Annotated in this window: 49 protein-coding genes and 1 pseudogene (2 of these 50 only partly in view); 32 read left to right on the top strand and 18 right to left on the bottom strand. The window is 67.7% G+C overall.

The window, feature by feature from the left end; genetic code table 11:
* Positions 1–778, top strand: the 3' portion of a protein-coding gene (locus GO999_RS00445) for a 2-dehydropantoate 2-reductase (protein WP_016722715.1). 200 nt of this gene lie to the left of the window's left edge; the window shows 778 of its 978 coding nt (coding positions 201–978); the start codon falls outside the window, past its left edge; it ends in the stop codon at positions 776–778.
* Positions 779–814: 36 nt separating this feature from the next.
* On the opposite strand, the gene GO999_RS00440 is transcribed toward GO999_RS00445, so the two are convergent.
* Both GO999_RS00440 and GO999_RS00435 read right to left on the bottom strand, forming a co-directional pair.
* Entirely contained in the window at positions 815–1,645 is an 831-nt protein-coding gene (locus GO999_RS00440) for a tetratricopeptide repeat protein (RefSeq protein WP_211906458.1), read from the bottom strand.
* 14 nt (positions 1,646–1,659) lie between these two features.
* A complete protein-coding gene (locus GO999_RS00435) occupies positions 1,660–3,705 on the bottom strand; it encodes a bifunctional 2',3'-cyclic-nucleotide 2'-phosphodiesterase/3'-nucleotidase (RefSeq protein WP_020833123.1) in 2,046 nt (681 codons plus the stop codon).
* Between the two features lie 289 nt (positions 3,706–3,994).
* Here GO999_RS00435 and minC point away from each other — a divergent pair, with 289 nt between their 5' ends.
* The 7 genes from minC (at position 3,995) to GO999_RS00400 (ending at position 10,072) form a co-directional block, all read left to right on the top strand.
* Positions 3,995–4,762, top strand: coding sequence for a septum site-determining protein MinC (minC, locus tag GO999_RS00430; protein WP_211906457.1), 768 nt, complete (start codon positions 3,995–3,997; stop codon positions 4,760–4,762).
* Between the two features lie 46 nt (positions 4,763–4,808).
* Positions 4,809–5,624, top strand: coding sequence for a septum site-determining protein MinD (gene minD / locus GO999_RS00425; protein ID WP_011003247.1), 816 nt, complete (start codon positions 4,809–4,811; stop codon positions 5,622–5,624).
* Between the two features lie 9 nt (positions 5,625–5,633).
* A complete protein-coding gene (gene minE, locus GO999_RS00420) occupies positions 5,634–5,888 on the top strand; it encodes a cell division topological specificity factor MinE (RefSeq protein WP_016722710.1) in 255 nt (84 codons plus the stop codon).
* 383 nt (positions 5,889–6,271) lie between these two features.
* Entirely contained in the window at positions 6,272–7,051 is a 780-nt protein-coding gene (locus tag GO999_RS00415) for an RNase A-like domain-containing protein (RefSeq protein WP_211906750.1), read from the top strand.
* 138 nt (positions 7,052–7,189) lie between these two features.
* Positions 7,190–7,513: a hypothetical protein gene (locus GO999_RS00410; protein WP_019717257.1), complete on the top strand. Its 324-nt coding sequence runs from the start codon at positions 7,190–7,192 to the stop codon at positions 7,511–7,513.
* A 132-nt stretch (positions 7,514–7,645) separates the two neighbouring features.
* Entirely contained in the window at positions 7,646–9,094 is a 1,449-nt protein-coding gene (locus GO999_RS00405) for a CoA transferase (RefSeq protein ID WP_211906456.1), read from the top strand.
* Between the two features lie 120 nt (positions 9,095–9,214).
* Positions 9,215–10,072: a 23S rRNA (adenine(2030)-N(6))-methyltransferase RlmJ gene (locus GO999_RS00400; protein WP_011003249.1), complete on the top strand. Its 858-nt coding sequence runs from the start codon at positions 9,215–9,217 to the stop codon at positions 10,070–10,072.
* Between the two features lie 13 nt (positions 10,073–10,085).
* On the opposite strand, the gene GO999_RS00395 is transcribed toward GO999_RS00400, so the two are convergent.
* Together GO999_RS00395 and GO999_RS00390 are read right to left on the bottom strand one after the other, a co-directional pair.
* The gene (locus GO999_RS00395) at positions 10,086–11,363 is read right to left on the bottom strand and encodes an AVRPPHE avirulence protein (RefSeq protein WP_211906455.1); all 1,278 of its coding nucleotides are present in this window, start codon (positions 11,361–11,363) and stop codon (positions 10,086–10,088) included.
* Between the two features lie 207 nt (positions 11,364–11,570).
* Complete coding sequence (locus GO999_RS00390) at positions 11,571–11,858, bottom strand: acylphosphatase (protein WP_011003251.1); 288 nt, start codon at positions 11,856–11,858, stop codon at positions 11,571–11,573.
* 242 nt (positions 11,859–12,100) lie between these two features.
* On the opposite strand from GO999_RS00390, the gene GO999_RS00385 reads away from it, so the two are divergent.
* Both GO999_RS00385 and GO999_RS00380 read left to right on the top strand, forming a co-directional pair.
* Positions 12,101–13,861 carry an ABC transporter permease gene (locus tag GO999_RS00385; protein ID WP_011003252.1) on the top strand — a complete coding sequence of 587 codons (1,761 nt, stop codon included), beginning with the start codon at positions 12,101–12,103 and terminating at the stop codon, positions 13,859–13,861.
* 31 nt (positions 13,862–13,892) lie between these two features.
* Entirely contained in the window at positions 13,893–15,242 is a 1,350-nt protein-coding gene (locus GO999_RS00380) for an ABC transporter ATP-binding protein (protein ID WP_016722703.1), read from the top strand.
* 145 nt (positions 15,243–15,387) lie between these two features.
* On the opposite strand, the gene GO999_RS00375 is transcribed toward GO999_RS00380, so the two are convergent.
* Positions 15,388–16,398, bottom strand: a complete 1,011-nt coding sequence (locus GO999_RS00375; RefSeq protein WP_011003254.1) for a helix-turn-helix transcriptional regulator — start codon at positions 16,396–16,398, stop codon at positions 15,388–15,390.
* A gap of 282 nt (positions 16,399–16,680) precedes the next feature.
* Between GO999_RS00375 and GO999_RS00370 the strand changes: the two genes are divergently transcribed.
* Positions 16,681–17,466 carry a 5'-methylthioadenosine/adenosylhomocysteine nucleosidase gene (locus tag GO999_RS00370; RefSeq protein WP_011003255.1) on the top strand — a complete coding sequence of 262 codons (786 nt, stop codon included), beginning with the start codon at positions 16,681–16,683 and terminating at the stop codon, positions 17,464–17,466.
* 221 nt (positions 17,467–17,687) lie between these two features.
* Here the strand turns inward: GO999_RS00370 and GO999_RS00365 are convergent, their stop codons facing one another.
* On the bottom strand, positions 17,688–17,993 hold the full coding sequence (locus GO999_RS00365) for a hypothetical protein (RefSeq protein ID WP_011003256.1): 306 nt from the start codon (positions 17,991–17,993) through the stop codon (positions 17,688–17,690).
* 580 nt (positions 17,994–18,573) lie between these two features.
* Between GO999_RS00365 and GO999_RS00360 the strand changes: the two genes are divergently transcribed.
* The 14 genes from GO999_RS00360 to GO999_RS00305 all read left to right on the top strand — a co-directional run bounded on the left by GO999_RS00360 (position 18,574) and on the right by GO999_RS00305 (position 35,223).
* Positions 18,574–19,218, top strand: a complete 645-nt coding sequence (locus tag GO999_RS00360; RefSeq protein WP_223259672.1) for a hypothetical protein — start codon at positions 18,574–18,576, stop codon at positions 19,216–19,218.
* 56 nt (positions 19,219–19,274) lie between these two features.
* A complete protein-coding gene (locus GO999_RS00355) occupies positions 19,275–19,787 on the top strand; it encodes a histidine phosphatase family protein (protein WP_223259671.1) in 513 nt (170 codons plus the stop codon).
* A gap of 97 nt (positions 19,788–19,884) precedes the next feature.
* Positions 19,885–21,612, top strand: a complete 1,728-nt coding sequence (locus GO999_RS00350) for a phospholipase D-like domain-containing protein (protein ID WP_016722698.1) — start codon at positions 19,885–19,887, stop codon at positions 21,610–21,612.
* Between the two features lie 202 nt (positions 21,613–21,814).
* Entirely contained in the window at positions 21,815–22,201 is a 387-nt protein-coding gene (locus GO999_RS25075) for a transposase (protein ID WP_371319863.1), read from the top strand.
* On the top strand, positions 22,132–22,941 hold the full coding sequence (locus tag GO999_RS00345; protein ID WP_127592093.1) for a TorF family putative porin: 810 nt from the start codon (positions 22,132–22,134) through the stop codon (positions 22,939–22,941). The genes GO999_RS25075 and GO999_RS00345 overlap by 70 nt, the downstream gene beginning before the upstream one ends.
* A 28-nt stretch (positions 22,942–22,969) precedes the next feature.
* Positions 22,970–23,095, top strand: a complete 126-nt coding sequence (locus tag GO999_RS24925; RefSeq protein WP_011003261.1) for a hypothetical protein — start codon at positions 22,970–22,972, stop codon at positions 23,093–23,095.
* Positions 23,092–23,181, top strand: a complete 90-nt coding sequence (gene kdpF / locus GO999_RS00340) for a K(+)-transporting ATPase subunit F (protein ID WP_011003262.1) — start codon at positions 23,092–23,094, stop codon at positions 23,179–23,181. Before GO999_RS24925 ends, kdpF begins: the two co-directional genes overlap by 4 nt.
* Positions 23,182–23,200: 19 nt before the next feature.
* Positions 23,201–24,973, top strand: a complete 1,773-nt coding sequence (kdpA, locus tag GO999_RS00335; protein WP_211906454.1) for a potassium-transporting ATPase subunit KdpA — start codon at positions 23,201–23,203, stop codon at positions 24,971–24,973.
* Between the two features lie 69 nt (positions 24,974–25,042).
* Complete coding sequence (gene kdpB, locus GO999_RS00330) at positions 25,043–27,277, top strand: potassium-transporting ATPase subunit KdpB (protein WP_019717266.1); 2,235 nt, start codon at positions 25,043–25,045, stop codon at positions 27,275–27,277.
* 10 nt (positions 27,278–27,287) lie between these two features.
* Positions 27,288–27,902 (top strand): potassium-transporting ATPase subunit KdpC, encoded by a 615-nt coding sequence (gene kdpC, locus GO999_RS00325; RefSeq protein WP_016722694.1) that lies wholly within the window; start codon positions 27,288–27,290, stop codon positions 27,900–27,902.
* A gap of 578 nt (positions 27,903–28,480) precedes the next feature.
* A complete protein-coding gene (locus tag GO999_RS00320; protein ID WP_020833135.1) occupies positions 28,481–31,294 on the top strand; it encodes a DUF4118 domain-containing protein in 2,814 nt (937 codons plus the stop codon).
* A 179-nt stretch (positions 31,295–31,473) separates the two neighbouring features.
* A complete protein-coding gene (locus GO999_RS00315) occupies positions 31,474–32,280 on the top strand; it encodes a MetQ/NlpA family ABC transporter substrate-binding protein (RefSeq protein WP_211906453.1) in 807 nt (268 codons plus the stop codon).
* A gap of 912 nt (positions 32,281–33,192) precedes the next feature.
* The gene (locus GO999_RS00310) at positions 33,193–34,404 is read left to right on the top strand and encodes an EAL domain-containing response regulator (RefSeq protein WP_019717269.1); all 1,212 of its coding nucleotides are present in this window, start codon (positions 33,193–33,195) and stop codon (positions 34,402–34,404) included.
* A gap of 171 nt (positions 34,405–34,575) precedes the next feature.
* Positions 34,576–35,223, top strand: a complete 648-nt coding sequence (locus GO999_RS00305; protein WP_016722690.1) for a response regulator — start codon at positions 34,576–34,578, stop codon at positions 35,221–35,223.
* A gap of 118 nt (positions 35,224–35,341) precedes the next feature.
* Here GO999_RS00305 and GO999_RS00300 read toward each other — a convergent pair.
* Positions 35,342–35,710 (bottom strand): annotated as a pseudogene (locus GO999_RS00300) (PaaI family thioesterase); the annotation flags it as partial.
* Positions 35,711–35,961: 251 nt separating this feature from the next.
* On the opposite strand from GO999_RS00300, the gene GO999_RS00295 reads away from it, so the two are divergent.
* Positions 35,962–37,092, top strand: coding sequence for a porin (locus tag GO999_RS00295; RefSeq protein ID WP_011003271.1), 1,131 nt, complete (start codon positions 35,962–35,964; stop codon positions 37,090–37,092).
* On the opposite strand, the gene GO999_RS00290 is transcribed toward GO999_RS00295, so the two are convergent.
* Complete coding sequence (locus tag GO999_RS00290; RefSeq protein ID WP_016722689.1) at positions 37,093–38,139, bottom strand: ABC transporter substrate-binding protein; 1,047 nt, start codon at positions 38,137–38,139, stop codon at positions 37,093–37,095. It abuts the gene before it with no gap.
* A gap of 153 nt (positions 38,140–38,292) precedes the next feature.
* Here GO999_RS00290 and GO999_RS00285 point away from each other — a divergent pair, with 153 nt between their 5' ends.
* Together GO999_RS00285 and GO999_RS00280 are read left to right on the top strand one after the other, a co-directional pair.
* Positions 38,293–38,967 (top strand): response regulator, encoded by a 675-nt coding sequence (locus tag GO999_RS00285; RefSeq protein ID WP_011003273.1) that lies wholly within the window; start codon positions 38,293–38,295, stop codon positions 38,965–38,967.
* Positions 38,951–40,429 carry a sensor histidine kinase gene (locus GO999_RS00280; protein WP_016726701.1) on the top strand — a complete coding sequence of 493 codons (1,479 nt, stop codon included), beginning with the start codon at positions 38,951–38,953 and terminating at the stop codon, positions 40,427–40,429. The genes GO999_RS00285 and GO999_RS00280 overlap by 17 nt, the downstream gene beginning before the upstream one ends.
* Before the next feature lie 15 nt (positions 40,430–40,444).
* On the opposite strand, the gene GO999_RS00275 is transcribed toward GO999_RS00280, so the two are convergent.
* The 4 genes from GO999_RS00275 to GO999_RS00260 form a co-directional block, all read right to left on the bottom strand.
* Positions 40,445–43,309, bottom strand: a complete 2,865-nt coding sequence (locus GO999_RS00275; RefSeq protein ID WP_021155676.1) for a type I restriction endonuclease subunit R — start codon at positions 43,307–43,309, stop codon at positions 40,445–40,447.
* Between the two features lie 59 nt (positions 43,310–43,368).
* The gene (locus GO999_RS00270) at positions 43,369–44,223 is read right to left on the bottom strand and encodes a hypothetical protein (RefSeq protein WP_011003275.1); all 855 of its coding nucleotides are present in this window, start codon (positions 44,221–44,223) and stop codon (positions 43,369–43,371) included.
* Positions 44,199–45,644, bottom strand: coding sequence for a type I restriction-modification system subunit M (locus GO999_RS00265; RefSeq protein ID WP_211906452.1), 1,446 nt, complete (start codon positions 45,642–45,644; stop codon positions 44,199–44,201). The genes GO999_RS00270 and GO999_RS00265 overlap by 25 nt, the downstream gene beginning before the upstream one ends.
* 120 nt (positions 45,645–45,764) lie before the next feature.
* Positions 45,765–46,283: an RrF2 family transcriptional regulator gene (locus GO999_RS00260; RefSeq protein WP_211906451.1), complete on the bottom strand. Its 519-nt coding sequence runs from the start codon at positions 46,281–46,283 to the stop codon at positions 45,765–45,767.
* A 247-nt stretch (positions 46,284–46,530) separates the two neighbouring features.
* On the opposite strand from GO999_RS00260, the gene GO999_RS00255 reads away from it, so the two are divergent.
* The 3 genes from GO999_RS00255 (at position 46,531) to GO999_RS00245 (ending at position 49,609) form a co-directional block, all read left to right on the top strand.
* The gene (locus GO999_RS00255) at positions 46,531–47,736 is read left to right on the top strand and encodes a globin domain-containing protein (protein WP_043897874.1); all 1,206 of its coding nucleotides are present in this window, start codon (positions 46,531–46,533) and stop codon (positions 47,734–47,736) included.
* A 13-nt stretch (positions 47,737–47,749) separates the two neighbouring features.
* Positions 47,750–48,961, top strand: coding sequence for an NnrS family protein (locus tag GO999_RS00250; protein ID WP_071013334.1), 1,212 nt, complete (start codon positions 47,750–47,752; stop codon positions 48,959–48,961).
* Positions 48,962–49,183: 222 nt separating this feature from the next.
* Entirely contained in the window at positions 49,184–49,609 is a 426-nt protein-coding gene (locus GO999_RS00245) for a hypothetical protein (protein WP_020833143.1), read from the top strand.
* A gap of 208 nt (positions 49,610–49,817) precedes the next feature.
* Here GO999_RS00245 and GO999_RS00240 read toward each other — a convergent pair whose 3' ends face one another.
* The 5 genes from GO999_RS00240 to GO999_RS00220 form a co-directional block, all read right to left on the bottom strand.
* A complete protein-coding gene (locus GO999_RS00240; protein ID WP_020833145.1) occupies positions 49,818–51,083 on the bottom strand; it encodes an MFS transporter in 1,266 nt (421 codons plus the stop codon).
* 465 nt (positions 51,084–51,548) lie between these two features.
* Positions 51,549–52,373: a CPBP family intramembrane glutamic endopeptidase gene (locus GO999_RS00235; protein ID WP_211906450.1), complete on the bottom strand. Its 825-nt coding sequence runs from the start codon at positions 52,371–52,373 to the stop codon at positions 51,549–51,551.
* A gap of 99 nt (positions 52,374–52,472) precedes the next feature.
* Positions 52,473–53,813, bottom strand: coding sequence for an ATP-binding protein (locus GO999_RS00230; protein WP_211906449.1), 1,341 nt, complete (start codon positions 53,811–53,813; stop codon positions 52,473–52,475).
* Positions 53,789–54,454 (bottom strand): response regulator, encoded by a 666-nt coding sequence (locus tag GO999_RS00225; protein ID WP_011003284.1) that lies wholly within the window; start codon positions 54,452–54,454, stop codon positions 53,789–53,791. Before GO999_RS00225 ends, GO999_RS00230 begins: the two co-directional genes overlap by 25 nt.
* 36 nt (positions 54,455–54,490) lie before the next feature.
* Positions 54,491–55,276, bottom strand: coding sequence for a COG4705 family protein (locus GO999_RS00220; RefSeq protein ID WP_211906448.1), 786 nt, complete (start codon positions 55,274–55,276; stop codon positions 54,491–54,493).
* A 147-nt stretch (positions 55,277–55,423) separates the two neighbouring features.
* Between GO999_RS00220 and GO999_RS00215 the strand changes: the two genes are divergently transcribed.
* Positions 55,424–56,224 (top strand): alpha/beta fold hydrolase, encoded by an 801-nt coding sequence (locus tag GO999_RS00215; RefSeq protein WP_211906447.1) that lies wholly within the window; start codon positions 55,424–55,426, stop codon positions 56,222–56,224.
* A gap of 6 nt (positions 56,225–56,230) precedes the next feature.
* Here the strand turns inward: GO999_RS00215 and GO999_RS00210 are convergent, their stop codons facing one another.
* Positions 56,231–56,665, bottom strand: partial view of an NAD(P)/FAD-dependent oxidoreductase gene (locus tag GO999_RS00210; RefSeq protein ID WP_211906446.1) — the 3' end only. It continues 873 nt past the right edge of the window; the window shows 435 of its 1,308 coding nt (coding positions 874–1,308); the start codon falls outside the window, past its right edge; it ends in the stop codon at positions 56,231–56,233.

The raw sequence follows: 56,665 nt of genomic DNA, 5'->3' as shown, positions 1-56,665 counted from the left end.
CGCGCAGGACCTCGTGATCGTTGCGGTCAAGGCGCCGGCCCTGGAGAACGTGGCCGCCGGCATCGCGCCGCTGATCGGCCCCGACACCTGCGTGGTGGTGGCGATGAATGGAGTGCCGTGGTGGTTTTTCGAGCGCGCCGGTCCGCTGCAGGGCCTGCGCTTGCAGGCCGTCGACCCGCACGGCTGCATTGCGCGGGCGATCCCGACCCGGCACGTACTGGGCTGCGTGGTGCACCTGACGTGCTCCACCGCATCGCCCGGCCATGTCCGGCACGGTAACGGCCGGCGGCTGATTCTGGGGGAACCGGCCGGCGGCCCTTCGCCGCGCCTGGCGGCCGTTGCCGCACGGTTCGAGCGCGCGGGTCTCCAGGTCGAGTGCAGCGATGCGATCCAGCGCGACATCTGGTTCAAGCTGTGGGGCAACATGACCATGAACCCGGTCTCGGTGCTGACCGGTGCCACGTGCGACCGCATCCTCGACGACCCGCAGGTGTCGGCCTTCTGCCTGGCGGTGATGGACGAAGCCAAGGCGATCGGCGCGCGCATCGGCTGCCCGATCGCGCAGAGCGGCGAGGCGCGCTGCGCGGTGACCCGCCAGCTGGGCGTCTTCAAGACCTCGATGCTGCAGGATGCCGAAGCCGGGCGCGGCCCGCTGGAGATCGATGCGCTGGTGGCCTCGGTGCGCGAGATCGGCCAGCACGTGGGCGTGCCGACCCCGCGGATCGATGCGTTGCTGGGCCTGGTGCGCCTGCACGCCCAGACCCGCGGACTCTACTGATCCGATCGATCCCGATCGACTGCCGCGACGGCGTGCCTACGGCGCCAGCGCTGGGTGCTTCAGTGCGTGCGTGGTTTCGAGCCACTGCTTGCGGAAGGCGGCATCGTCGCGCGCGAGACCGAGCTCGCCGTTCTGGTAAGCCATCGCCAGCGCCTGCACGGCTTCCGGCAGTTCGTGCTCGGCGGCCTGCTCGTACAGCGCCAACGCGCGCGCTTCATCGCGCGGCACGCCATCGCCGTCGCGGTAAGCGTTGGCCAGCATGAACATCGCGGCCGGAATGCCGTGGCGCGCGGCACCGTCGAACCAGTGCGCGGCCAGCGCCGTGTTCGCCGCGGTGCCGTAGCCGCTGCGATACATCAGGCCGAGGTAGTACGCGGCCGCCGCATCGCCGCGGTCGGCGGCCTGGCGCAGCAGATGCAGCGCGCGTGGGTAATCGCGCGCCACGCCGCCGGTGCCGAGCAACAGCGCCTTGCCCAGCGCAAGCTGTGCCCGCGCGTCGCCCGGCGCGCCGTCGGCCGGCTGCGCGGCGGCTTCCAGCCAGCGCACGCCTTCATGGCGCAGCGATGCATCGCGGCTGTCCAGCAGCGCTTCGCCCAGCGCGGTCCGCGCCGGTGTCGAGCCGCCGCGCGCGAGCTGGCGCAACTGGCGCAGCGCCTGGGGCTCCATTGCCTGCGCGACCATGGCGCGCCAGCTCTCGATCTGCGTGGCATCGATGGCCGAGGCGTGGCGCGCGCCGGACAGCCAGCCGCCCACCGTCATTGCCACGGCCAGCGCGGCAGCGGCGCTCAGCAGCGGCACCGACTGGCCGGTGCGCGCCACCGCGATCCCGGCCGGCGCACCGGCCCATGCGGAACGAAACGAAGACATGCGGGGTGCTCTCCTTATTGCGTCAGGTCGATCTGGTATGTCGCCAGGCCCTTGCCGCTGCCGTCATCCGCCGCGACTTGCGTGATGCCGGCCAGGCCCGCGGCCGTAGCGTCGGCCAGGCGGTTGGGCGCGGAGGCGAACTGCACCTGGGCCACCGAACTCGCCAGCCTGGTGAAGCGCCAGCTGCGCTGCGAGCCGTTGGCCGCGCGCGTGACGGTGCCGAGCTTCTTGATGTAGCGGATCAGCACGTCGCGGTTGGCGTCCGGCGAGGCATAGACGGTCTTGCTGCCGTCGAGGCCCGGGAAGTTGCCGCCGCCGCTGGCGCGGTAGTTGTTGGTGGCGACGATGAACTGGCCGGCCGGGTCGATGGCCGCGCCCTTGTACTGCAGGTTCTTGATGCGGCTGCCCACCGCCTGCGTCACGTCGATCTCGTAGGTGAGATCGGCCGTGGTGAACATGTCGAAGTTGTAGCCGGGGAAGGTGCCGACGAGCTTCTGCACCGTCGCGCTGGTCGGGTCGATGGTGTTGAAGCGCTTGGCTGCCGTCTCCAGCCAGTTCTTGATGTCGGTGCCGCTGACCAGGACCGCGTAGATCGTGTTCGGATACAGGTACAGGTCCGCCGCGTTGTTGATGGCCAGCGAGCCGGCCGCGACGTCGGTGTAGTCGGTGCCGCCGCCGAAGCCGCTCTTGAACGGCGCGCTGACCGACAGCACCGGCAGCGATGCGTATTGCGGCAGGTTGGCCTGGATGTAGGCCGACACAGAGTCCGCCTGCGCCTGGTTGACGATCTCGATCGCGCCCGGGTCGCCCACATCGGCGAAGAACGTGCTCATGTGGAAGTCGGTGCTGCCGATCGGCGTCTTCACGTAGTCGATGGTCGCCTGGTGCTCGGCGGCGATTGCGGCGGACACGGCCGGGTCGGCGGCAACGTAGGTCTTGTCGGCGTTCTGGATCGGGCGCGCTTCCACGGTGGTCTGGGTCTTGTCGACCGACCAGTGCGTGCCGTCGTACACCAGCCCGAGCTGGATCACGCCCAGGTGCTTGCCCCAGTAGTTGGCCATCACCGTCGGCACGCCGTTGACCGTGCCATTGACCTTGTCGACCCCCGGCAGGTTGAACTGGCCGACCGTGCTCTTGGCGTCCGGGAACAGCTGGTGCGAGTGGCCGATCAGCATGGCGTCGATGCCCGGCACGGTGGAGAGCCACCAGCTGCCGTTCTCCATCGTCGGCGAGTACGTCGAGTTGTCCAGCCCGCCGTGCGAGATGGCGACCACCACGTCGGCGCCCTGCGCGCGCATCTGCGGGACGTACTGCTGCGCGGCCTCCTTGATGCCGACGGTGTAGACCTTGCCGTCGAGCCAGCGCTTGTCCCAGCTGGTGATGGCCGGCGGCGTGAAGCCGATGATGCCGACCTTGAGCGGCGCGCTGACGGTGCTGCCGTCCGGCGCGGTCGCCGTCACGGTCTTGGTCAGGAGGGTGTAGGGCTGGAACAGCGGCGCGCTGGTCTTGGCGCTCATCACGTTGGCCAGCACCTGCGGAAAGCTCGGCCCCGCGCACCGGGTCTGCTGCGCAGGATCGGCCATGCCGGCCACGTTGAAGGTGTTGCCGGTGACCTGCGACAGGTACGGCAGGCCGTAGTTGAACTCGTGATTGCCGATGCCGCCGCCGTCATACCCGGCTGCGTTCATCACCTTGTAGATGGCCAGGGTCTGGCCGCAGGCGATGGGGTTCACCAGGGCCTGGTAGTCGGACAGCGCGGTGCCCTGGATGGTGTCGCCGTTGTCGAGCAGCAGCGTGTTGGGAAACTGCGCGCGCGCCTGCGCGATCAGCGTCGACACGCGCTCGAAGCCGAGCGAGCTGTCGGCGGCCAGCTTGAAGTAGTCGTACGACAGCACGTTGGTGTGCAGGTCGGTGGTCTCCAGCACGGCGAGCGTTGCCTTGGTGCCGCTGGGCGCGGCGGAGGCGGCGCTCGGATCGTCGCTGCCGCCGCAGGCGGTCAGCGACAGCGACAACCAGGCGGCCAGCGGCAATGCCGCCGACGACAGCGGTCGGACTTGCATGGACTTCTCCCTGAATGTTTTTTTGTGTGTGCGGATGGCAAGGCACGCGGGCACGATCGTCTGCGCAACGCGAGAGAACGGCGGACTGGGCCGGGGCTCAGCGCCAACGAGTATCGGAAGGCGGCGTGACGCGCCCGTGACCATGTCGTGACAGTGACACGGCAGGGTTCGCCCCCAAGATGCGCGCCCGGCGCGGGTCTCCCCCGAATGGGGGGCGCGCGTGGCCAAAAAATCCGGTAAGGCCCCTCAACAACGTTAGAATGGGCCACTTTTTCCGCGTAGCCGTTCTATGTCCCAGAAGAAAGCGCCGCTGTTCGAGATCCGCAGTGGCACCGTCGATGCCCTGCTGTTGTCGCCGCGCACTGCCGACATAGACGCCCTGGCCGCCGAGCTCACGCGGCGCTTTGCCGACACGCCGGAGTTTTTCTCCAACGACGTGATCGCCATCGACGTGCGCCGCCTGGCCGCCGATGAACGCCTGCCCATCGACCGCCTGGTGGAGACCCTGACCGGACTGCGCGCCCGCGCCATCGGCGTGGTGGCGAGCCCCGAGCAGGCCGAATGGGCCCAGGCCTGCGGCCTGCCGCTGCTGGACAGCCACGGCCGCCGCCCGCGCGGCGAGCGCAGCGAGGAGGCCGCCGAGGCGGTGCCCGCTGCCGCCGAGCCCGTTCCGGCACCCGCGGCATCGCCCGCCCCGCCGGTCGAAGCCGTGGCCATGCAGCCCGGCACGATGCTCATCGAGAAGCCCCTGCGCTCCGGCCAGCGCGTCTATGCGCGCGGCGACCTGGTCGTGCTCGACCTGGTGAGCGACGGCGCCGAGGTGATCGCCGAGGGCAACATCTACGTGTATGCCTCGCTGCGCGGCCGCGCGCTGGCGGGGGTGAAGGGCAATCTGGACGCGCGCATCTTCTGCACGTGCCTGGAGCCCCAGCTGATTTCCATCGCCGGCATCTACCGCACCGGCGAAACCCCGTGGCCGGAAGCGTTCGCGAGCAAGCCCGCGCAGATCCGGCTGTCGGAGAACACGCTGGTTCTCGAACCGTTGCGGATGAAATGACGCGCCCCGTGCGTGCCGAGCGACTTAACTTTCAGATAGACGAACCATGACCAAGATCATCGTAGTCACCTCCGGCAAGGGCGGTGTCGGCAAGACGACCACCAGCGCGGCCTTCTCCGCCGGCCTCGCGCTGCGCGGCCACAAGACCGCCGTGATCGACTTCGACGTCGGCCTGCGCAACCTCGACCTCATCATGGGCTGCGAGCGTCGCGTGGTGTACGACCTGATCAACGTGATTCACGGCGAGGCCAACCTGAACCAGGCGCTGATCAAGGACAAGAAGTGCGAGAACCTGTTCATCCTGCCGGCCTCGCAGACGCGCGACAAGGATGCGCTCACGCGTGAAGGCGTCGAGAAGGTCATCAGCGGCCTGACCGACATGGGCTTCGAATACATCGTCTGCGACTCGCCGGCCGGCATCGAATCCGGTGCGCTGATGGCGATGTATTTCGCCGATGAGGCCATCGTCGTGACCAACCCGGAAGTCTCGTCGGTGCGCGACTCCGACCGCATCCTGGGCATCCTGTCGTCCAAGTCGCGCCGCGCCATCGAGGGCAAGGAGCCGATCCAGGAGCATCTGCTGCTCACGCGCTACAACCCCAAGCGCGTGTCCGAGGGCGAGATGCTGTCGCTGACCGACGTGCAGGAGATCCTGCGCATCAAGCTGATCGGCGTGATTCCGGAATCGGAAGCCGTGCTGCAGGCGTCCAACCAGGGCATCCCGGCCATCCACCTGGACGGCACCGACGTGGCCGCCGCCTATGCCGACGTGATCGACCGCTTCCTGGGCAAGGAAAAGCCGCTGCGCTACGTTGAGTACAGCAAGCCGGGCTTCCTGCAGCGCCTGTTCGGCGGCAAATAAGGAGACGCCATGTCGATCCTGTCTTTCCTGCTGGGCGAGAAGAAGAAGACCGCGAGCGTCGCCAAGGAACGCCTGCAGATCATCCTCGCCCACGAGCGGTCTTCGCACAGCGCGCCGGCCGACTACCTGCCCGCGCTGCAGCGCGAGCTGGTGGCGGTCATCTCCAAGTACGTGAAGATCGGCAACGACGACATCAAGGTCAACCTCGAGCGCCAGGACAATCTGGAGGTGCTGGAGGTCAAGATCGAGATTCCGCAGGGGTAGATCGTCTCCGAGCCGCCGGACTCGATTCGGTGACATGGATTGTTCGCGTATTAGCGTGGATGATCCATTGCCCAGCGATCATTGGGGCGCTCAACAGGGCGCCCTTTTTCACAATCACAATTGAGCCAAGCCAGGTCATCTTGACGTCTGGCTTGCTTGTCCACGCGCTTTCGCAGCTGTTTACACAAGACCCTCTTGTGATATTCGGATGCGGTACGGGTCAGGCAAAACGGTATTGGTTTGATTTTAATAATATTTAAATAATAATTGTCTCTATCGAGGATTTTTCACGAATAAAATGCGGTCTCCTCTTATAACGGGAGCTGTTGCAAATGCCGCAAGTAGATCAAGATGGCGTTCGCATTGTGCTGTCTCCAGTGCAAATGGCGGCCGTGCTGACCGGTGAGTCTCTGAGCCAGGAAGCCGCGTTGTCCAATCGGCTATGGGGTGGACTAACCGTGGTGGGCGGCGTGCTGGAAATGCTCGGTGCCAGTGCGCTTTGCGTGATGCCCGAACCGACCATGGCGAGCAAGGTTGGCTGTGTCGTGTTCGGCGTACACGGCTCGGACACGGCGGCGGCAGGCGTCAAGCAAGTCTGGACGGGACAGGATACGGCCAGTCTGCTTCAGCAAGGTACTGCCAAGCTGGCACGGACGCTGAATGTTGACGCCAACATGGCGAACAACATTGGTCTATCGCTTGATATCGCCGTACCGTTTGGCCTATCTGGGATGGTAGGGGCTGTGCGCGCGTCTAGCATTCGGATGGGGCGGATCAATCTGATGCAACACGAGGCGAGAGTCCTAAAGGGGCCTGGCGGCCACACGATACTGAAGCACGTTGGCAAAACCGAAGCTGAACTGCGGGCACGGCTTGCAGCGGAACCTAACAGAATGATCGTGTCCTCATTCCATAGTCTTCAGGATGCGGAGTGGGCTATTTCCAAAGCAATGCGTGCGAACGTTGTAAGCATTAAAGCATGGGCTCAATCGGCCAGTCGCGGGAGCAGACTGGCGCTGACCGATCAGGTAGGCAGAACCATAGGTCACGGTGTTGATCGCAATAGCGGGAAGCTGGTAAACCTCAGCAAGGTGAAGATCGTTTTGAAATATGAAACATATAACGGGATGCCATACTACGTTATTACTGCTTATTTGATTTGATGGCCGATAGATTTCAAGCGGATTTTTGGATGGGGTGACGGGTTTATGGTCGATATGAATGCCATTCTTGTGGCCCGACGCGTTGGGGAGATCAGACTGTCTCTTGTAAGGGAATGTTCTGGTGACATCTCGAGGGCTATGTCGAAGTTTGGGCTAACACCGGATGCCTCTCTTCTTGTCGAGCAAGATCGAGAGCAGGCGATTGAGATCCTGGCGGCCTTGCTATGGAAAGACCAGGCTTACGGGCACGAATGCATGCCGGAGGCTGCTGCCCGTTCTCTTGCTGTGCAAATCATCTCCGCATATGGGGATGCGAGTAGCCGCTACTTTTCGAATCGTGACGCCTCGACAACGACTGCACAGAGTTGGAGTGCCATGACAGAGTCCACGTTTGACTCGGGCATCGTCGTAGCCTCTGAAGGCGGGAAATACTTTTGTGTTTGGTTCGAGGACGAGGACTAAAAAACTAACACATTGCTTTATTTGTATTTGTGGAAATCCTCCGAGTGAGGTCGATCAATTTAGTTAGGCGATGTTGACGCGATCGCCGGCACGGGACTGTAATGCAGGCACGCCGTTTCGCCGGAGCCTGCCATGTCCTCCCCGCCGCTTGCCGATCGCGTCGGCCATCCCACCGCTGTGACGACCCCGGCGCAGGCCCTGGCCCGCCTCTGGCGCATGCTGGGGCAGCCGGACGAGGCGCTGTCGCGCGTGGCGCTGACGGGCATGGAGCCGGCGCTGCCCTCCTCGTTCGCCGTCGGCACGCTGGCGCAAAGCGCGATCGCGGCGGCGGCGCTGGGGGCGGCCCATATCGATACGCTGCGCACCGGCCGGCGCCAGTCAGTCTCGGTGGACATGCATCACGCCGCGCTCGAATTCCGCTCGGAGCGCTATTTCCGCGTGGGCGGCCAGCTGCCGCCCGACCCCTGGGACAAGATCGCCGGCCTCTACCGCTGCGGCGATGGCTGCTGGGTGCGCCTGCACACCAACTTCCCGCATCACCGTGACGGTGTGCTGCGCCTGCTGGGCTGCGCGCACGATCGCGAGGCCGTGGCGCGCGCGCTGGCCGGCTGGCAGGCCCTGGCCTTCGAGGATGCCGCCGCCGAGGCCGGGCTGGTGGTGAGCGCCGCGCGCACCTTCGACGAATGGGACCGGCACCCGCAGGGCATGGCCCTGGCCGGCCTGCCGCCGATCATCCTCGAGCGCATCGGCGACGCTCCGCCCGAGCCGCTGCCGTCGCATGGCGAAGGGCGTCCGCTGTCGGGCGTGCGCGTGCTGGACCTGACGCGGGTGATCGCCGGCCCGGTCTGCGGCCGCACGCTGGCCGCGCACGGCGCCGAGGTGCTGCTTGTCACCGCGCCGCATCTGCCGTCGATTCCGCCGCTGGTGATCGACACCGGGCGCGGCAAGCGCTCGGCCCGGCTCGACCTGCGCGATCCCGCCGACGCCGATCGCCTGCGCGCCCTGCTGCGCGACGCCGACCTCTTCATCCAGGGCTATCGGCCGGGCGGCCTGGCGGCGTTGCAGTTCGGGCCGCGGCAGGCGGCGGCGCTGCGGCCGGGCATCGTCTATGTGAGCCTGTCGGCGTATGGGCATGCCGGCCCGTGGGCCGATCGGCGCGGCTTCGACTCGCTGGTGCAGACCGCCAGCGGCTTCAACCGGGCCGAAGCCGAGGCCGCCGGCGAGGCCCGGCCGCGTCCGCTGCCCGCGCAGGCGCTCGACCACGCCGCCGGCTACCTGATGGCCGCCGGCGCGATGGCGGCACTGGCCCGCCGCCTCACCGAAGGCGGCAGCTGGCATGTGCGCGTGTCGCTGGCACAGACGGCGCACTGGCTGCGCGGCCTGGGCCGGCTCGACCATGGCCTGGGCGCGGCGGACCCGCGCTATGAGGACATCGGCCCGTGGCTGGAGACCGCAGCCTCCGGCTTCGGGCCGCTGACCGCGCTGCGCCATGCGGGGCAGCTCTCCGATACGCCGCCGCGCTGGATGCTTCCCGCCGTGCCCCTGGGGACGCATGCCGCGGCCTGGCCGTCGCCACGCTGAACCGAGGGCGCCCCATCGCCGAGGGGAACCGCCGCCGCGTCCGCGCTGCCGAATGGTAGGATCGCGCCCTTCCCCATTCGCTTGTGTGCCGGGCGCCCGTCCGTGCATATGAGGCCTGCCATGCTCAGCTACCGACACGCCTTCCACGCCGGCAACCACGCCGACGTCCTCAAGCACGCCATCGTGGTGCAGTTGCTCGATCACCTGACGCAGAAGGACAAGGCGTTCTGGTACATCGACACGCATGCCGGGGCCGGGCTCTACGCGCTCGATCACGCCTGGGCAAAGAAGAAGGCCGAGTTCGAGACCGGCATCGACCGTCTGTGGCATGCCGTGGCCGCCGGCCAGACGCTGCCGCCGCTGCTCGACGCCTACCTGGACCAGGTGCGCTCGCTGAACCCCGACGGACGGCTCAAGCACTACCCCGGCTCACCATGGCTGGCATGGCAGATGGTGCGCGACCATGACCGCCTGCGCCTGTTCGAGCTGCACAGCTCGGAGATCCAGGTGCTGAGCAACAACTTCCGCGGCGCCGGCCGCAAGGTCATGCTCTATGACGGCGACGGCTTCGGCGGCATCAAGGCCATCCTGCCGCCGCCGCCCCGGCGCGCGCTGGTGCTGATCGACCCGTCCTTCGAAGACAAGCAGGACTACGCGCGCACCGTGCAGACCCTGCAGGACAGCCTGCAGCGCTTTGCCACGGGCACGTACGCGATCTGGTATCCGCAGGTGCAGCGGCGCGAATCGGCGCAGCTGCCGGCGCGGCTCAAGCAGCTGGGCCTGTCCGACTGGCTCCACGTCACGCTGACGGTCAAGCGCCCGGTCGAGGGCGGCCTCGGTCTGCACGGCAGCGGCATGTTCATCGTCAACCCGCCGTGGACGCTCAAGGCGCAGCTGCAGGACGCCATGCCGACGCTGGTGCGGCTGCTCGGCCAGGACGACGGGGCCGGCTTTACGCTGGAGGCGCAGGCGAGCTGAGCGCGGACGACCGTCAGCTTTCCGTGGCGGGCGGCTCGCCTTTGCCCAGGGCAGCGCGACGGGCGCGGCGCCGTTCAGCGGCGGCAATATCCTCTGCATCCTTTTTGGCCTGGAGAGGATGCGCCTCGATGGGGTACCCCTGCAGATCGGATGCGACTGCAACGATGCGTCGGGCAGCATGCGCCATGGTGTCGACGCTGTGCGCGCCGAGCGTCCTGGCGATGCGCGTGGCGTGGATCTCGTGCCGCAGCGGTTGCATCAGGCGCTCGTTGGTGACCGGCGGCTCGACGGAGGAAGGGGTGGCACAGTCCGGGGGCACCGCGAGCTTGCCCAGGTCGGCCGGCTTCGACATTTCTGCTTTGACGCGATCCGTGAATCTTTGCGCCACGATGGGCGTTACCGCCCAGACACGCTCGGGCGGGTAGCGATAGTCCGGGCCGAGCCGGTGCATGGTATTGCTGATGCCGCCGCGCATCCGTGTCGCCAGCACGGTCGCCAGCATTTCCATGTCGGCGTGGGCTTCCTCGCCGGAAGCCTTGTCGTAGCCGAACTTCGTTCTCCGTTCCCCGGGACGGTAGGTCATCATGCCGTCCACCGCAAAGATCGCCGGCCCCTTGCCCCATGCGTCGATGTAGACGTCGCGTTCCAGATCCGGTTCGGCACGGTGCACGATTGCCCAGAAGTGGTCGAAGTCGTCGATATGGACGTTGTCGACCGCTTCCCCTTCCTTCAGTTTCGCGGCGTGGAGGAAGGTGGCCAGATCGGCGTGTTCGCCGCAGTTCCCCGCCCCTGCCACCATTGCGATGGCGGCCCATACGACAGGCTTGGGATGGGCACGCCACATGGATTCCTGGATGGAGCGGCCACCCTGCGCGATGTGCGTGCTCAATCCATGGGTGGCGTCGATATCGTCCTCCACGTTGCCGCGCCCGTGCGTCAGTATCCGGCGGGTTTGCAGCAGTGTTTCGTTGGCGCTGCGCAATGTGTCCAGTGGTTCACCGTGGACGGGACGCTGGTCGACATCCCGGGCCATCAGATAGCCGCCGAACTGGCGTTCGCCATCGGTCAGGAAGCGCGCCGGCCCGGCCGGTGCCTCGGGTGCCGCTTGCCGGCGCGACGATCCGGCCCGTGGCGCCAGGCCTTGCAGGGCAGCCGGCGCCCGGCGGGGGCTGCGCTCCGGCGAGCCCGGCCGGTCGTGCTCCTGGGACGGCGACGGGGCCGCGGTTTCCGCCTCCGGGCGCGAGACGGCCGGGCGGAAGCACCTCAGGATCGACGGCAGGACGGGCGGCATGGCAGGCGGCTCAGTGTGGGGTCGCGTGGGTTCGCGTACGTGCGACGCGCCAGAGCGGGATGGCGGCCTGGCCAGCATAGGCAACATCAAATCCGGGGTAGACGTGCTGCGCGAACCCGCGGCCTGAACGGCGAAATGCCGATGTTGCGTTGACGGTTGCCGTTGCGTGCCCCGCCCGCCAGACCACGGGCGCCGATGCCCGGGCGGTTACACCGTCGGCCTGACCTCGAACCCCGGCGGCAGCGGCTCTATGTCGCCCGGGGTGGTTCGCAGTTGGGTCACCAGGGCCAGGTCGGGCCCCTCCTCCATCCACGCCTGCATGCGCAGCACGTTCGGCTCGGGGCCGGCGAGGAAGGCTTCGACCGCGCCGTCGCGGCGGTTGCGCACCCAGCCGCGCAGCCCCAGGGCGCGCGCCATGTCGGCGCAGGCGGCGCGGTAGCCGACGCCCTGCACGCGGCCTTGTACGGTGACGATCACACGGAGGGTCTGGGACATCGTCGTTTCCCGTTCGGTCCGGGGTGGGTTGTTGGATAAAAAATGACAGGCCCGCGTTGTCGCATCCTTGTCACATTTCTGGAATGTGACGCCGGCAGACTGGCAACCGCGCGGCGGGGTCTGGCGCTACGCAAGGTAAACTAGGCGGCTTGCCGCCGGGTGCCAAGCGGCCGCTTGCGGGCGCCGCCCCGTCCCACCCGAGTCCAGCGCTTTCCGTCCGCGATTCCGTCCCGGTTCTCACAATGCAGCAACACGACAACGAAACGACCATCCGGGGACCCTTCGGCGTCAGCTTCGGCAATCTGCTGACCGCGCCGCCCAACCGCTTCGATCTGGCGCTGCTGCCGATCATCCTGGCGGCCATCGTGCTGGTGGCCTACGCGGCCCGGCAGATGAACGTGCCCTACACCCCGGGTGAGCCGCTGAGCGTGAGCCTGGACGTGGCCCAGCTCCCGTACTACCTGCTGCGCACCAGCATCCGCATGCTGCTGGCGCTGGGTGCTTCGCTGCTGTTCTCGTTCGCCTTTGCCGCCATCGCCTCCAGGAACCGCACCGCCGAGAAGGTGATGGTCCCGGCGCTGGATATCCTGCAGTCCATCCCCGTGCTGGGCTTTCTGTCGATCACGGTCACGGGCTTCATTGCCCTGTTCCCCGGCAGCCTGGTGGGCGTGGAGTGCGCGGCGATCTTCGCGATCTTCACCTCGCAGGCGTGGAACATGGCGTTCTCGCTGTACCAGTCGTTCCGCACCATTCCGACCGACCTGGAAGAGGCGGCCACGGTGTTCCGCCTGTCCAAGTGGCAGCGCTTCTGGCGCCTGGAGGTGCCGTTCGCCATGCCGGGCCTGCTGTGGAACATGATGATGTCGATGTCGGGCGGCTGGTTCTTCGTGGTGGCGTCCGAGGCGATCTCGGTGTCGGGCCATGACATCAAGCTGCCGGGCATCGGCTCGTACATCTCGCTGGCGATCCAGCAGCAGAACCTGCACGCCATCGGCTGGGCCATCGTCGCCATGCTGATCGGCATCCTGCTGTACGACCAGCTGCTGTTCCGCCCGCTGATTGCCTGGGCAGACCGCTTCCGCTTCGATGCCATGTCGTCCGAGCGCGAGCCGCAGTCCTGGCTGCTGGACCTGCTGCGCCGCTCGGAGTGGGTCAAGTCGCTGCTCGAGCGCACCGCCGCGCTGGCCGAGCGCACGCTGGCCTGGGGCGCCGAGCGCACGCGGCCCAAGGCCTCCTCCGGCGGCAATAGCTTCGTGCGCCTGCCGTGGGCGGGGCGCGTGGCCGACCTCATCATTCTGTTGGCGGCCCTGGCGGCGGTCTGGCATATCCTGCAGTTCGTACGCTCGGAGGTGGGCTGGGGCGAGGTCGGCCGCGTGGTCTGGCTGGGCGTGCTGACCATGACGCGCGTGCTGGTGCTGATCGCGCTGGCCGCGCTGATCTGGGTGCCGATCGGCATCCGCATCGGCCTGAACCCGAACGTGGCGCGCATCGCGCAGCCGGTGGCCCAGTTCCTGGCGGCCTTCCCGGCCAACCTGATGTTCCCGCTGGTGGTGATGCTGATCGCGCGCTTCTCGCTCAACCCCGAGATCTGGCTGTCGCCGCTGATGATTTTCGGGACGCAGTGGTACATCCTGTTCAATGTGATTGCCGGCGCGTCGAGCATCCCGGTCGAGCTGCGGCTGGCCGCGCGCAACTTCGGCCTGCGCGGCTGGCTGAAGTGGAAGCGCTTCCTGGTGCCGGCGGTGTTCCCCAGCCTGCTGACCGGCCTGGTGACGGCCGCGGGCGGCTCCTGGAACGCCAGCATCGTCTCCGAATACGTGTCGTGGGGCGACCGCACGCTGGTTGCCACCGGCCTCGGCAGCTATATCGCCGAGATGACCGCCAAGGGCGACTTCCCGCGCATCGCCCTGGGCATCGGCGTGATGAGCCTGTTCGTGGTCGGCTTCAACCGGCTGCTGTGGAACCGGCTGTACGAAGTGGCGCAAGAGCGCACCCGCCTGTAAGACGAAAGACGACTTTTGTAGAGAACTGACCATGGGCACCAACGGCGAAGCCGTCATCGAACTGCGCGGCGTCTCGAAAATCTTCCGCACGGCGGACCGCACCGACCGCGCCGTGCTCGAGGGCGTGGACCTCACGTTGCGCCAGGGCGAGATCGTCGCCATGCTGGGCAAGTCCGGCTCCGGCAAATCGACCCTGCTGCGCATCATGGCGGGCCTGGTGCGCGCCGACCGCGGCAAGGTGCTGTTCCGCGGGCGCGAATACGGCGGTCCGGTGCAGGGCATCGCGATGGTGTTCCAGTCGTTCGCGCTGTTTCCGTGGCTGACGGTGCAGCAGAACGTGGAGCTCGGCCTCGAAGCCCAGGGCGTGCCCAAGGCCGAACGCGAGGAGCGCGCCGAGGCGGCCATCGACCTGATCGGCCTGTCGGGCTTCAACAGCGCCCTGCCGCGCGAGCTGTCGGGCGGCATGCGCCAGCGCGTGGGCATCGCGCGCGCGCTGGTGACCGAGCCCGACCTGCTGCTGATGGACGAAGCCTTCTCCGCGCTCGACGTGCTGACCGGCGAGAACCTGCGCGACGAGATGCTCGACCTGTGGGAAGACCGTCGCACCAACATCAAGAGCATCCTCATCGTCTCGCACAACATCGAAGAGGCGGTGATGATGGCCGATCGCATCGTCATCCTCTCCAGCGATCCGGGCCGTATCCGCGCCGAGGTGCGCGTGCCCTTCGCGCGCCCGCGCAACCGCGATTCGTCCGCCGTGCGCAACCTGATCGACGAGGTGTACGGCCTGATGACCTCGCCCGAGCAGGTGGGCGTGCGTGTGGGCGCCCCGGCGGCCGAGCAGCAGCTGGCCTATCGCCTGCCCGAGGCCGAGATCGGCCAGATGGAGGCCATCCTCGACCTGCTGATGGAGGCGCCCTTCAATGGCCGCGCCGACCTGCCGCACCTGGCCGAGGAAGCCGGCGTCACCGACGACGACCTGCTGCCCGCCTGCGAAGCGCTCAGCCTGCTGCAGCTGGCCACCCTCGAGCGCGGCGACATCATCGTCACCCCGTTCGGCAAGACCTACATGGAAACCGAGCCGCCCGAGCGCAAGGTGCTGTTCGGCCAGAAGCTGCTGGAACGCGTGGCCCTGGCCGCGCACATTCGCGCCGAGCTGGACGCCAGCGAAGACGGCGAGGTCCGCGAAGAGCAGGTGCTGCGCGAGCTGGAGGCCTATCTCAAGCCCGACGAAGCCGAGCGCGTGCTGAAGATCGGCATCGAGTGGGGCCGCTACGGCGAGGTGTACGAATACGTCTACAACACCGGGATGCTGACGCTGCCGCGCGAGGAACGCGAGGAGCGCGAAGCCGAGGACGGCGGCGACGCGGCGTCGGCCTGACGGGCGCGGCCGCGCTCACGCCGCGGCGCGCGAACGCACCTGACCAATCGCGGCCGCCGGATCCTCAACGACGCTCAAGAATATCGACAGAACGCGTTATCCCGCCGGCCATTCCTTGTCACCGGCGGCGTTGGCGATGCGGCAATCACCGGCGTGCCGCCAGTACGATGGTCCCGATTGCCGACCGGGATTCGATGCCCAGCTTCTCCAGAATGCGCCCGACATGGGCGCGCACCGTCCAGTAGCTGATGCCGAGCGCTTGGGCGATCTGCTTGTCGGACAGGCCCTCGAGCAGGAGGTGGCAGACCTCGCCCTCGCGCCGGGTCACGTCGAACTGCTGCTGGAACCAGGCGCCCGAGCCCACGGTGTGCGCCTGCAGGTACACCTTGTACAGGAAGCGGCCATCCGCATCGAGGCACCGTTCCACGCACAGGTTGAAGCCGCACCATGCCAGCCCCTGCGACGGCCCCTGCGCGGCGATCTGCGAGAGCAGGCCGTAGAGGGTGTCGCGCTCATGCGTGTCCAGTCCGGCCATGAGCGCGCGGGCCTTGTCGTTGGGTTGCGGCAGCGTGGCGGGATCGAGCACGAAACAGGGGCAATCGGCATCCGGGCCGGTCGGGTCGCGGTGGGCATTCAAGGCCGATCGCAGCCGCTGCGCATTGATCAGGTGCGGACGCAGCAGGTCGAGGATGAGCCGCTCGCGCTCGCCGAACGTTTGCTTCGGATCGCTGGTGCCGAGCCGGTAGTCGAGCAGGATGCCCCCGCTGTCCTCGAGGTACATGCTCAGGCCGGGATAGATCTTGTAGCGGGTCAGGAAGTCGGTGAAGTACTCGGTGCGCTGCAGGGTCTTCCGGTTGATCAGGCCCTCCACCAGGAGCGCATCCGGCCGGCTGCGCAGCAGCGGCGAAATGGGGTCCACCCCGTGGAAGTGCTGCTGGTATTCCGCGTTCATGTCGGGGGCGCGGCCCCATGTGGTGGTCTGCACCGGCGTGCGTCCATGGTCTTTCCACACGATGTGCGAGATGACATCCACGCCGAGCAGCGCGCTCAGCTTCTGCGTGATTTCGGGGCGCTCGACCAGGCTGTGGGGGGAGGCCTCATGGAGGCATCCGGTCAGCTCCAGGAGCGTGCGCAGATCAGCGAGGGACAGGTTCATGGAGGCGGCCGTGCGCCCGGGACGCGTGTTCCACCGCATGTCGCCCGATGGCGCCCCGGGGTTCGCGGGGTGGTCGGGGCAAGGTCGATGGCATCGGGCGCGGGCGTTCGAAAAGGAAGCGGAATCACGCAAGCCCTATGCCAGGACCTGCCCTGCGAGATCAGCGGTTTCCGCGGGGATACGGCGCATGGGCTCGCGCTTCCAGGGTACTATCCGCGGTTCACTTTTGACTGCCGGGACCCTCGCTCGAACGCAGCGGATCGGTCCGGCGCGAGACTCCGCATGAACATTCCATCGTCCACTCCGAGCGGCCCGATCGGTATCGTCGCCGCGTTGCATGAAGAGATCAGCGAACTGCTGACGCTGCTGTCGGAGGCCCGCCGCGTGTGCATCGGCAACCGGACGTTCTGGCAGGGCGAGCTCGACGGCCGCGCGGTCGTGGTGGTGCTGTCCCGCATCGGCAAGGTCGCGGCGGCGACCACCGCCGCGGTGCTGGTCACGCATTTCGGCGTGCGTGCGGTTGTGTTCGCGGGCGTTGCCGGCGCGCTGTCGCCCCAGGTTGCGGTGGGCGACGTGGTGGTGTCGACCGAGCTGCTGCAGCACGACGTCGATGCCTCGCCGCTGTTTCCGCGCTGGGAGATTCCCCTGACGGGCGTGGCACGTTTCGGCGCGGACCCGGCACTCGCACAAGGCCTGCTGGCGAGCGCCGGCACCATCCTGGCCGATCCGTGCGCACTCCTGGGGCAGCAGGTCATGGACGCCTTCGGCATTGCCGCGCCGCGGGCGCACGCCGGCCTCATCATCAGCGGCGACCGGTTTGTCTCGACCTCGGCCGAGAGCCAGGTGCTGAAGGCGGCCCTGCCGGACGCGCTGGCCGTCGAGATGGAGGGCGCCGCGGTGGCCCAGGTCTGCCACGAGTGGGGCGTGCCGTTCGCGGCGATCCGGACGATTTCCGACCGCGCGGACGACGCGGCGAGCGTGGACTTCTCCCAGTTCATCGCGGAAGTGGATTCGCGCTACAGCGTGGCCATCCTGCGCCGATGGCTGTCCGGGCTCGGTTGTGCTTGAGGCGCGGGCGGTTCAGGGCGATGCGTCTCGCTATGGACAGCAGCTGGCGCAGTGCCGGTGGCCCGAAGTGGTGAACCGCAGCGAGTCGCGGGGCAATATTGAAGACGCCATTTCGCACGCTCAACCGTGCCCGCAGCAACCCAGGTCATGATCCAGCAGGATTCCTGCCCGGTCATGACTTCTTCACAGATCGACCGCGTACCCTTACCCGGCGCCCTCCCCTACTTCCACTTCGCCCCAATACGCTCTAACCCGGCTTTCTTCAGGTCTTCCGCCCCCATCACGATGCGGAACTCGCAATCCGCGTTGAACAGCAGGAACCACGGTTCGGCCAGGGTGGGAATCTGCGACGGTTCTTCCACGTTGACGATGAGGACCGCGCCACGGGCGCCGTCCTGTTCGGTGAAGTAGGCGGCCTCGGGCTTGATCTCGCCGAGCACGCGTGGAATCAGCTCAGCGATGGAGCCGTCGCGCACGTAGGCGTTGAAGGGTTCGTGCGGGATTCGAACGTTGATCAGCATGCGCATGGTCGTCCTCCTTGATGACAGCCCGGGCGGCCAACGCCGCGCGCGACCGTTGGCTAGGCACCAGCGGTGAGTGATACGCAAGGGCGAGAGAGCTGCCGGACACCGTAGGTGTAGGTATAGGACGGTCGGGGGGTTTGCGTTATCAGCCATCCACTAGGCGAAACGGCGGACGGGCGAGGATGAAGGCCAAGGGCCCACGCGGCGCATGGCAGGCGCGTCTATGCGCATCCATGGATCGTCAAAGGTGCGCGCGTCCGGGATAACGTGGCGCACGCACGTAGGCCGTATTCTGATTTGCCCCGCCCTTTCTTGCTGCCATCGATTGCGGCTTATAGGCATTTGTCCCGTTTTACCCATGAAGTTTTTTCGGCTACAACACCTAGGGTCAGGCGATAGGCACACGCTGTCGGTTCCAGTAAATCCCTTTTATTTCTGTATTTTGGGAAAATGAAAGAAGGTTCGCGTGTACCCGGGGCATCGTAAATTGACGTGCATGATTTGTCCGCTTCCTAAACCCATTCTTTTAGACGAGTGTGGATGGAGACGGTAGCAGCCAGAATCAAAAGCGTCGTTTGCGGGTTTGACCGCGATCTCGGCGTCAACACAATGGGTCGCGCTGGTCATCATGCATTTCAGTGCAACGCCTTCACGCGGGCAGATCCGTGTCGCTGCGTTGCGGCCAAAAAAGGGGGGAAGCATGTCGCTTGCACGCGTTCACGGTGGTCGCTGCGTGGCAGCCAGGTTGCGACGATCAGCCGGCCTGTGCCTCATGCTGGCTTCGCTTTCGTTCGGCGCATTTGCCGACGAAGCGCAGGAATGCCAAGCCGCCTCCGGCACCTTGATCGTTGGCCGGGTCGTGTCCGCGCCAACGTTCAAGCATGGCGTCTTCCGCAAGGGCGTCGAGCTCTCTCATACGCACTTGACCTTGCGGAGCGACACCGACGGCAAGGACTACGACGTGGCGGTCGACAATGTCTTCGCCTCGGGTTACCAGCAGGGCGCCAAGGTCGTACCGGCGCCCTTGGATTCCATCGAAGTGGGAGACGCGTTGGAGGCGTGCGGTATCCCATTTGCGGGCGGTATACATTGGGTCCACAACAATTGCGGTGACACGCCCACGCCGCAAGAGCCGAATGGATGGATCAAAAAGATCGCTGCCGATGGAGGTATCGGCCCGAATCTTGAGGATGGCCAGCGGTACTGCTATCTGTGGTCACACCGCTAGCTCCCATACCCAACACGTGAGCGTTCTCGGAAGCAACCCCAGGGGAGGAGGCCACCGTGAAACCCAGCAAGGTATTGATCATCCGCCACGGCGAGAAGCCAGGAGACCCCGGCACAGACGCACTCACTGACGGCACGGGGCTTTCCACCAAGGGATATGAGCGCGCGGGAGCATTGGCGCCCTATGTTCCCGCGACGTTCGGCAAGCCTGATTTCCTGTTTGCCACCCAGGCGTCGGCACACAGCAACCGGCCAGTGGAAACCATCACGCCGCTGGCCAGCGCGATCGGGCTGCCCATTCACGATGATCATGGCGACAACGAGTACGGCAAGCTCGCCAGCAAGCTCATCAGCGATGACAAATATGCCGGCAAGCTGGTGCTGATCTGCTGGCATCACGGAAAGATTCCCGAGCTTGCCGCCGCGCTCGGCGGCGTGCCGCCCGAGCAGCATTGGCCGCCCACAACGTTCGATCGTGTATGGATTCTCGACTACACACAGGCATCGAACACCGCGATTCTCGTGCGGAACCAGCCTCAGCGCCTGCTTTTTGGCGACACATCCCAATGACGGCAGGGGTTCTCACCAATCCGATCCAGGCATCATTTCAAACCAACGCCTGAGCGGGTGCGCCGGCAGCGCACCTCTCTTCCACCAAGGAGCGGTCATGGCCGTTGAACTCAAGTGCTATGCAAACTGCGACGACGTCTTCATGGTCTGGTGTTCAAAGACGGACGGCAAAATCAGCGCGATTGACGGCTGTCTGGGTTTTCAAATTGAAGTGCGCAACGATAGCGCGGGCGGGGTGGTCGAAATCCTGCCCAATCTGAAGGGCTTCCAGGCCGATGTGCCCAAGACGGGAGAAACGCGTCCGTCGAGCGCGTGGCCGTTTCAGACGTTTTCCTGGACACATCACGCCATTCTTCACGGCGCGGTGGGGAATCAACTGAGCTACCGAGTCACCCCCATGATCGGCCAACCCGATCAGTTGAAGGAGGACGAAGCGAACGCCAGCCCTTGGGTTTCCGTCGTGCTCGGTGCATCGGCCGGACCCGAGGCCAATGCGTTCTTCAACCGAGGCGTCATCCTCTCGCAGTTCGTCAGCCGCTATGCCAAGCAGCATGGGCTCGACACGACGCAGGCGCTCAAGCGCGACCTCACGAACGACGTCACCAGCCCGCTGATGCAATTCCTGAGCGGTGAACTGGGCAAGGCCATCCGCGGCATTGTCGACACCGTGAGCAAGAACGCAAAACTGGAGATCTACTGCGCGCTGTTCGAGCTCGACCTCAATGACCTGATCGAGGGCTTGATCGCATGCGGAGGCCGGGCGCACGTGATTCTCGCCAACGGCTCGGTGAAGACTGCCGGCGACGATGAGAACAGCAAGGCAGCGACACAACTGGAAGGCAAGGTCGACCTGCACCGGCGCATGACGGCGCCGCATGGCCTTGCGCACAACAAGTTCGTCGTCGTGTGCGAAGACGGCCAGCCGACCCATGTCTGGACCGGCAGCACGAACTGGACCCTCACAGGGCTGCATACGCAGATCAACAACGGCATCGCGCTCAACAGCGCTGAACTCGCGCAAGCCTATTTTCAGCACTGGCATGCGCTGATCGAGGCCGGCGACGCCTTTCCGAAAACGCTCGTCACCGGCGACGACAAGCCCGTGGGGCCGTTCGCTTTCAACGGCGGCAGCAAAGCGAGCGTGTGGTTCACGCCGGCGCCGCAGTCAAAGGCAAACCACAACGGCGGGGCCGATATCGACACGCTGGTGAACCTGGTGAGCAAGGCTCAGCACGGCATCCTGTTCATCATGTTCATGCCGGGCCAGGAGCCGCTGGACACCATCCTCAAAGCGCAGCCCAACGGCCTCTACGTGCGTGGTGTGGTCAGCACGCTGCCGATGGGAACGAAGGACAAGCCCTCACCTACCTTCCAGATCCTGACCGGCGAGGATTTCAAGACGTACGCGCTCGACGTTGTTCAGCCGCAGGGTGCCGAGGCAGTGGGCAGCTTCGTTTCGACATTTACGCGTCAGCAGTTCCTGAACGGCATGGGGTTTGCCATCACCCATTCGAAGGTGATCGTGATCGACCCGTTCGGAGATCATCCGGTCGTGGTGACCGGATCGCACAATTTGTCCGCCAGCGCGAGCGGCAAGAACGATGAGAACCTGCTGATCATTGAAAACTGCCCCGAGCTCGCTAAAGCGTACGCCGTGAACTGCATGAGCGTTTACGGCCATTACCGTTGGCCGGCCTATCAGCATGATCGGTCCCATGCTCAAGCGGCGGGTGCAGACGCTGGATATCTGGCGACGACGCCCGGTTGGCAAACCACAGCGCTGACTGACCAGAAGGTGAACGACTTGAGGTTCTGGGGTGCGTGATTGCAGGCGGCGGAGCATTTGCCCCCGCAGACGGCGCAGCGGTGGCCTGAACGCACGCTTTGACGAGGTAGCGTGCCGCTTTCTCCTCCGTCTTCTTCCTCGGCCCCCCATTAAACAGCATCGACAACGCCTGCCGAGCTGAATCGCCCCGGCATCTGTAGACATCTGCGAGCCTCAAGCTAGAGGTCTGACAAGCGGTGTGATGAGCGCGCAGAGATACACCGAGAAATTTAAGGTCAAGGCTGTCAATCAGGTCTTGGATAGAGGTCACTGGGTGGCCGAGGTCGCGCAGCGGCTGTCCGACGCAACCCTATCGAGCCTAGCGCTCAGGGCGAGGAACGTTTTTACACCCTGTTTACACCCCTTCCCCCAACCTTTACCCCGTTTTTACCCCCCTTTCCCTAATGTTGCAGTGCACGCAGGCCCTGTGACGGGCGCCAGCGTGCATGCCGCGTCCGGCCCCAGCCAGGCGCCTGTGCGCCGGGCCGCGCGGCACCCAAAACAACAAGGGAAAGGTCCATGCAAGCCAAGCTGTTTCCATCGCGCGCCACCGTCATCGGTGGCGTTGTCTTCTGCGCCGCCGTCCTGAACGGGACGCTCGCCCATGCGCAATCCACCGATACCGCCTCGGCGGCCGCGCCCGCCCCCGCGCTGACGGCTAACGTCACGCTGGCCAGCCAGTACCGCTATCGCGGGATCATGCAGTCCAACAACAAGCCGGCGATCCAGGGCGGCTTCGACTATGCGATCCCTGCCGGCCTGCTGCCCGAGGGCTTCTACGTGGGCAACTGGAACGCGTCGATCAGCTGGCTGAGCGACGCCAACTCGAGCGTTTCGGCGCCGATCGAGATGGATTTCTACGGCGGCTACAAGACCGAGATCGCCAAGAATGTGCCGATCGACGTGGGCGTGCTGCAGTACTACTACCCGGGCAGCTATCCCGAGGGCTTCACGCGCCCGCACACCACCGAAGGCTACGCGCAGATCGGCTACGGCCCCGTTACCTTCAAGTACTCGCACGCGTTCTCGAACCTGTTCGGCTTTGCCGATTCGCACCACAGCCAGTACTTCGATCTGTCGGGCAACTTCGACACCGGCTTCTGGGGCCTGACGCTGAACCTGCACGTCGGCTACCAGGACGTGAAGCACCAGAGCCCGCGCGCTTCGTACGCCGACTGGAAGATCGGCGTGACGAAGGACTTCGGCAGCGGCTGGACGGCATCGCTCGCGTACATCGACACCAACGCCTCGCGCCTGGCCTACACCAACCCGCGCGGCAACTACATGGGCCGCGCGACCGCGCTGCTGGCCGTGACCAAGACGTTCTGACCATCGCCTGAACAAAAAGGGGGCGCATATGGACCTCATCTATCTCGGCGGCCTTGCGGCGCTGGCCCTGGCCGTGGGCGGGCTGCTCGCCTTGTCGGCCCGGCTCGCCAAGCGCGACCAGCCCGTCACGCACGCCATGGAGACCAAGCAATGACCTGGCTCTATGCCGTCTCGGGGGCCGTCACGGTGGCCCTGCTGATCTATCTGTTCGCGGCCCTGCTGTGGCCGGAGCGCTTCTGATTCCATTGCGAGGCACACCATGAATGCGTTCCTCCTCCAGCTGGCGATCTACCTGGCCGTGCTGCTGGTCCTGGCCCGGCCGCTCGGCACCTACATGGCCCGCGTGTTCGGCGACGCGCCGTCGCGTGCGCACTGGCTGCGGCCGGTCGAGCGGCTGCTGTATCGCATCGCGGGCGTCGATCCGCGTGCGGAGATGGGCTGGAAGCACTACGCGCTGGCGGTCATCGCCGTCAACGTGCTGGGTGCGCTGGCGGTCTATGCGCTGCAGCGTCTGCAGCCGTGGCTGCCGCTGAACCCGCAGGGCTTCGGCGCCGTCACGCCGGATTCGTCGTTCAACACGGCGGTCAGCTTCGTTACCAACACCAACTGGCAGGGCTACTCGGGCGAAAGCACGATGAGCTACCTGACGCAGATGCTCGGGCTGGCGGTGCAGAACTTTCTGTCGGCGGCCACCGGCATCGCGGTGGTGATCGCGCTGATCCGCGGCTTCGCCCGCCATTCGGCCAGCACCATCGGCAACTTCTGGGTGGATTTCACGCGCGGCACGCTGTACGTGCTGCTGCCGCTGTCGGTGATCGTGGCGGTGTTCTTCGTAAGCCAGGGCGCGATCCAGAACTTCGACGCCTACAAGGAGGTGACCACCGTCACCGCCACCACCTACGACAACCCGAAGACCGACGCGCAAGGCAACCCGATCAAGGATGCCCAGGGCAACCCGGTGACGGAGAAGGCCACCACGCAGAAGCAGACCCTGCCGATGGGCCCGATCGCCTCGCAGGAGGCGATCAAGATGCTCGGCACCAACGGCGGCGGCCCGTTCAATGCCAACTCCGCGCATCCGTATGAGAACCCGACACCGCTGGCCAACTTCGTGCAGATGCTGTCGATCTTCCTCATCCCGGCGGCGCTGTGCTTCACCTTCGGCGCGATGGTGGGCGACCGGCGCCAGGGCTGGGCGGTGCTGGCCTCGATGACGATTCTCTTCGTCGTGCTGGCCGTGTTCGAGATGTGGGCGGAGCTGCATGCCAACCCGATGCTCGCCCACCTCGGCGTGGACCAGGCCGTCGGCAACATGGAGGGCAAGGAAACGCGCTTCGGCATTGTCGCCTCGGCGCTGTTCGCCACCATCACCACGGCGGCCTCGTGCGGGGCGGTCAACGCGATGCACGATTCGCTGACCGCGCTCGGCGGGCTGGTGCCGATGTTCCTGATCCAGCTGGGCGAGGTGGTCTTCGGCGGCGTGGGCTCGGGCCTGTACGGCATGCTGGTGTACGCCATCCTGGCGGTGTTCATCGCCGGCCTGATGATCGGCCGCACGCCGGAATATCTCGGCAAGAAGATCGAAGTGTTCGAGATGAAGATGACCTCCATCGCGATCCTCGTCACGCCGCTGCTGGTGCTGGTGGGCACGGCCGTCGCGGTGCTGGCCTCGGGCGGCCGCGCCGGCATCTTCAACCCCGGCACGCACGGCTTCTCGGAGGTGCTGTACGCCTTCTCGTCGGCCGCCAACAACAACGGCAGCGCGTTCGCGGGGCTGTCGGCCAACACGCCGTTCTACAACGTCGCGCTGGGCATCGTGATGTGGCTGGGCCGCTTCTGGATCATCGTGCCGGTGCTGGCCATGGCCGGGACGTTCGCCGCCAAGAAGCGCCTGCCCGTGACGGTCGGCACGCTGCCCACGCATGGCCCGCTGTTCGTCGTGCTGCTGATCGGCTCCGTGCTGCTGGTGGGCGCGCTCACCTATATCCCGGCGCTGGCGCTGGGCCCCATCGCGGAACATCTCGCGCGCTGACGCCGCGGTTGCCCCCGCAGCTGCCCCGCAGTTACCCCGATTCGCACATTCGCATTCAACAGGTGCCTTATGGCTCTCCGCTATCCTGAATCCGATCCGGTGGTGCGCACCGTCAAGCACCGCCTGGACAGCACGGACGCTGCCGCCCATGCCGCCGCGCCCGCCCGCACCACCACGCACCCCGGCGCGCATCCTCCGCTGAGCGCCAAGGAGGTGCGCCGGCTGTCGATGTTCGCGCCGGCACTGGTCAGGCCCGCCATCGTCGACAGTTTCCGCAAGCTGTCGCCGCGCGCGCAGGCCAAGAACCCGGTGATGTTCGTCGTCTATATCGGCAGCATCCTGACCACCCTGCTGTGGGTGATGGCGCTGCGCGGCCAGGCCGAGGCGCCGGCGGGCTTCATCCTCGCCGTGTCGGTGTGGCTGTGGTTCACCGTGCTGTTCGCCAACTTTGCCGAGGCGCTGGCCGAGGGCCGCAGCAAGCAGCAGGCCGCCTCGCTGCGCGGCATCAAGACCACCGTGCAGGCCAAGGTGCTGGCCGATCCCCAGCGGCGCGACCGCGTGCAGCCGCGCGCGGCCACCGCGCTGCGCCGTGGCGACATCGTCCTCATCGAAGCCGGCGACATGGTGCCCGGCGACGGCGAGGTCATCGAAGGCGTGGCCTCGGTGGACGAGAGCGCCATCACCGGGGAATCCGCGCCGGTGATTCGCGAGTCCGGCGGCGATTTCTCGTCGGTCACCGGCGGCACGCGCGTGCTGTCGGACTGGATCGTGGCGCGCATCACCGCCAACCCGGGCGAGAGCTTCCTCGACCGCATGATCTCGATGGTGGAAGGCGCCAAGCGGCAGAAGACGCCCAACGAGCTGGCGCTGACCATCCTGCTGGTGAGCCTGACCATCATCCTGCTGCTGGCGACCGTCACGCTGCTGCCGTACTCGATCTTCTCGGTGGAGGTGATGAAGGCCGCGGGCGTGACAAGTTCGCCAATCACCATCACCGTGCTGGTGGCGCTGCTGGTGTGCCTGATCCCGACCACCATCGGCGGGCTGCTGTCGGCCATCGGCGTGGCCGGCATGAGCCGCATGATGCAGGCCAACGTGATCGCCACCTCGGGCCGCGCGGTGGAAGCCGCCGGCGACGTCGACGTGCTGCTGCTCGACAAGACCGGCACCATCACGCACGGCAACCGCCAGGCCTCGCGCTTCATCCCCGCGCCGGGCGTGACGGTCAAGGCGCTGGCCGAGGCCGCGTGGCTGTCGTCGCTGGCCGACGAGACGCCCGAGGGCCGCAGCATCGTCACGCTGGCGCGCCAGTTGGGCGAGGCCGCCGTCGACGAGGCGGCGCTGGCGCGGTCGCAGCCGGTGTTCGTGCCCTTCTCCGCGCAGACGCGCATGAGCGGCATCAATGTGGCCCTGGGCGACGCAGCGCACCAGATCCGCAAGGGCGCCGCCGATGCCATCCGCACGCACGTGACGGTGCTGGCCGGCAAGTTCCCCGACGCCGTGCTGGCCGCCGTGGAAGACGTGGCGCGCAAGGGCGGCACGCCGCTGGTGGTGTCCGACAACGACCGCGTGATGGGCGTGGTGGAACTGAAGGACATCGTCAAGGCCGGCATCCGCGAGCGTTTTGCCGAGCTGCGCCAGATGGGCATCAAGACGGTGATGATCACCGGCGATAACCGCCTGACCGCCGCCTCCATCGCGGCCGAAGCGGGCGTCGACGACTTCATCGCCGAGGCCACGCCCGAGACCAAGCTCGCGCTGATCCGCGAACAGCAGGCGCAGGGCCGCCTCGTCGCCATGACCGGCGACGGCACCAATGACGCGCCCGCGCTCGCCCAGGCCGATGTGGCGGTCGCCATGAACAGCGGCACGCAGGCGGCCAAGGAGGCCGGCAACATGGTCGACCTGGATTCCAGCCCGACCAAGCTGATCCAGATCGTGGAGATCGGCAAGCAGATGCTGATGACGCGCGGCTCGCTCACCACGTTCTCCATCGCCAACGATGTGGCCAAGTATTTCGCCATCATCCCGGCGGCGTTCGCGACCACGTATCCGCAACTGGCCGCGCTCAACGTGATGCGCCTGGCCACGCCCGCGTCGGCCGTGATGAGCGCGGTGATCTTCAACGCGCTGATCATCGTGTTCCTGATCCCGCTGGCGCTCAAGGGCGTGAAGTACCGCCCGCTCGGCGCCGCCGCGCTGCTGCGCCGCAATCTCTGGATCTACGGCCTGGGCGGCCTGCTGCTGCCCTTCCCCGGCATCAAGCTGATCGACATGTTCCTGGCCGCGATGGGCTGGGTCTGAGGAGAACACCATGGCAACCACGACACAACCCGCCCACGCCGAGGCACCGCAGCAGGGCGGCCTGCTGCGCGCGGCGCTGGTCATCTTCGTCGGCCTGTCGCTCGTCACCGGCGTGCTGTATCCGGTGGTGGTGACCGGCATCGGCAAGGCGGCCTTTCCCGCCCAGGCCGGCGGCTCCATCATCGAGCGCGGCGGCAAGCCGGTCGGCTCGGCGCTGATCGGCCAGAACTTCAGCGAACCGCAGTACTTCTGGGGACGGCTCTCGGCCACCTCGCCCAACCCATACAACGGCGCGGCCTCCAGCGGCTCCAACCTCGGACCGAGCAACCCCGCCCTGACGGACACGGCCAAGGCCCGCATCGCGGCGCTCAAGGAAGCCGACCCCGCCAATACCGCGCCGATTCCGGCGGACCTGGTCACGGCTTCGGCCAGCGGGCTGGATCCGCATATCAGCCCGGCCGCCGCTGCCTACCAGGTCGAGCGCGTCGCCCGTGCGCGGCACTTGCCGGTTGAGCGCGTGAAGACGCTGGTGGCCGAGCACACCACGGCACCGATTCTCGGGGTGTTCGGGGAGCCGGTGGTGAATGTGCTGGAGTTGAATCTGGGGTTGGGTGATTTGAAGTGATGGTCTTTGGGGGGCGGGTTTTTTGTTGGTGGTGCATCCCTTGTTTCATCCCCTGCCGGGGCTGACCTACTTTCTTTGTCTTGCCAAAGAAAGTAGGCAAAGAAAGGCGCGCCCGATGCGGCGACCCCCTCCTTGAATTTGTGTTGCAGGGAGGGAGAGGAGGCAAACTCGCTTCGCTCAGACAGCCTCCTCTCTTTTTCCTCCCTGCAACACAAATTCAAGGCGCCGCATAGGGCAAGGGCAAAGCAAACCATCTGACACGAGTCACGCTACCAAGACTGGCTTTGGCGTCTGCCTATGAGTACCGATGGTTTGGCCGTTCCTGCCCTAGATGGCGCCTTGAATTTTTGATACCGGGCGGAAAAAGGAAGGGGGCTTGTCTGAGCGAGGCGAGTTTGCCCCCTTCCCCGCCCGGTATCAAAAATTCAAGGGGAAGTCGCCATCTCGGGCGCGCCTTTCTTTGCTTACTTTCTTTGGCAAGACAAAGAAAGTGAGTCAGCCCCGGCAGGGGACGAAACACAGGATGCACCACCAAGCTCAAAACTCACTGGGCATAAAGCTCAGCCAAAATACCTCCCATGGACGAAACCCGCCCCAACCCCGACACCCTCCTCGCCGAGCTCCAATCCGGCGAGCAGAAAGCCGCTCGCGGCAAGCTGCGCATCTATTTCGGCGCGTCGGCGGGCGTCGGCAAGACGTACGCGATGCTGTCGGCCGCCAAGGCCGCGCGGGCCGAGGGCATCGATGTGGTCGTCGGGCTGGTCGAGACCCACGGCCGCGCCGAGACCGCCGCGCTGGTGGAGGGCCTGGAGCACCTGCCGCCGCGCCAGGTCGAGTATCGCGGTCGCACCCTGCCCGAGTTCGACCTGGACGCCGCGCTGGCCCGCAAGCCCGCGCTGATCCTCGTCGATGAGCTCGCGCATTCCAACGTGGCCGGCTCGCGTCACCCCAAGCGCTGGCAGGACATCGAAGACCTGCTCGCCGCCGGGATCGACGTGTGGACCACGGTCAACGTGCAGCATCTCGACAGCCTGAACGAGGCGGTCGGCAGCATTACCGGCATCCGCGTGTGGGAGACGGTGCCGGATGCGGTTTTCGACAGCGCGGCCGAGGTGATCCTCGTCGACCTGCCCGCCGACGAGCTGCTGCGCCGCCTGGCCGAGGGCAAGGTCTACCTGCCCGAGCAGGCCCGGCACGCGGCGCGCAACTTCTTCCGCAAGGGCAACCTGATCGCGCTGCGCGAGCTGGCGCTGCGCCGCACCGCCGACCGCGTCGACGACGACGTGCAGGCCTATCGCCGCGCGCGCCGCATCGAGAACGTCTGGCGCACGCGCGAGACCATCGTCGCCTGCCTCGACCCGCAGGGCGACGGCGAGCAGGTGATCCGCAGCGCCGCGCGCCTGGCCGCGCAACTCGAATGCGACTGGCACGCGGTGGCCGTGGTGATGCCGCATCTGCGCGCCGCCGATGCGCGCGCCGAGCGGCTGCACGCGCTGCTCAAGATGGCCGAGGACGCCGGCGCCAGGATCGAGACGCTGGCCGGCACCAACGCGGTGGAGGCCATCACCGGCTATGTCCGTCGCCACAACATCACCAAGGTCGTGGTCGGCCGCCCGCCGGCCAGGCGCTGGCGCTCGGCGCGGGCCATCGTCGTGGCGCTGCGCCTGGCGATCGGGCTGGAGCGTCGCCTGCCGAGCGGCGATTTCGCCGAGTCGCTGGCGCGGCAGTGCCCGGAGGTGGATGTGATCCGCGCCGCCGCCGATCCGGCGCGCGTGCAGTTGCCGCCGCGCGCCGCCAGCATCGGCCGCGTCGATGTGCGCGACACCGCTCAGCGCGCCGCCGCCGAGGCCGAGGGCACCTGGCTGCGCCCGGCCTACCTGGCCGCCTGCGTGTACGTGGGCGCGGCGACGCTGCTGTCGAGCCTGGTGCGGCCGGTGTTCGATCTCGCCAACATCGTCATGCTGTTCCTGGCGGCCGTGGTGGCCGTGGCGATGCGGCACGGGCGCGGGCCGGCGGCGCTGGCGTCGGTGCTGTCGGTGGCGCTGTTCGATTTCTTCTTCGTGCCGCCGCGCTACTCGTTCGCCGTCAGCGATGTGCAATACCTGCTGACCTTCGCGGTGATGCTGGCGGTCGGCCTGCTGGTTGGCCAGCTGACCGCGGGCCTGCGCGAACAGGCCGAGGCGGCCGTGCAGCGCGAAGCCGCCGCGCGCGCGCTGTACGAGGCGGCCCGCGAACTGTCGGCGGCGCTGACGCTGGACCAGATCGTCAGCATCGGCGGGCGCTTCGTCAACGCGACCTTCGGCGGGCGGTGCGCCTTTTTCTTCGTCGGGCCCGACGGCCGCCTGGGCGCCGCGCAGGTGGCCAGGCCCGAGGGCACGCCCGATGCGCCGTCCGGCATGCCCAACCTCGACCGCGTGCTGGCCGACTGGACCTGCCAGCACGGCCAGCCGGCCGGCACCGGCACGCATACGCTGCCCTCGGGCTCGGTGCTCTACTTGCCGCTGAAGGCGCCGATGGCCATCCGCGGCGTGCTGGCGGTCGAGCCCGAGACCTTCCAGGTGCTGGCCCAGCCCGACAACCGCCGCCAGATCGACGCCTGCGCCACGCTGATCGCCATCGCCATCGAGCGCGTGCACTACGTGGAGATCGCCCAGGACGCCCTGTTGCGCATCGAATCGGAGCGGCTGCGCAATTCGCTGCTGGCGGCGGTGTCGCATGATCTGCGCACGCCGCTGACCGGGCTGGCGGGCATGGCCGAGACCCTGTTGCGCACGCAGCCGCCCCTGTCGCCGCTGCAGGCCGAGGCCGCCGAGGCCATCGGCGAACAGGCGCAGCGCATGCGCGCGATGGTCACCAACCTGCTCGACATGGCCAGGCTGCAGAACCACGACGTCAAGCTGCGGCTGGAGTGGCAGTCGATCGAGGAACTGGTGGGGGCGGCGCTCAAGGGGACGCCGCTGCCCACGCACGCCGTGGTGGTGGATGACCTGGCCGACCTGCCGTTGCTGCGCTGCGACGGCCCGCTGATGGAGCGCGTGTTGTCCAACCTGCTGGAGAACGCCGGCAAGTTTGCGCCGGCCGGGACCGAGGTGCGCATCTCCGCCGGCGTGGTGCACGACGCCGCGCACGGCGACGAGATGTGCGTGCGCGTGCGTGACCACGGGCCCGGCGTGCCGGCCGGGGCGGAGCGCGTCATCTTCGAGAAGTTCACGCGCGGCGACAAGGAGTCCGCCACGGGTGGCGTCGGGCTGGGCCTGGCGGTGTGCGAGGCGATCGTCAGCGCACACGGCGGGCGGATCTGGGTCGAGACGCCAGCCGACGGCGGCGCCTGCTTCGTGGTCGCGCTGCCGGCCAGCGATCAGCCCGCCATGGAGGACGACATCCCCGCTTGAGCATCCCCGGCCCGGTCCGTCGCTCGGGAACCCGGCGCCGCGCTTTGCACCGTTTCCGGGCATATCGACATGCCCAAAAAATTGTTCTGTCGTGCGCGCGCGTGTGACACGATCGCGCCACGTCGCCGGCGACCCCGCGGGCGGCACTTTTTCACGACAAGATCCACGAGGTTTCTCCCATGTCTCTGTTTTCCCGCATCGCGCGCGCGGCCCTGCCGGCCATCGCCCTGGCCATCGCCGCCGGCGCCCACGCCGAATCCAAGCCGATCAAGCTCGGCACCATGAGCGGCCCCGACGCGCAAATCTGGGAAGTGGTGCAGAAGGTCGCCAAGAAGGACGGCTTGGACATCAAGATCATCGAGTTCAACGACTACGCCCAGCCCAACCCGGCGCTGGACGCCGGCGACCTGGATGCCAACGGCTTCCAGCATCAGCCCTTCCTTGACGGGCAGGTCAAGGCGCGCGGCTACAAGATCGTCAACGTGGGCCTGACCTATGTCGCGCCGATGGGCTTCTATGCGAAGAAGATCAAGTCGCTCGCCGCGCTGAAGGAAGGCGCCAAGGTCGGCATCCAGAACGATCCGTCCAACGGCAACCGTGCCCTGCTGCTGCTGCAGAAGGCCGGCGTGATCAAGCTGAAGGCCGGCGCCGGCACCAACGGCAGCAACGCCACGCCGCGCGACGTGGTCGAGAACCCGAAGAAGATCAAGCTGGTCGAGCTCGACTCCGCCCAGCTGCCGCGCTCGCTGGATGACCTGGACGCCGCTGCCATCAACACCGACTACGCGGTCAAGAACGGCCTGACGCCCGCCAAGGACACCATCGCGCTGGAAGACCGCCAGGGCCCGTACGCCAACCTGATCGCCGTGCGCGAGAAAGACAAGAACCAGCCCTGGGTGAAGACGCTGGTGCACGCCTATCAGTCGGAAGAGGTGCGCAAGTTCATCGAGACCCAATTCAAGGGCGCGATTCTGCCGGCGTTCTGAACGGGTGCTATGAAGTAAGCAGACACTCTGGCTAAAAACCCTGAAGTTATAGGTGGCGCGCCTGCGGAATGGTTGTTTCCGAGGCGCGCCGCAGTGTTTGTTGCGTTGCGCCATATCGTGACAGCTGCAATCGTTTCCCGGGGTCGTGGTGACCTGGCAACGCTTTGTTACATTAAACCGCTCGTCCTTATTGCAACGCAGCAATGCTTTCGCTATAGTGGGAACTGTCTCCTCCACCCTCCTTGGTGGATTGCGGCCCGAGCACCTGGTGCTCGGGCCATTTTTCTTTGTGCCGACGGTTCCCGCGTTTCCCCCTGGACCGAATCCCGGCTACCCTATCCCCTGTTGCTACGCGTTTCATTCCGGACAGCGTTGCCCGGTCGCAACGCCGCTTGATTTTCCAGCGGGCGTTTTAAGCGGCGCATCGGAATTGGCGCCCCGCGGGTGGCCGATTTTTCCCAAAGCGCGCGCCCGGTCACGTGGATGCCGGCAACAGGTGCAGAACCACGCGCTTTATGTCGCGATCCTCGTGCAAATGCGTCGGTCTTTGTCCTACAAGCGATTCGGCGGTACCCGGACAGTCCATGCGATACCTCTCCACTAAACTTGACCTTGCTCTCTCTTTAGAGAGCACTCCCCCCCTTTTGAGCCCGCCCCTGTTGCGGGCTTCATTTTTTTAGGGCACGATTTCCTCCATCCTGGCGCCGCCGACACCGGTGCCGGACGCTCAAAAGGTTGGGGGAATCGCTCAAGGCCCGTGCAGTTGAAGAACTGCACGGGCTTTGTTTTTTCCGGGCATGACCTGGCAAGCCGCCGTTGCCGGTGCTTCAATGACTGCACACGGCACAGGCATGACAGCGCATACGGATGTGCGCCGCGTACGTCCTGCAAACGACAACCGGGAAATGGCCGATGGAAGGTTTCGCGCAGCTCGCGGTACTGGTGGTCGACGGTCAGCTTGGGCAGCGTACCGCTGCCAGGCAGGTGCTGCAGACCCTGGGTGTGCAGCAGATCCTGGCCGCCGGTGACGGACGCGAGGCGCTGGACCTGCTGCACTTGTGCCAGTTCGACCTGGTGCTGTGCGACATCGCCATGCCGGGGATGGACGGCTCGGCGCTGATGCAGCGGATGCGGTTGCACGACGGTCGCCCGCCCGCGCGGCAGGCGCCGGTCTGGGCGTGGGTCGGCACGCAGGAAGGACCGCTGCTCGAATCGCATATCGGCCTGACCGAAGCCATGGGGCTGGCGCATGCGCATGGCCTGTGCGGGCCGCTGCGCCCCGAGCATGTGCTGCCGTTGCTGTACGAAGCGGCCACGCGCGACGGTGAAGCCACGCCGCTGAGCGCGGTCCGGCCGCCGGCCTTCTCGGACGATGAGCTTGCCGCCCTGGTGCACGATACGCCCGGGCAGATCGAAGTGGTGCTGCAGCCCCAGCATGATCTCGTCACGGATCGCGTGGTTGGCGCGGAGGCCCTGTGCCGATGGCTGCATCCCGTCCATGGCCGTGTCTTGCCGACAGCCTTCGTGCCGCGCCTGGAAGCGCTGGGCCTGGCCGATGCGCTGTTCTTCCATGTGCTTGGGCACTGCGCGCGCGTCCAGCATGCCCTGGCGGCGCAGTCCATCGCGCTGCCCATCGGCGTGAATGCCTCGGCACAGACCCTGAGTCGCGAGGGTGCCATCGATCGCATCGCCACCGCGATGCGCGACGCGGCCATCGACCCCGCGCGCATCGTCATTGAGCTGAGCGACGAGGCACCGGTGGCGGAGACGGCCCGGCTCGCGGTGGCGCTGCACCGCCTGCGGCAACTCGGCCATGGCCTGGCGATCGACGATTTCGGCGTGGGGTTTGCCGTGCTCAAGCTGCTGGCCGATCTGCCCTTCACCATCCTCAAGATCGACCGCGCGTTGACCGAGGCGGTCAGTCTGTCCAGCCAGCGCGGCATCGTCTGCCGCACGATGATCGAACTGGCCGGCGCGCTGAGGCTCCAGTGCGTGGCCGAAGGCGTGGAGACCGATGCGCAGCGGCGGGCCCTGCTCGCGCTGGGGTGTGCCACCGGCCAGGGGTACCTGTGGGCCGCACCGCTGTCGACGACGGCGTTCCTGGCGCGGGTGCAGGCCGATTGAGGGTGATGGCCCGGTCTCCAGGGCCGGATGGGCGCCGCGCTTGTGCCGGCATGTCACGCCGGCGGCAAAGTCGGACGATTCCGATGTCATGGGACGCCAGGCGCAGGTAAGGTCATTGCGGTACGTTCCCGGCCGGCATCTGCCGCCCTGCTTCCAACCGACGAGCCGCCCATGTCACCGTTCCTGTCCATCGTGGCCGCGGACGACCATCCCGTCATCCTGATGGGACTGGCCACCGCCATCCAGCAATTTCCCCGGCAGAAGATCATCGCGCAGGCGCACGACGGCCATGCGCTGCTGGCGCTGCTCGAGTCCACCGACTGCGATGTCGTCGTCACCGATTACCACATGAACGGCGACGCGGCGTCCGACGGCATGCAGTTGCTGACGCGGTTGCGCGCGCGGCATCCCCAGTGCGCGGTGGTGGTCTGCACCATGGTTTGCAACCCGGCGCTGCTGCGCTGCATGCAGCAGCTGGGCGTGCGCCGCATCGTCAGCAAGCGCGACGATCTGGCGCATGTCGGCCACGCCGTCGCGGCAAGCGCGCGCGGGCTGCCCTACTACAGCCCCACCATCGTCCTGGAAGGCGGCTTCGGCATCGGCGCACGCGAGGCCTTCCAGGGCCTGAGCGCACGCGAGCGCGAAGTGGTGAGCCTCTACGTGAGCGGCATGGCGGTGTCGGAGATCGCCAGCCGGCTCGGTTCCAGCATCAAGACCGTCAGCACGCAGAAGACCATGGCGCTGCGCAAGCTCGGCCTGGCGCGCGAGACCGATCTGTTCCAGTACGTCCGCACCGCCGGGCTGCCGGCGCTGCATTGAGCGGCCGGCGCATCGGCGTCAGCCTGCCTTGGGGGGCGCAGGCGGCGCGAGCGGCTCCGGCCGGCGCATGCCCCGCCGGACACCGACGATCGCGGCCGAGCCGCGGTGGCGCCAGCATGAGGGCCGCACGCCGTGAGCCGATTGCGCACGGCACGTGCAGCACGCGCCCTTCGGCCACCAGCGGGGTGTCCTCCGGCACCGCCTTGACCCTCTTCACGCTGAGGTCGACCGTGCCGTAGCCCACGCCGGCTTCAAGTATCGAGTGGATCGCGCAGCCGGTGACTGAGTCCAGCACTGTCGCCGCAAAGCCGCCGTGCACGCCGCCCAGCGGGTTCAGGTGGCGCTTGTCGGCGCGGGCGGTGAAGCGGACGCTGCCGGCGTCGATCGACGCCATCGTCATCGGGATGGTGTCGCTGATGGAGGCGCGCGGCAGCTCGCCGCGGGCCATGGCCTGCAGCAATTGCAGGCCGCTCAGTTGGGGATGGATGCATGGGGGCGCGGGATCGGGGGCGGGACGTCCGACACGCTAGCCCGGCTCCCGATGCGAAGTGTGCAACTCGTTGCGTGCGGGCGCGCAACAGTCAAGCAGCCGGAGGGATTTGCGAAAGGCTCCAGAAAGCTGGGCTCCACTACGCTCGTCTGGCGATCGCATCACGCGGCCTGATCAACCGCCTGATGCGCGTCATTCAAGCCGGCAGGATGACCGGCAACCATTACCCACAAAAGAAGGAGACTGCGATGTCCCGTACCACATTCGCCCTTGCGGCGATCACGGCTGCCGTGGCCGGTCTGGCCGCCACCGGCGCTCAAGCGCAAACCTCGGCCGTCACGCTGTATGGCCTGATCGATACCACCATCAGTACGGTCAGCAATACCAACGCCGCGGGCGCCCGTACCACCGGCTTCCAGGTGCCCTGGTTCAGCGGCAGCCGCTGGGGCCTGACCGGCAAGGAAGACCTGGGCGGCGGCACGTCGGCCATCTTCAAGCTGGAATCCGAATTCGAAACCCCCACCGGCAACATGGACACCCCGGGGGTGCTGTTCAACCGCGATGCCTGGGTGGGCCTGTCGAATCCCCTCTTCGGCAAGCTGACCTTCGGCCGCCAGAACGCGCTGGCGCGCGACGTCTCCGGCATCTACGGCGACCCGTACACCAGCGCCGAGGTGACCCTGGACGAAGGCGGCTACACCAACGTCAACAACTTCAAGCAACTGATCTTCTACGCAGGCAGCGCCACGGGCACGCGCCTGAACAATGGCGTGGTGTGGAAGAAGCTGTGGGACGGCGGCTTCTTCACCGGCCTGGCCTACCAGTTCGGCGAAGTGCCGGGCCAATTCTCGCAGAACACCACTGAGTCGGCGGCCCTGGGCTACAACGGCGGCAACTTCCACCTGGCAGCCTTCGCGCAGCAGGCCAAGGTCAACGGATTCACCGACCGCTCGTATTCGCTGGGCGGCAACGTGATCCTGGGCATGTTCCGCGTCAATGCCGGCTACTACCACTACACCGGCGAGCAGCCGGCCGCGATCGGCAACCGCAAGGACGACGCCTACACCGTGTCGCTGAAGATCGCTCCGCCGGGTGCCTTCGACTACGAAATCGGCTACCAGATCATGAAGGCCGGCAATGCCGCGTTCAACGCCGACGGCAACACGCTTAACGCCTACGCCGACGTGTCGACGGCCACCGCTTCCGGCAGCGGCCGCAAGAACACGCTGTATGGCTCGGTGTTCTATCACGTCTCCAAGCGCACCGAGTTCTATGTGGCGGCCGACTACATGAAGCTGAAGGATCAGTACATCGTCGGCTCGACCAACGGCCACAACAGCCAGACCGAGTTCGGCGTCGGCATGCGTACCCGCTTCTGATCAGGGCAGTTTCGCCTGATCGACGAAGCGGTTGGTGTACGTCCGCGACAGGTCGATGTGCTTGTCGCGGGCGTTCGGGTTGCTGGTCGATAGCACGCGCAAGACCGTGGCCGGGCCGTCCGCGGGCATGCGCCCATCGTCGCTGAACGTGGGCAACGCAGCGATGAGGGCCTGCATGTAGACGTCCGGACGGTCGCGCCGGAATTCCGGCGGCATATGCGCGGCAATGTCTTCCGCACGGTGGCTGCGCAGGTAGCGCAGCGTGCGGACGAAGGCGCGTGCCAGCTTGGTTGCCAGTTCGGGATGGGCCTCCAGCCACTCCGTCTGCACATACAGGCACGCCGCCGGGTACGGACCGCCCAGCGCCGCGCGCGTGCTCTCGATCGTGCGCAGGTCGAGCAGCATGCGCGCTTCTTTGTTGCGGATCAGTCGGGTCGCAGTCGGGTCGGTGGTCATGCCGGCGTCGATGCGGCCGCTGCGCAGGGCGCTGACGAAGCTGTGCTCGGCGCCGACCGGCAGCATCGTGTACTCGCCCGGCCCGAGTCCCTGTTGTGCCATCAGGTGGCGGGTCAGGAAGCTGGTGGATGAACCGAGCCCGGTCACGCCCAGCGTGCGGCCGCGCAGGTCGTGCAGCGATTGCACCGTGGCGGGCAGGCGCGTCGAGACGACCTCGGCCTCCCCCGGCACGTGGCTGAAGACCACGATGGCGCGGACTTCCTTGCCCTTGGTCTGCAGATCGATGGTGTGGTCGTAGAACCCGACCACGCCTTGCGCGTAGCCCGTCAGCAGTTCGCTCTCGGCGTCGACGCCGGCGGGCTGGGACAGCAGTTCCACGTCCAGGCCTTCATCGCGGAAATACCCCAGCCGCTGCGCCAGGGTGGCGGGCAGATAGATCATCTTGGCGGTGCCGCTGACCATCAGCGTCAGGTGCGTCGGCGTGTCGGCGGCCAGCGGTGGCGCCGCCAGCATGACGCAGGCGGCAAGCAACGGTGTGATCCAGCCGCGGGGGCCGCGCGCCCGGGTGCTCCTGCAGGTAAAAACACCCATTGAGTTGTCTCCGGCTATTTTGTAGATACTAGTGTCGCGTACAACCGGATGATCGTGTGATGCATCCGGCGCGCGCGGGCAGCCGCCTTTCATTCTAGGGGCACCGGCCCACGAACCGCTTTCGAAATCAACAGGCCTGAGCGTCGCGTTCGCATGAAGCTGCTCCTGATCGAGGACAACGCACCCCTGGCGCAGTGGTTGTCCGAAGCCCTGCGCCGTGCGCAGTTTACGGTCGATCATGCCAGTGATGGCGAATCGGCTGATACCCTGTTGCTGACGCAGCACTACGACGTCGTGCTGCTTGACCTGCAGTTGCCGTCGCTGTCCGGCCGCGCCGTGCTGCAGCGCCTGCGCGATCGGCGCAACGCCGTGCCGGTGATGATCCTGACCGCCGCCGGCGGCATTGATGACAAGGTTGCCTGTCTGGGCGCCGGCGCGGACGACTATCTCGTCAAGCCGTTCGAGATCCGCGAACTGATCGCCCGCATCCAGGTACTGGTGCGCCGCAACACGCCGGCCAACGCGGTCGAGCTGCAGTGCGGCGACCTGTCCTATCACACCGGCAGCCGCACGTTTGCGCTGTCCGGCCGGCCGCTGGTGCTGCCGGCGCGCGAACACACCGTGCTGGAGATCCTGATGCTCAAGCTCGGGCGCACGGTGTCCAAGCCGGCGCTGGTCAACGGCGTGTTCGGGCTGGAGGACGACGCCAGCCCCGAGGCGATCGAGATCTACATCCATCGGCTGCGCAAAAAGCTCGAACATTCCGCTGCCACCATCGTTACCCTGCGCGGGCTCGGCTATCTGTTGCGCGATGCGTCGACCCAGTAGTCCGGCAGCGCCGGCGCCGCGCGCGCGCAGCCTGCGCCTGCGGCTGGCCCTGTGGCTGGCCCTGCCGCTGGCCGTGTACGTGGGCGCGGACGGCTGGCTCGATCTGGCCGCCGCGCGCCACAACGCCGACGTGGTCCACTTCCATGCCCTCAACACGGCCGCGCAGATGATCAGCGGCCAGATCGAATGGGGCGATGAAGGCCGCCTGCGCGTGACGGTGCCGCCGGCGGCGCTGGCGGTCTTTGCCGAGCCGGAGGTGGCGGTGCGCGACCAGGTGTCCTACCAGGTCATCACCGAGGGCGGGCGGCTGCTGGCCGGGCGGCTCGACTTTGGTGCCCGGCCGCCGTTCGGCGCGGCGGACCTGTCCGAGTCCGGCACCTACAGCGATACCCTGGCCGAGCCGGGTGTCGCGCGGCCGCAGACCGTGCACGTCGCCGCGGTGGTGCGGACCATGTACGACGCGGGCCGCTCCGAACGCGTGCTGACGCGCGTGGCGCAGACCACCAACGGCCGCGATGCCATGATCCGCCAGCTGTGGTGGCCGTCGCTGGTGCGCCAGATGGTGCTGGTGGGGCTGGCGCTGGCGATGATCCTGATCGGCCTGACGCTGGAGCTGCGGCCGATCCTGGGGCTGGCCGACAACGTGTCCGCGCGCGCGCCGACCGACCTGGCGCCGCTCGATGCCGCCGCCCTGCAGCGCGAGCTGCAGCCGATTGCCCTGGCGCTGAACCAGTACCTGCGCCGCATTGCCGACAACGCCGGCGCGCAGAAGCGTTTCATTGCCGATGCCGCCCACCAGATGCGCACGCCGCTGGCGATTCTCGCCACGCAGATGCAGGTGGCGGCACAGGCCAACGCCGACGAGGGCCTGCGCGAAGTGCTGCGCGCCGCGCGCACCAGCACGCGCAACCTGGCGGACCTGATTAATGACCTGCTGCTGCTGTCGCAGGCAGAGAACGCGCAGATGGCGAGCGAGCCGGTGGACCTGGTGCCGCTCGCGCGCGGCGTGCTGGAAGACCTGGCGTTGCTGGCCGACGGCCGCCGTATCGACCTGGGCATGGAAGGGGCCGAGCGTCCGGTATGGACCACCGGCAACCGCACGCTGCTTACCGCGATGCTGTTCAACCTGGTCGACAACGCGGTGCGCTACACCCACGAAGGCGGCCGCGTGACGGTACAGGTGACCGCCAACTACGGCTGGGCCATGCTGAGCGTCACCGACGACGGTCCGGGCATTCCGCCCGAGGCGCATGCGCGCGTGTTCGAGCGCTTCACGCGGCTGCCCGGTACCCACACCGAGGGCAGCGGCCTGGGCCTGGCCATCGTGCAGCAGATCGTCGACACCATGGGCGGGCAGATCGCGCTGGCGGCCGGGCCGGGCGGCGTCGGGCTGGTGGTGACGGTGTGGCTGCGGCGCGCGGGCGAGCCGCAGAGCGAACCGAAGAAGGCAGAGGCAGGCTGAGGCGATCGGCATGGGCTAGGCCGCGACGGCGCGCGCCGTGATCTGCTGCAGGGCGGTGACCAGTGCGTCGACTGTCTCGGGCGCGAACAGGCTGTCCGGACCTTGCGGTGCGATGTCGGTGAACGGCGATGCATACAGGCGCGCGGCTTCCATCACGCCGTGCATGGCCAGGTGCGTGACGACCAGATCGATGAAGTCGCACTGGTCGGCCGTCATCGCTTCGCTGGTGATGGCGCCGGAGAGTGCCGCGCGCGCGGCCTCCCGATCCAGGCCGATCAGCCCGCGCACGAAGACGCCCAGCCCGCCGGACGCACGCCGCGCGCGATCGATCGCTTCCCTGTCGCCGACGCCGTTGGCCGTCAGCATCTGTTCCAGCCCGGCCAGGTCGGCGGTGGTCAATGGCGCGTTGTGCCGCAGCTTGTGCAGTGTCGGATGCCGTGCGTGTGCACGCAGGCATCGGCAAACGTTCGTGCGAAAGCGCGCGAAGCCGGTGTCGTCGGCGCATGCCGCCGTGGCGATCGCGCTGGCCGGGCCTGGTGCATCGGTCGGGTCGGTGCAGGCCAACTGCCAGCGCGTCTGCGCGTCGGTCAAATGGACGAGCGCGCGCAGGCGCCGCCGTGCCTGCTCCAGCAGGAGCACGGAGGCATCGTCCCACCAGCCCTCCTCCGCGATGGCTTGGATCCACCCGGCCTGGTCGTGCACGGCGGGAAGGCCCGTTTGCGCGAGCAATGCCCTTGCCACGCCGCGCACCGGCCGCTTCAGGTGCCCAGGCGCCGATTCGCCGCGCAGCACGCATAGCTGCAGGCGCAGCATCAGCAGGTCGAAGCGCCTGGCCGCCTCGTCGCTGTCGTCGAGCAGCGTGGTGGGCAGGCCGCAGACGTGCTCCGACAGTTCCGCGGCCTGTGCGGGACCGAGGCGCTGCCAGGCTTCCCGGTGGACATAGGGCGCGATGTGCCGGTGCTTGGCGCGCACCGCGAAGTTGTCGGTCGACATCGACGCGACCTGCCGGTGCAGCCATTGCGCGACGTCGTCGTGCAATGCCGCCGGGGTCGGCGGATTGCCATAGCTGGCGCCCGCTTCCCGGACGCTGAGGCCGGCCGGCCGCGTCTCCAGGCGGGCCAGCAGTTCGAGCCGTGCCCGGAACAGGCGCTGCTCCAGCGGCACGGGCATGGTTTCGGCCGCCGCTTCGAGGCGCACATCGAAGAAGGCCAGGTTCTGGCAGAAGTCGAAGAGCAGGACGTCCTGCTTGTCCTGTCCCGGCCCGTACAGGTTCTTGCACGGCCGTGTGCCGCAGCCGACCATCTGCCGGAACCTGGCCTTGGAGCGCACCAGCCTGAAGAACACGAGGTTCACCACTTCCGGCACCGCGATGCCGGTGTCGAGCAGGCCGGCCGCAATGGCGACGCGCGGCATCCGGTCGGCCACCGAGAAGGCGTCGATCAGGGTTTGCGCTTGCCCGGCTTCGTACGTGATCACGCATGCCAGCCGGCCCTTGTATTGCGGATAGTTGGCGTCGAAGCGGCCGGCGATGAAGCGCGCGTGGTCGTGGTTGCTGGCGAAGATGAGGGTCTTGCCGATCCAGTCACCGTCCGCCACGCGACGACCGCGTTTCTCCATCACGAGCGCGATCATCGCGTCGACGGTGTCCTGGTGGTGCAGGCAGGCGTCGGCGGCATCGGGCACCGCCGTATCCGCGTGGCCGTTGTCGTTCCATTCCAGGGCATCCCCGTGGTCTTTCTCCGCGTCGGACAGGGCGTCGTAGGCCATGCCCCCGCGCGGCTGCCGGACCGGAACGCAGACTGCGCGCGGCGGTACGAGATGGTGATCGGCGATGGCCTCGTCCAGGTCGTAGGCGTCCGTGGGGATGCCCGTTTCCAGGTCGAACAGGCGGTAGGTGTCGCGATCGATCTCGTCCTCGGGCATGGCAGTCAGGCCGACCCGCAGCGCATCGAAATGCGAAAAAATGGCGCGGTGTCGCCGGCAGATGCCACGGTGCGCAATGTTCACGATTACCAGGTCGAAGTGGCCGGGGCCGAAGCGCGGGACCGTGTCGATCGGATGCGCGATCCGGTCCTGCATGGTCGGACAGGTGGAGAGATAGACGTCGCCATCCGCCCCGGCGTCCTTGGCCAGGTTGACCAGCGTGGCTTGCGGCAGGTGCGCCGCGAAGGCCGCCGCCGCCCGCGTGAGCTGCGCTGTGCGGTCGGCCAGGAACAGTGTGCGCTTGATCCAGCGGCAGCGCATCAGCAGCTCGGTCAGGGCGATCGCCGTGCGGGTCTTGCCGGTGCCGGGGGCCATCGAGACCAGGGCCGCGCGCAGCCGGTCCTGCTCGAACGCTTCCGCGATGCGTCGGATGGCGCGGTGCTGGTAGGGCCGCCCGGCGATGGCGGTATCGATGGCGGCCGTGGCCAGCGGCTGCCGGTGCGTGCGGCACCCGAGTAGCCGTTCCAGCTCGTCCTGGCGGTGGAAGCCCTGCACGGCACGCGGCGGGCCGGCGCGATCGTCCCAGAACCAGTGGTCGCGGCCGTTGGTGTAGTAGATCAGCGGCCGCTGTCCGGTCAGGGCTTCCAGGCCGTCTGCGTACTGCCGGGCGCGCTGCTGGCCGGCGCGGGTATTGCGCCGCGTGTGCCGGGCTTCGACGATGGCGAGCGGCTTGCGGCGGTCGTCCCAGAGCACGTAGTCCACATAGGCCTTGCCCGGGGGCGTGGGCAGGCCGGCGAGGGGAAACGCCGTATCGTCCGGGCCGGTGAGCGGCCAGCCGGCCGCGTGCAGCAGGCGGTCGATCGCATCGCCGCAGGCAGCGGTCTGGCTTTCCGAGGCGGCGACGTCCGGGCGGCGGGTCGCCGCCTCGCGTACGGGCCGGCGGTCAATGGAGGACATGGGCTGGCCTCCGCCGGGAAGCTTCGCGGACTGCCAGCTCTGGGCCGTGGCGCATCGCCCTACCCTCGCCACACGCGCTTGGCATCGAATCCCTCCACCAGATAGGGGGTAAAGCCGACCAGCAGGATCGATACCGCGATCATGTCGCGCATGTTGATCGTGCGGCGGGCATTGCTGGGCGTGCCGCTGTGGCGGATGCCAGGGTAGTCCGAGGTGAACGCATACAGGTTCTGCATGGCCTCCTTGACCTTGCGGTGCGGCCAGTGCGCGACCTGGTTGCACACGTTGCCCAGGGTGTGCTCCGTGACGCCCGTGCAGTGGCGCGCGAGCGCTTCCAGCAGGTTGATCTGCTTCTGCATGCAGGTCTTGATGCGGATGTCGGTTGCGTCGTCGTGCACGTCACGGAAGGCATGGTCGAACTCGCGCATGAGCGTTGCCAGATGCAGGTCCTGGCCGGTCTGGTCGCGCAGGGTCTGCATCAGGCTGCCGAACAGGCCGGGCAGCGACAGCGCGAGCGTGCACGGCCGGCGCAGCTCGTAGCGCAGGTTGTAGGTGTCGATCAGCCCGCCGAGCAACTGGAAGTAGGCACTGGCGAGCCGCTCGCCGCCCAGTTCGCCGAGGGTAGCGTAGGCATCCTGCAGGAATGTCACCAGGGCGGATTCGCTGGCGATGTGCTCCGCGGCCAGGGTGGCGAACAGGGTGCGGCTGGCCTGCGGGTCGTTGACCAGCTCGGCCAGCGGGGCGCCGTCGGGGGATGGCGCCAGCGCCGCCGCCAGGTCGCGTGCCAGATCGCAGAACAGGTCGGGCGGCGCACAGGGCTCGGTGGCCAGCACGAGCCAGAGCTCGTGCCACATGCGTGGCCAGATGGCGAGCCACGTACCGCGCGAGGTCACGCAGCGCTCAGGCTCGGGCATGGCGTGCGCTCCTGATAGCGGCTCACGGTCAGGTCGTAGTCCTGCGCCGCAATATCGTCCTTCGGCACGCAGAAGCTCTGCGCGGTGCGCGGATTGCCGCGCTCGCTCGCCTCGCGCCGGTTCCAGCGATGTAGCGCGTCGGGCAGGTTGTTCCAGGCATGGTCTTGCGGGGCCGGTGGCGTGGCGGGCGTGGCACCCAGCCGGTCTGCGGGCAGCAGCGGCGTGCGCAGGTCATCCAGGCTGAAGCCATCGGCGCGCAGATCGTAGAACCAGACATGGCCGGTGCCGCCCGTGTCGGTCCGGGTGAACAGCAGGATGGCGGCGCCGATGCCGGCATACGGCCTGAAGACCCCGCCGGGCAGCTTGATGACGCCCTCCAGCCGGTGGTCTTCGACCAGCATCCTGCGCAGGGTCCGGTGCGCGATGCCGGAGCCGAACAGCACACCGTCGGGCACGATCACGGCCGCGCGGCCACCCGGCCTCAGCAGGCGCAGGCAGTGCGCGAGAAACAGCAGTTCGGTCTTCCGGGTCCTGACCAGGCGCAGCAGGTCGGGGTCCGCGCCGCCACGGTCGACGTCGCCGGTGAACGGCGGATGGGTGAGGATCAGGGAATAGGCGCCTGCCTCGTCCGCGTGCGCTCCGGCGAGCGCATCGCCATGGCGGAGGCCGGCGCCTTCCACGCCGTGCAGCAGCAGGTTCATGCTGCCGATGCGCAGCATGGCGCGGTCGATCTCGTGGCCGTGGAACATGCCGTGATGAAAGTGCGCGGACTGCCGAGCGTCGTGCAGCAGGCCGGGATGCTCCCGGCGCAGGTATTCGCCGGCGGCGGCCAGGAATCCGCAGGTGCCGGCGGCCGGGTCGCAGAGCGTGTCGGACGGATCGGGCCGCGTGAGCTCCACCATGAAGCGGACGATGTGGCGGGGCGTGTGGAACGCGCCGCTTCGTCTGGTCAGCGCGATCCTGCCGAGCAGGGATTCGTACACGGCGCCCCTGACGTCGCGCCGGTGCAGGGGGATGGCGTCCAGCAACTGCACGATCCTGGCCAGCAGCGCGGGCGTGGTGAGGGTGAAGCGGATGTCCTCCATGTGGCGGCCCGCGGCCGGGTCGTTGTCGCCCAGCGCTTGCAGGAACGGGATGCCGCGCGTGGACACCACGTCGAACATGGCCTGCGGGCTCAGTGTCCTGAAGACGCTCCAGCGCAGGTCGTCCTGGTCTTCCCTGAACGGGAGGCGGGCGCCGGATGCGGCCGGCTGCCTGCTCCGCCTGGCTAGATGGCGGGCCAGCACGTGCAGGTCATCCAGCCGCTTGAGGCAGAGCAGGCAGGCCAGCTGCTCGATGATCTCGACCGGATCGGCAATGCCCTCGGTGTGGAAGGCATCCCAGATGCGGTCGACTTGGCGCTGGAGGTCGGCGGTCATCATGCGCGTGCTCGGTCAGGCGGGTGGCGTGACACAGCAGTGTGCGCCGCCAGGCCGAGTTCGACTGTCAAATCTGGTGACGCCGGGAGGGAGGCGTCTGCGCCCGGACCGGGCCGGCGTGCCTCAGCCGCTCTTGCGCGTGCGTGAGCCGGCGGCCGGGGCCGCCTTCGGTGTCCTGCCCTTGCCCGACTGCGGCATCGGCACCGCCACGCCTTCGGCCAGCACCCGGTTCAGCGCGGCGGGCCGCTCGATCAGGTCCTGCAGCGTGTACGCGTCCAGCACCTCGAAGTACGCCTGGAGTGCGGCTGCCAACACGCCGCGCAACCCGCACACGCGGGTGATGATGCAGTGGTTGTCGTTGACGTGGAAGCATTCCACCAGGCTGAAATCTGGCTCGGTCGCGCGCACCACGTCGCCGATGTTGATTTCGACCGCGGGCCGCCCCAGCGTGATGCCGCCCGCGCGTCCCCGCACGGTATGCAGGAAGCCGTTCTGCCCGAGCCCCTGCACGATCTTGATCAAGTGGTTCTTGGGAATGCCGAACGCGTCAGCGATCTGCTGGATGGTCACCAGCACGTCGGGATGCACGGCCACATAGATCAGCGTGCGCAGGCTGTAGTCGGTGTAGTCGGTGAGTCGCATGCCAGGAGGCGGCTGGCGAAGAGCGCCGGGCCGTCGGCCGATCTTAACATTCATTGGCGATGAATCTTATTGTCGCGCCCCGTCGGGGCGAGGCAATCCGTCGCAGGCATTAAAGTGGTATTTAATATGCATGTTTATTAGAATCGAACACGATCCAGCGACGGATCGGCAGGGCGCGGTTTTCACCGCATGCCGGGTCGGTCCGCCGCATTTGTTGTGTTGAACATGCTGCTTTGTGGAGAAGAACATGCTGTCGGAACAGTCCAAGCCCCTGATCGATGCGAGCGTGCCGGTGTTGCGCGAACACGGTCTGACCATCACCCAGACCTTCTACCGCAACATGTTCGCCAGCCACCCGGAGCTGACCAACCTGTTCAACATGGGCAACCAGGCCAACGGTTCGCAGCAGCAGTCGCTGGCTTCGGCGGTGTTCGCCTATGCCGCCAACCACGGCAACAACGCCGCGCTGGCGCCGGTGGTCGGCCGCATCGTCCACAAGCATGCGGCGGTCGGCATCCGGCCGAGCCACTACCCGATCGTCGGGCGGCATCTGCTGGGCGCGATCGCCGAGGTGCTGGGCGATGCCGCCACGCCTGAGCTGCTGGCGGCGTGGGACGAGGCGTACTGGCTGCTGGCCGCCGAACTGATCGCCGCCGAAGCCCGCCTCTACGCGCACACGCAGAGCGGCCCGGACCACCGCCAGCCCGTGCGCATCATCGAGCGCCACGCGCAGGCCGAAGACGTGGTGTCGTTCACGCTGGAAGCCGTCGGCGGGGCCAAGCTGGCCGATTTCCTGCCGGGTCAGTACATCTCGGTGCAGGTGGAACTGGCGCCGGGCGTGCTGCAGCAACGCCAGTACAGCCTGTCGGACGCGCCCAACGGCCGCACCTGGCGCATCTCCGTCAAGCGTGATGCCGGCGGCAGCGGCCGCCCGGCCGGCACCGTGTCGAACTGGCTGCACGACAACGCGCGCCCGGGCGAGGTCCTGCTGGTCAGCCAGCCCTACGGTGATTTCATTCCGCAGCTCGCCACCGATAGCCCCATCGTGCTGATGTCGGCCGGCGTCGGCATCACGCCGATGATCGCCACGCTCAACGCGCTGGCCCGGCGGAACACCGCGCGCAAGGTGGTGTTCAGCCATGCCGGCCAAGCCGCTTCGCACGTCGCGCATGCCGACGACCTGGAGCGTGCCGCGCAGGTCCTGCCGGATTTCGCGGCGCATGTGTTCCTGGAATCGGGCGAGGCCGCGGACTTCGCTGCGCGTCCGGCGCGTCCGGGGCGCATGACGGTCGAGACCTTCCTTGACGACGGGGTCGCCGATGCCGACTTCTACCTGTGCGGTCCGCTGCCGTTCATGCAGGCGCAGCGCGCGGCGCTGCTCGCCGGCGGCGTGCCGGCGGGGCGCATCCACCGCGAGGTGTTCGGCCCCGATCTGCTGGACGACATCCTCTGACCGCGAGTCCGCCATGCCCCGCCCGGCTCCGCTCCTGAACATCGGCCAGCCTGATCCGGCCAGCCGCGTACCGTACACCGGCCTGCCGGTCTTTGCCCTCGGCTTCCGGCCGTTCTATCTGCTGGCCGCGGCGTTTGCGGTGATCGGCATGGCGCTGTGGGCGGCGCTGCTGCTGGGCGGGTTCTCCGCCGCGCATGGCCCCACGCTGCCGCCGTTGTTCTGGCATGCGCACGAGATGGTGTTCGGTGTTGCGGCGGCGGTGGTGGTGGGCTTCCTGTTCACGGCCGGCAAGAACTGGACCGGGCTGCAGACGCCGCAAGGCCCGCTGCTGGCGGCGCTCGCGGCCGTCTGGCTGGCGGCGCGCATATTGATGTGGACCGGCCCGGGGCCGCTGGCCGTGGCGGTCGATGTCGCGTTCCTGCCGCTGTGCGGCGTGCTGTTCCTGCGCGTCCTGCGGCGCGCGGCGAATGCGCGCAATTATGGTCTTGCGGCGGCCCTGCTGATCCTGGGCGCCGTCAACGCCGGCTTCCATTTCGCGCTGATGGCCGGCGCACCGCTGCTCGCCCTGCGCTGCGTCGACGCGGCGGCCGGACTGGTCGCCATGTTCGTCACGGTGATCGGCGGGCGCGTGATCCCGATGTTCTCCACCAATGCCATTCCCGGCATCCGCATCCGGCGTGCCGCGTGGGCCGAGCGCGCCATCGTGCCGCTGACGCTGGCGGCGGTGATCGTGCTGGCCTTGCCGGTGAGCGGCGTGGTGCCGGCCGCCGTGTTCGCGTCGGCGGCCGTGGCCCAGGTGGTCCGGTGGGTAGGCTGGAATTCGGTGCGGACCCTGCGCACGCCCATCGTTGCCATTCTGCATGTCGCCTATGGCTTCCTGCCGCTCGGGTTCGGCCTGCTCGCCGTGTCGGCTCTGGGCGGGATCGACCGTTCGACCGCGCTGCACGCGCTGACGGTCGGCGCCATCGGCGGGGCGATCGTCGCCATGATCACGCGCACGGCACTCGGCCATACCGGCCGCCCGCTGCGCGCGGGCCACGCGGAGCGCCTCGCCTATGCGGCCATCGCGCTGGCGGCGCTGGTGCGCGTGATCGGGCCGCTGCTGCTGCCGCGCGGCATCTGGATCGGCGTGTCGTCGGCAGGCTGGGTGGTGGCGTTCGCCGTCTATCTGTGGAAATACACGCCGTGGCTGCTCGCGCCGCGCGTTGACGGACGCGACGGCTGACGCCCTCCGGGTGGCGGTGGCCGCGATGCCTTCGCAGCGCGGCGCAGCTCACCGCCCCCGACGACGTGTGGTGGGCCGCCGTCTCCCGTTTTCCGATGCCGGGCGGGTCGATCTGACACGGCTGGCGGTCGCCATCGACACGTCGGCTTTGCCGCCAGTTGCCGCCTCGGGCCGCGAGCCGGTGCGCTCGCGGCTAGACTTCACGGCATATCCGGAGGTCTCATGCTGCATACCGTCCGCACCCTCACCATCAACATCGAACGGCCCTACGGGGCGGTGGCCGCCTTCCTGGCCGAGCCGCTCAACTTTCCCGCGTGGGCGACCGGGCTTGCCGACGGCATGGTGCCCGGCACCCAGGGCTCGGGCGCCGCGCCGGACGAGTGGATCGGCGATGCGCCGCAGGGCCGGGTATTCATCCGATTCAGTCCGGCCAATCCGTTCGGCATTGCCGACCACTGGGTTCGTCTGCCCGACGACACGGTCGTCTACGTGCCGCTGCGCGCCGTGCGCAACGGCAGCGGCACCACCGTCGCTTTCACGCTGTTCCGGCTGCCGGGCATGGACGACGCGCAGTTCGAGGCCGATGCGCAGTGGGTGCAGCGCGACCTGGCAAAGCTGAAGACGGTGCTCGAGTTGGAGGCGGGCTAGGGCTGCCCGGCGCCTGCGCCGGGCCGGAGGGCGCTTCGGCGTGCACGGGGATGAGGCGGATGGCCGCGCTGACGGCGGCGGCCCGGCGGGCGGCAGGTAAGCCGCAGCGGGACGGGCAATCGGGCAATCGGGTGATCGGCCTCGGGTTCCATGTCCGGGTGGCGCCGGGCCCCGAGCTTAACCGCCGCGTCCCCTGGTGGTGATGGCGTCAGGTCCGTTCCGTTTCGCCCGGGGCGCAGGCCTGGTGCGGCATCGACGGATCGCCATGCGCATCCGACCCCTTGATGCCGCGGATCCACAGCACGCAGAACAGCGAAGCCACCACGGCCACCCAGCCGTTGAAGCCGTAGCCGTCGATCTGCCCGCCCGCGCCGGTGGACAGCAGCAGGCCGCCCAGCCAGGCTCCGCAGCCCGTGCCGATCGACATCACCGCGCTGTTGGCCGACAGGAAGGCCCCGCGCACCTGCGGCGCCGGCACCGTGGTCATCAGCGCCTGCATCGGCACCATCCGGCTCGACAGGATCACCATGAAGCACGGGAAGAACAGCAGCATGCCGATGAACGGCCACGCCGGCAGATGCGTCATCACCAGCACGGGAATGAACGACAGCAGCGCGGCCGCCACGAACACGCGGCGGCGGCCGTAGCGGTCGGCCAGCCTGCCGACCGCGCGCGAGGTGAAGAACGTCGCCGCGCCGCCCGCCACGTACAGCCAGGACAGGTCCTGCGGCGCGATGCCGTGGTTGGCCACCAGCACCGGCGAGATGAACGGAATCACCATCATGTGCGATGACATCATCACGAAGGTCAGCACGAAGGCGCGCAGGTGGTGCGGATGGGTCAGCAGTTGCCACAGCCCGCCGAGGATCTGGCCGAGCGAGTGGCCGTCTTCGCGCAGGTGTGCGGTCAGCGGTGGCACCGTCTGCCGCGCGCCCAGCCAGAACAGTGCCGTCAGCGCGGTCAGCAGGAAGAACGGCGCCGCCCAGCCCAGGTGCGCACCGAGCGCGATGCCGATCGGCACCCCCGCCACCGCCGCCAGCGCGAACGACGACATGATCACGCCGGTGGCCGCGCCCCGCCGCGCAGGCGGGACCACATCCGACACGATGGCCAGGATGACCGAGCCCAGCACCCCGCCCGACAGCCCGGCAAACGCCCGCGCCGCCAGCAGCAGCGGAAACGTGCCCGCCAGCGCGCAGGCCAGGTTGGACAGCGAGAACAGCGCATACACCGTGAGCAGCAGGCGCCGCCGGTCGAAGCGGTCGATGTACGTGGCCGCCAGCAGGCCGGACGCGCCCGAGCACCACGAATACGCCGACACCGCCGCGGCGAACGCCGCCGGGCCGATGCCGAAGGTGTGCATGATCTGGGGCCCGAGCGGCATCATCACCATGAAGTCCATGATGATGGTGAACTGGGTTAGCGCCAGCAGCCACAGCAGGCGGCGCTCGTGTTGGGGGGCGAGAGTGGGCATGGGATCGGAGAGAAAGCGTGCCGTATTCCGGGGTGGTCTATGCCCCCCTTGCGTCAGTCACTATTTAATCTGAAAACATATCGTAAGATATTTTTTATAGGGCGTGGCGTCAAATGTCTTTGTGCAAGACCCATGCGTGATTGGGGCCATCATGCGCCGTTGCTGGATGATCGATGATCTTTTTATTCGTCAGTTGCCGGAGGTGCGCTGACTAGTGGTCACCCGGATCGCTGGCATCGATCGCTCGTTGTCCGGTGCAAAGCGCCGCCCTTCGGCAACGCCGGTTTCCCGCTCCTGCCCCGCGTTGTTCCGCGTCGCACACCGGCGCCGTCCCTGACGGCGGGCTTGCGGCCGCCACAATGCGACAGCGTTTCTTCGCATACGGGGCGCAAAAGTCGTCGGTTCTCGATTCGTTGACGACTTGTGCGGGTGACGCTGATGGCCGCGGATATCGGCCGTCAGCCGCTACGCTTGCGGCGCGGCGCGGGAGGACGGCGCCGGTGCAAGCAGCTTGTAGAGCAGCCACGCACCCGCACCGCCGCTGACCACGGCCAAGACGCACCACGTCACCGACCAGTCGGCCGCGGTACCCCATTCGCTGGGTTCGGATTGCCAGGCCAGAATCATGATGGCCGTGTTGTAGAACCCGTGCACCAGCATGCCGGGCAGCAGCGAGCGCGTGCGTTCGTACAGCTTGCCCAGCAGCAGGCCGAGCAAAAAGGCGAGCATGAACTGGTACACATTCAGGTGCGCCAGCCCGAACACCGCCGCCGAATGGACGATGGCGACGCCGGCCGGATACTGCCGCAGGAAGCTGCGCAGGATGACCCCCCGGAACAGCATCTCCTCCACGACCGGAGCGATCAGGCAGATCAGCGCGATCGCGCCCAGGCCGCCGGTGAGGAACTTGTGCCAGCCGTCGCTCATCGACGAACTCATCGGGAACAGCTGCAGCACCAGCATTTGCAGCAGGCTCCCGAGCAGCAGCAAGCCGGGCGTCAGCAGCAGCACCGGCCCCGTGAACACGGCCAGCGTCGCCTGCCAGGAACTGGGGTTCTCGTGCACCAGCGCCCGGTACGTGCCCTTGGCATGGTGCAGCAGCACCGTGAACACCAGGCCGTGCGCCAGCACGCGCCCGATGCTGTAGATGCCCATCGGCTGCAGGCCGGCATTGCGGCCCAGCTTCCAGATCAGCGCGTTCATCAGGTACTCCGTGAAGAAGAGCACGATCAGGATGAAGAACGCTTCCAGCAGATTCGGAAAGTGATAACGGTGCTCGGAAGACGGCATCGTGGTCGATGGGCGGAAGAGCGGCCGGCACAGCGCCGGGGCAACCGCCGATCATCGCATGGCGCCGCGTTCACATGACGGCTGCCGAAGTGGGGTGTGCTATCCGGCCAACGGTAGCCGCACCGTCGCCCGCAGCCCGCTCGCCGTGCCGGCCGCCTCGTCCAGCGCGACCTCGCCGCCCAGCCGCTGCACCAGCGTGCCGACGATCGACAGCCCCAGCCCCGAGCCGGTGGCGCCGTTGCCGAGCACGCGGTAGAACGCATCGAACACGCGCGCGCGTTCCGATGCGGGGATGCCCGGCCCGGTGTCCTGCACGGTGATGTGCGCCAGGCCGCCGTCGGTCTGCAGCGACAGGTCGATGCTGCCGCCGTCCGGCGTGTAGCGGATCGCGTTGTCGACCAGGTTGCGCAGGATGACGAACAGGTCGAGCTCGCCGGCGCGCACGCGTGCGTCGGCGTCCGTGGTGACGCCCAGGTCCAGCCGCTTGGCCTCGGCCAGCGGCATCAGGTCTTCCAGCACGCTGCGGAACACCCGCTGCACCGAGACCGCGCCCGCCGGCGCCTGCGTGTCCGCCTGGGCGCGCGCCAGCGTCAGCAACTGCTCCAGCAGCGCGCGGCTGCGCTCGATGCCCTGCCGCAGCGCGGCCAGCCGCTCCTGCGCGGCCGCCGACATGGGCGCCTCCCCCAGCCGCTCGGCCTGCAGCGACAGCGCCGTGAGCGGCGTGCGCAGCTCGTGCGCCGCATCGGCGACGAAGCGGTGCTGCGCCTGCACCGACTGCGCCACGCGCGCCAGCAGCCGGTTGATGGCCACCACGAAGGGGCGCACCTCCGCGGGCACCGCATCGGGCGCGATGGCGTGCAGCTGGCGCTCATCGCGCTGGTCGACCTCGTGCGCGAGCCGGCGGATCGGCGCGAACATCTTGCGCAGCACATCCGCCATGGCCAGCAGCAGGATCGGCACCAGGATCAGGAACGGCATCACCGTGTGCAGCGCACTGTTGCGCGCGGTTTCGTTGCGCACGGCGGTCTCCTGCGCCACGGCGATGCGCTGGCCGTCGGCGAGCGTGCGCACCCATACGCGGTAGTCGTATTTGCCGGTGCGCGCGGTCTGCATGCCGTCGGCCAGGGTGGACGGGAACACCGGCGTGGCGCGGGTCGAGGCGCGGCCCGCGTCCGCCCCCGGTGCCGGCAGCAACTGCACGACGACGCGCGATTCCTGATCGGCCATCGGCGCCTCGGCGGACGCGGCGGGCAGATGCTGCGGATCGAACATCGCCCCGACCTGGCGCAGCACGTCGTCCTGCAGCTCGTGCGCCTCGCTGAACGCCGACACGAAGGCGAAGCCCCCCGCCGCCACCGCCACCGCCACGATGATCGCCGACAGCCACAGCGACAGCCGCCGCTGCAGCGATGGCTTCACCGGCCCTTGGACACCATCCATCCCACGCCCCTGACGTTCTTGATCGATTCCGCGCCCAGCTTCTTGCGCAGCGCGTGGATGAGGAACTCGACCGCGTTGCTGGCCACCTCGTGGCCCCAGCCGTAGATGCGCTCCTCCAGTTCGCCGCGCGACAGGATGGCGCCGGGCCGCAGCATCAGCGCTTGCAGCAGCGCGAACTCGCGGCCCGACAGGCGCACCGGCTCGCCGTCGCCCGCGCGCACCTCGTGCGTGGCTGGGTCGAGCGACAGCACGCCGTTGCTCAGCACCGGGCTGGCGGCCCCGCCCCGGCGGCGCAGCACGGCGCGCATGCGCGCCAGCAGTTCCACCATCTCGAAGGGTTTGAGCACGTAGTCGTCGGCGCCGCCGTCCAGGCCGCGCACGCGCTCGTCCACCGCATCGCGCGCGGTGAGGATCAGCACCGGCACCGGGTTGTCCCGCGCGCGCAGCGTGCGCAGCACCGCGTGGCCGTCCTGGCCCGGCAGGCCGAGGTCGAGCAGCAGCAGGTCGTAGTGCTGGTGCGCGCTCACGTCGACGGCGGTCCGGCCGTCGCGCACCCAGTCCACCGCATAGGCGGCATCGCGCAGCGCGGCCTCCACCACCGCGCCGATCATCGGGTCGTCTTCGATCAGCAGGACTCGCATCCGGTTTCGGCTCCGGGTTCTGTCGAAAAAGGCGGCCTACGCCGACCGCAGGCTCACGCGCCGCGCCTGCCAGCTCGCATGGCCGACGGTGGCCAGCAAGACCGCCAGCAGCACCAGCGATGCGCCGGCCGTGCCCAGGTTCAGGCCGCCCGCGCTCACGGGCTTGGTCAGCAGGTCGCCCGCGGTGGCGCCCAGCGGGCGCGTCAGCACAAAGGCCATCCAGAACAGCGCCACCCGCGACAGGCCGGTGAAATAATACGCCGCCGCGATCAGCGCGATGATGCCGGCGATCAGCAGCGCCCCACCGGCAAAGCCCAGCCCCGACGAATCGGCCAGGAAGTCGCCCAGCGCCGTGCCCAGCGTGTTGGAGACGAGGATGGCGCCCCAGTACAGCAGCTCGCCCTGGCCGCCCCGCACCCGCGCGATCGATAGCGATTTGCGGCTCAGCTTCCAGTAGAGCAGCACCGCGCCGAGCAGGCCGGCGAGGATGGCCGACCCGGTCGCATAGCCGAGGCCGAGCGTGCGGTCCATGAAGTCCGACAGCGTGGTGCCGGCCGTGCTGGTCGAGAGGATCACCGTCCAGTACAGCAGCGGATGGTAGGCACGGCTGCGCAACTGCGCGCCCAGCGTCACCAGGAAGAGGCCGACCAGCAGCACCGAACTGGCCGCGTAGCCGATCTTGAGCGTCATCGACAGCAGGTCACCGGCGGTCTCGCCCAGCGTGGTGGCGCAGATCTTCATGACCCAGAACGCCAGCGTGATCTCGGGCAGCTTGCTGCGGGTGATGTCGACGGGGTCGTGCGTCTGTGATGCGGTGTTCATGCGGAGCCTCCGGGATTGAGGGGAGCGTCCGCACGAGTCTGCCGGGGCAGACTTAGATGCCCCATAGCCGGCGTGGGCGCACGCTCGGGGACCTCGGGCACAATAGGCGGCCGAATCCCCATCCACCGCTTTCGACCGGAGTGTCACATGACGGATGTGACGGCCAGCGCGCCTGCCCTCCTGCCCGGCCCCGACCACAGCACCCTGCGCGCCCAGCGCATCGACGGCGACCCCGCCCGGCCCACCCTCGTCTTCCTGCACGAGGGCCTGGGCTGCATCGAGATGTGGGGCGACTACCCGCAACGGCTGTGCGCGGCCACCGGCTGCCCCGGCCTGGTCTATGACCGCGTCGGCTACGGGCAGTCCTCGCCGATGACGCGGCCGCGCGGGCTCGACTATCTGCACCTCGCCGCCTGCACCGAATTGCCGCACGTGCTGCGGGCCCTGATGCCCGACACGCCCTACGTGCTGATCGGCCACTCGGACGGCGGCAGCATCGCCCTCATCCACGCGGCCGACCAGCCGGCGCAGCTGCGCGCCGTCGTCACCGAAGCGGCGCACGTGTTCGTGGAGGAGGCATCGCTGGCCGGCATCCGCGAGGCCGATGCCGCATTCGATGCGGGCAAGCTGGCGGGCCTGGCGCGCTATCACGGCGACAAGACCACGCAGACCTTCAAGGCGTGGTCCGAGACCTGGCAGCGCGCCGATTTCCGCGACTGGAACATCGAAGCGCTGCTGCCCCGGATCGCCTGCCCGCTGCTGGTGATGCAGGGCGAGGACGATCAGTACGGCACGCCCGCGCAGGTCGACGCGATCGTGCGGCAGGCCGGCGGCCTCGCCACGCCGGTGCTGCTGCCCGGCTGCGGGCACACGCCGCACAGGACGCACGCCGATGCGGTGCTGGGGCACATGCGCGCCTTCATCGAGGCGCTGCGCCTGCCCGCCTGAGCGCACTCAGCCAAGCTTGTCCAGCAGGCTGTACCAAGCCACCCCGGCGGCGATGTAGAAGCGCTGCAGGCCGTGCAGCGGAATCGGCACGATGGGCGACACCGGGTACGGGAACGCATGGCCGCTGTCCGCCAGCCGCGCCGCGATCTGCTGGCCCAGGCTGGTGCACAGCGCGATGCCGCGCCCGTTGCAGCCCAGCGCCATCGTCACGCCCGGCGCGGGCTCGTGGATGTGCGGCATGAAGTCCCGCGTGATGGCGATGCGGCCGGCCCAGCGGTATGCGTAGTCGAGCCGGCCCAACTGCGGAAACAGCAGCTCCAGTGAGCGTTCGAGGTGTGCGAAATCCTGCGGACCGCGCGGCTCGGCAAAGAAGCCGCGACCACCCATCAGCAGGCGCCCGGCCGCGTCCTTGCGGAAATACAGCAGCAGCCGTTGCGAGGT

This window comes from Ralstonia nicotianae, from assembly GCF_018243235.1.
Taxonomy (GTDB): Bacteria; Pseudomonadota; Gammaproteobacteria; order Burkholderiales; family Burkholderiaceae; genus Ralstonia; species Ralstonia nicotianae.
Note: the sequence above shows the minus strand (reverse complement) of the source record. Positions and strands in the feature narration are given on the sequence as shown.

Excerpts from the sequence above, each read along its gene's own strand:
- GO999_RS00440 (WP_211906458.1), bottom strand. The coding sequence starts at position 1,645 with ATGTCTTCGTTTCGTTCCGCATGGGCCGGTGCGCCGGCCGGGATCGCG.
- GO999_RS00435 (WP_020833123.1), bottom strand. The coding sequence starts at position 3,705 with ATGCAAGTCCGACCGCTGTCGTCGGCGGCATTGCCGCTGGCCGCCTGG.
- minC (WP_211906457.1), top strand. The coding sequence starts at position 3,995 with ATGTCCCAGAAGAAAGCGCCGCTGTTCGAGATCCGCAGTGGCACCGTC.
- minD (WP_011003247.1), top strand. The coding sequence starts at position 4,809 with ATGACCAAGATCATCGTAGTCACCTCCGGCAAGGGCGGTGTCGGCAAG.
- minE (WP_016722710.1), top strand. The coding sequence starts at position 5,634 with ATGTCGATCCTGTCTTTCCTGCTGGGCGAGAAGAAGAAGACCGCGAGC.
- GO999_RS00415 (WP_211906750.1), top strand. The coding sequence starts at position 6,272 with ATGGCGGCCGTGCTGACCGGTGAGTCTCTGAGCCAGGAAGCCGCGTTG.
- GO999_RS00410 (WP_019717257.1), top strand. The coding sequence starts at position 7,190 with ATGTCGAAGTTTGGGCTAACACCGGATGCCTCTCTTCTTGTCGAGCAA.
- GO999_RS00405 (WP_211906456.1), top strand. The coding sequence starts at position 7,646 with ATGTCCTCCCCGCCGCTTGCCGATCGCGTCGGCCATCCCACCGCTGTG.
- GO999_RS00400 (WP_011003249.1), top strand. The coding sequence starts at position 9,215 with ATGCTCAGCTACCGACACGCCTTCCACGCCGGCAACCACGCCGACGTC.
- GO999_RS00395 (WP_211906455.1), bottom strand. The coding sequence starts at position 11,363 with ATGCCGCCCGTCCTGCCGTCGATCCTGAGGTGCTTCCGCCCGGCCGTC.
- GO999_RS00390 (WP_011003251.1), bottom strand. The coding sequence starts at position 11,858 with ATGTCCCAGACCCTCCGTGTGATCGTCACCGTACAAGGCCGCGTGCAG.
- GO999_RS00385 (WP_011003252.1), top strand. The coding sequence starts at position 12,101 with ATGCAGCAACACGACAACGAAACGACCATCCGGGGACCCTTCGGCGTC.
- GO999_RS00380 (WP_016722703.1), top strand. The coding sequence starts at position 13,893 with ATGGGCACCAACGGCGAAGCCGTCATCGAACTGCGCGGCGTCTCGAAA.
- GO999_RS00375 (WP_011003254.1), bottom strand. The coding sequence starts at position 16,398 with ATGAACCTGTCCCTCGCTGATCTGCGCACGCTCCTGGAGCTGACCGGA.
- GO999_RS00370 (WP_011003255.1), top strand. The coding sequence starts at position 16,681 with ATGAACATTCCATCGTCCACTCCGAGCGGCCCGATCGGTATCGTCGCC.
- GO999_RS00365 (WP_011003256.1), bottom strand. The coding sequence starts at position 17,993 with ATGCGCATGCTGATCAACGTTCGAATCCCGCACGAACCCTTCAACGCC.
- GO999_RS00350 (WP_016722698.1), top strand. The coding sequence starts at position 19,885 with ATGGCCGTTGAACTCAAGTGCTATGCAAACTGCGACGACGTCTTCATG.
- GO999_RS25075 (WP_371319863.1), top strand. The coding sequence starts at position 21,815 with ATGAGCGCGCAGAGATACACCGAGAAATTTAAGGTCAAGGCTGTCAAT.
- GO999_RS00345 (WP_127592093.1), top strand. The coding sequence starts at position 22,132 with ATGCAAGCCAAGCTGTTTCCATCGCGCGCCACCGTCATCGGTGGCGTT.
- GO999_RS24925 (WP_011003261.1), top strand. The coding sequence starts at position 22,970 with ATGGACCTCATCTATCTCGGCGGCCTTGCGGCGCTGGCCCTGGCCGTG.
- kdpF (WP_011003262.1), top strand. The coding sequence starts at position 23,092 with ATGACCTGGCTCTATGCCGTCTCGGGGGCCGTCACGGTGGCCCTGCTG.
- kdpA (WP_211906454.1), top strand. The coding sequence starts at position 23,201 with ATGAATGCGTTCCTCCTCCAGCTGGCGATCTACCTGGCCGTGCTGCTG.
- kdpB (WP_019717266.1), top strand. The coding sequence starts at position 25,043 with ATGGCTCTCCGCTATCCTGAATCCGATCCGGTGGTGCGCACCGTCAAG.
- kdpC (WP_016722694.1), top strand. The coding sequence starts at position 27,288 with ATGGCAACCACGACACAACCCGCCCACGCCGAGGCACCGCAGCAGGGC.
- GO999_RS00320 (WP_020833135.1), top strand. The coding sequence starts at position 28,481 with ATGGACGAAACCCGCCCCAACCCCGACACCCTCCTCGCCGAGCTCCAA.
- GO999_RS00315 (WP_211906453.1), top strand. The coding sequence starts at position 31,474 with ATGTCTCTGTTTTCCCGCATCGCGCGCGCGGCCCTGCCGGCCATCGCC.
- GO999_RS00310 (WP_019717269.1), top strand. The coding sequence starts at position 33,193 with ATGGAAGGTTTCGCGCAGCTCGCGGTACTGGTGGTCGACGGTCAGCTT.
- GO999_RS00305 (WP_016722690.1), top strand. The coding sequence starts at position 34,576 with ATGTCACCGTTCCTGTCCATCGTGGCCGCGGACGACCATCCCGTCATC.
- GO999_RS00295 (WP_011003271.1), top strand. The coding sequence starts at position 35,962 with ATGTCCCGTACCACATTCGCCCTTGCGGCGATCACGGCTGCCGTGGCC.
- GO999_RS00290 (WP_016722689.1), bottom strand. The coding sequence starts at position 38,139 with ATGGGTGTTTTTACCTGCAGGAGCACCCGGGCGCGCGGCCCCCGCGGC.
- GO999_RS00285 (WP_011003273.1), top strand. The coding sequence starts at position 38,293 with ATGAAGCTGCTCCTGATCGAGGACAACGCACCCCTGGCGCAGTGGTTG.
- GO999_RS00280 (WP_016726701.1), top strand. The coding sequence starts at position 38,951 with ATGCGTCGACCCAGTAGTCCGGCAGCGCCGGCGCCGCGCGCGCGCAGC.
- GO999_RS00275 (WP_021155676.1), bottom strand. The coding sequence starts at position 43,309 with ATGTCCTCCATTGACCGCCGGCCCGTACGCGAGGCGGCGACCCGCCGC.
- GO999_RS00270 (WP_011003275.1), bottom strand. The coding sequence starts at position 44,223 with ATGCCCGAGCCTGAGCGCTGCGTGACCTCGCGCGGTACGTGGCTCGCC.
- GO999_RS00265 (WP_211906452.1), bottom strand. The coding sequence starts at position 45,644 with ATGATGACCGCCGACCTCCAGCGCCAAGTCGACCGCATCTGGGATGCC.
- GO999_RS00260 (WP_211906451.1), bottom strand. The coding sequence starts at position 46,283 with ATGCGACTCACCGACTACACCGACTACAGCCTGCGCACGCTGATCTAT.
- GO999_RS00255 (WP_043897874.1), top strand. The coding sequence starts at position 46,531 with ATGCTGTCGGAACAGTCCAAGCCCCTGATCGATGCGAGCGTGCCGGTG.
- GO999_RS00250 (WP_071013334.1), top strand. The coding sequence starts at position 47,750 with ATGCCCCGCCCGGCTCCGCTCCTGAACATCGGCCAGCCTGATCCGGCC.
- GO999_RS00245 (WP_020833143.1), top strand. The coding sequence starts at position 49,184 with ATGCTGCATACCGTCCGCACCCTCACCATCAACATCGAACGGCCCTAC.
- GO999_RS00240 (WP_020833145.1), bottom strand. The coding sequence starts at position 51,083 with ATGCCCACTCTCGCCCCCCAACACGAGCGCCGCCTGCTGTGGCTGCTG.
- GO999_RS00235 (WP_211906450.1), bottom strand. The coding sequence starts at position 52,373 with ATGCCGTCTTCCGAGCACCGTTATCACTTTCCGAATCTGCTGGAAGCG.
- GO999_RS00230 (WP_211906449.1), bottom strand. The coding sequence starts at position 53,813 with ATGGATGGTGTCCAAGGGCCGGTGAAGCCATCGCTGCAGCGGCGGCTG.
- GO999_RS00225 (WP_011003284.1), bottom strand. The coding sequence starts at position 54,454 with ATGCGAGTCCTGCTGATCGAAGACGACCCGATGATCGGCGCGGTGGTG.
- GO999_RS00220 (WP_211906448.1), bottom strand. The coding sequence starts at position 55,276 with ATGAACACCGCATCACAGACGCACGACCCCGTCGACATCACCCGCAGC.
- GO999_RS00215 (WP_211906447.1), top strand. The coding sequence starts at position 55,424 with ATGACGGATGTGACGGCCAGCGCGCCTGCCCTCCTGCCCGGCCCCGAC.